Origin of the sequence: Prauserella rugosa (genome assembly GCF_000719975.1) — a bacterium.
Taxonomy (GTDB): Bacteria; Actinomycetota; Actinomycetes; order Mycobacteriales; family Pseudonocardiaceae; genus Prauserella; species Prauserella rugosa.
Genome location: NZ_JOIJ01000008.1, coordinates 1 through 57,671, shown reverse-complemented (window position 1 = coordinate 57,671; position 57,671 = coordinate 1). Strand labels below are relative to the sequence as shown.

Below are 57,671 nucleotides of genomic sequence, written 5' to 3'. Positions count from 1 at the left end.
GGCACCTCAGTCAGCTGCGTGACCAGGCCAGTCGGGTCCACTGCACGGCCAGCACGACCATGCTGATCACCATGAGGATCATGCCGATCCCCGGGCCGTCGCCGGGGTGGCCGCTGACCGACGACGACTGCTGCGACCAGATGGCCAGCATGCCGTCGACCGACGAGATCCAGCAGCCGACCGTGCACACCCAACTCAGCCACCAACGCCTGGTGACCAGCGCCGCGGCCGAGGCCAGCACGCCGAACAGGGTGGAGGTCGAGGCGAACAGCAGCGGAATGGCGCCGCCGTCGCCGGCGAACATCCGCCACCCGGGGTGACCGCCTGCCCACGGCAGCAGCAGGGCGATCAGCGCGACGAACACGACCACGGCGATCGTGAAGCCGGACCGTCCCGGTTCGATCGTCTTGGCCGCCCTGCTCACCGTGGCGTCGACGTCCGCGCCGAGCTGTTCGACGGCGCGTTCTTCCTCGTTCACAGTCCACATCCCGTCGACGTCGCGGCCACCGGTTCCGCCGGCTTGCCGAAGCTCGGCAGTCCGAGGCTCACGCCGTCGGTCTTGGGCCGCTGTCCGGCCTCGGCGTTGTCGCCCGCCCTCGTGCGGCGATGGCTCAGCAGGTCGCCGTCGGCGACCAGGTGGTGCGGCGCCGCGTAGGTCACGGTCGTCTCGACGATGTCGCCGGGGCGCACGGCCGTGTCGACGGCGGCACCGGTCGGGGTGAAGTGCACGAGTCGCCCGTCGCGGGCGCGGCCGCTCATGCGCTGCGTCTCGGCGTCCTTGCGTCCCTCTCCGGTGGCGACGAGCAGTTCGACGCGCTTGCCGACCTGCTTGCGGTTCTCCTCCCAGGAGATCTCGTCCTGCAGCGCGACGAGCCGGTCGTACCGCTCCTGGACGACCTCCTTCGGCAGCTGGCCCTCCAGTTCGGCCGCGGGCGTGCCGGGGCGCTTCGAGTACTGGAACGTGAACGCGCTGGAGAACCGGGCCTGCCGCACGACCTCGAGGGTCTGCTCGAAGTCCTCCTCGGTCTCGCCGGGGAAGCCGACGATGATGTCGGTGGTGATGGCCGCGTCCGGCATGGCGGCACGCACCTTGTCCAAGATGGACAGGAAACGCTCGGAACGGTACGACCGGCGCATCGCCTTGAGGATGCGGTCCGAACCGGACTGCAGCGGCATGTGCAGCTGGTGGCACACGTTGGGCGTCTCGGCCATCGCGTCGATGACGTCGTCGGTGAAGGCGGCCGGGTGGGGCGAGGTGAACCGCACCCGTTCGAGGCCCTCGACCGAACCGCACGAGCGCAGCAGCTTGCCGAACGCGTGCCGGTCGCCGAACTCGACGCCGTAGGAGTTGACGTTCTGCCCGAGCAGCGTCACCTCGAGCACGCCCTCGGCCACCAGCGCCTCGACCTCGGCCAGGACCTCACCGGGCCTGCGGTCGCGCTCCTTGCCACGCAGCGAGGGCACGATGCAGAACGTGCACGTGTTGTTACAGCCGACCGAGATCGACACCCAGCCCGAGTAGGCCGAGTCCCTGCGCGCGGGCAGGGTCGAGGGGAACGTCTCGAGCGCCTCGAGGATCTCGACCTCGGCCTCGGCGTTGTGCCGGGCGCGCTCGAGCAGCGTCGGCAGCGACCCGATGTTGTGCGTACCGAACACGACGTCGACCCAGGGCGCGCGCTTGACGATGTCCCCGCGGTCCTTCTGCGCCAGGCACCCACCGACGGCGATCTGCATGTCGGGCTTGTCGTTCTTGCGCGCCCGCAGATGCCCCAGATTGCCGTACAGCTTGTTGTCGGCGTTCTCGCGGACCGCGCAGGTGTTGAGCACGACCACGTCCGCGGACTCGCCTTCGGCGGCCGCGACGTAGCCCGCCTCCTCCAATTGGCCCGCGAGCCGCTCGGAGTCGTGGACGTTCATCTGGCAGCCGAAAGTGCGAATGGTGTACGAACGGGTCACGTCTTCAAGGGTAAACAGGCACCTCACTGGGCCGATGGCGCCCCGGGTAGCTAGGCTCTCCCGCCAGCGGGTCGGTCACGCGCCGTAAGCGAGCGCCGGGCCGCGACATTGCGATTTGACGTAAATGGCGCACCGGGATTGACCCGATGGTGTTCAATCCCGGGGTTGCCGGACATGCTCGTCGAACCGGCAGCTCACCGTTATGGAGGCAACATTGAGTACCGAGGCGGACGCGTCGCCCCCGACGTCCTCCCCGTCCCAGGAGCCCATGATCAGGGCCAGGTCGGTGGACAAGTACTTCGGCGACCTGCACGTGCTCAAGGACATCAACATGGATGTCCCGCAGGGCCAGGTCGTGGTGGTGCTGGGACCGTCCGGGTCCGGTAAGTCGACCCTGTGCCGTGCGATCAACCGCCTCGAACCGATCAACTCCGGCGAGATCGCCATCGACGGCAAGCCGCTGCCCGCCGAGGGCAAGGCCCTCGCCGCGTTGCGGGCCGACGTGGGCATGGTCTTCCAGCAGTTCAACCTCTTCGCCCACAAGACGATCCTCGAGAACGTCACGCTGGGTCCGATCAAGGTCCGCAAGGTCTCCCAGAGCGAGGCCCGCGAGACGGCGACGGCACTGCTCGAACGCGTCGGCATCGCCAACCAGGCCGACAAGTACCCGGCCCAGCTCTCCGGTGGCCAGCAGCAGCGCGCGGCGATCGCGCGGGCGCTGGCGATGAAGCCGAAGGTCATGCTCTTCGACGAGCCGACCTCGGCACTGGACCCCGAGATGGTCCAGGAGGTGCTCGACACGATGACCGAGCTCGCCGACGAGGGCATGACGATGCTCGTCGTCACGCACGAGATGGGATTCGCCCGCCGGGCGGCGCACCGCGTCGTGTTCATGGCGGACGGGGAGATCGTCGAGGACTCGACGCCGAACGAGTTCTTCAGCGCGCCGAAGTCCGAGCGCGCGAAGGACTTCCTCGGCAAGATCCTGACTCACTGACCACACTCATCATCCGTGGCGGCGCGCGCCGCCCGAGCGTTCGACAGGAGAGGTGCACATGAAGATCCGCAAGCTTGCGGCGGGCCTGCTGGTGGCGGGCATCGCGCTCACCGCGTGCGGCAAGGAAGGGTCTCCGGGCGGCGAATCGGACGCCGAACAGGCCAACCTGAGCTACGAGGTCGCCCAGAACGTCGACGTCAAGGGTTCGCCGACGTTCCAGAAGATGAAGCAGGCGGGCGGCCCGACCATCGGCGTCAAGGACGACCAGCCGAACCTCGGCTACAAGAGCGGCACCACCAACGAGTACAGCGGCTTCGACGTCGAGATCGCCCGCCTCGTCGCCGCCAAGCTCGGCTTCGAGAAGAGCGACATCAACTACAAGGCCGTTCCGTCGGCGGGCCGCGAGCAGGCCATCATCAACGGCGACGTCGACTACTACGTCGGCACCTACACGATCAACGACGAGCGCAAGCAGCAGATCAGCTTCGCCGGTCCGTACTTCGTCGCCGGTCAGAGCCTGCTCGTCGCCGCGGACAACAACGACATCAAGGGCAAGGACGACCTCAAGGGCAAGAAGGTCTGCTCGGTCAGCGGTTCGACCCCCATCCAGAACGTGCGCGAGCAGGGCCTGACCGAGAACTCGAACATCGTCGAGCTGCAGCAGTACTCGCAGTGCGTGTCCCAGATCAAGCAGGGCCAGGTCGACGCGATGACCACCGACGACGCGATCCTGCTCGGCTACGCCGCCGAGGACCCGGACAACCTCAAGGTCGTCGGTGAGACCTTCTCCGAGGAGCCGTACGGCATCGGTCTGCCGAAGGACGACAAGGCGCTGCGGGACAAGGTCAACGACATCCTGCAGGAGGCCATGGACGACGGCACCTGGCAGAAGATCTACGACGCCACGCTCGGCAAGTCGGGGCAGGACTCCGAGATGCCGAAGCTCGAGCGCTACTGACGCATCACTCCGGCCCTCGGCGGTGATCCCCGTGTGATCGCCTCCGAGGGCCGCGCGCGTCTTCCCTGAAACACCACCTCCCCCGAGGAAAACATGGACGTCCTGCTCGACAACCTCGACCTGTACGGGCCGGGTTTTCTCAACACCATCAAACTGTTCGCCCTCGCGGCGATCGGTTCGCTGGTGTTGGGCACGATCCTGGCGATGCTGCGGGTCAGCCCCGTCCCGGTGCTACGTGCGGCCGGTGCCGCCTACGTGACGCTGTTCCGGAACACGCCGCTGACGCTGCTGTTCTTCTTTTTCGTCTTCGCGTACCCGTTCCTCGACATCATCGACCTGTCGTACTTCCTGGCCGCGGTTGTCGCCTTGACGCTCTACACGGCGGCGTTCGTGTGCGAGGTCGTCCGATCGGGCATCAACACCGTTCCGGTCGGACAGGCCGAGGCGGCACGCGCCATCGGACTCACCTTCGGGCAGAACCTGGGCAGCATCATCCTGCCGCAGGCGATCCGGTCGGTGATGCCGCCGATGATGAGCACGATGATCGCGTTGCTGAAGAACACCACCATCGCCGCAGGCTTCTCCGTGGTCGAGGCGGGCGCGATCTACGGCTACCTGTCCGAGCGCGGGTACAGCGTCATGACCGGCCTGCTGTGGGTGGCGCTCGGCTTCGTCATCCTCGTCACGCCGCTGACCCTGCTGCAACGCGGTCTCGAGAAGCGCTGGAGTGTGGCCCGATGAACTCCGTCCTGTTCGACCTGCCGGGCCCCAAGGCCCGCATGCGGCACCGCCTGTTCGCGGTGCTCGGCGTGCTCGCGATCGCCGGGCTGCTCGGCTACATCGTCTACAAATTCGCCGATGCCGGTCAGTTCGACGCCACCATGTGGACGTGGATCCAGTACGAGACGGTGCAGATCGGCCTGCTCGACGCGCTGGTGAACACACTGCGCGCCTTCGCCGTCGCCTCGGTGCTGGCGCTGCTGTTCGGCGCGGTGTTCGCCGCCGCCAGGCTGTCGGATCACGCGATCATCCGCGTTCCCGCGACGGTGATCGTCGAGTTCTTCCGCGCCGTGCCGCTCGTGGTGATGATCTTCTTCTTCCACTACGGCATCTCGCTGGGTGCTCCGTTCTACTCGGTCGTGCTCGGGCTGACGCTCTACAACGGGTCGGTCCTGGCCGAGGTGTTCCGTGCGGGTATCCACGCGTTGCCGAAGGGCCAGAGCGAGGCGGCCTACGCGATCGGCATGCGCAAGACGCAGACCATGCGCCTGGTGCTGCTGCCGCAGGCCCTGCGCGCGATGCTGCCTGCGATCGTCAGCCAGCTCGTCGTGTTGCTCAAGGACACGGCACTCGGCTTCCTGGTCACCTACGAGGAACTGCTGCGCTACGCCCGGTACCTCGGTGGCCTGCTGGAGTTCGAGCAGCCGCTGGTGCCGGTCACGATCGTCGTCGGCGCTCTGTACATCGTGATGTGCCTGGCGCTGACCGGTGTGGCGAAGTGGCTGGAGTCCCGCAACCGGCGCAGCAAGAAGGCGGTGCCGATGGAGGACACGCCCGAGCAGGCCGACCTCGAGGCGGTGCGCCCGGTCTGAGCGGGCGAACGCTGCTGCACAGTGGATGACAGGAAACGGGCCCGGATCTCACGACGGTGAGGTCCGGGCCCGTTGTCGTGAACGTGGTTGGTGGGAAGGTCAGGCCGGCTGGCAGGTCGGGCACCAGTAGAGATTCCTGCCCACCAGTTCGCTCTGTGCCACGGGCGTACCGCACACCAGACACGGCATCCCGGCGCGCCGGTAGACGTAGACCTCTCCCCCGTGCCGATCCTGCCTCGGAGCGCGGCCGGTCACCTCGGGCAGATGTTCGTCGGCCACGGTGTCGATGCGGCCGCTGCGGACCCCGCGGCGCATGAGGACCACGAGGTCGTCCCACATGTCCTTCCACAGCGCCTCGTCGAGGTCGCGGCCCGCGAGGGTCGGGGCCAGCCCGTGGCGGAACAGGATCTCGGCGCGGTAGACGTTGCCCACGCCCGAGAGCACCTTCTGGTCCATCAACAGCGCCGCGATCGACGTCCGCGACCGGGAGATGCGCTGCCAGGCCGGTTCCGGCCGGGCGTCGCTGCGCAGTGGATCGGGGCCGAGCCGTGCGGCGATCGCCTCGGCCTCCGGCTCGGTGAGCAGTTCGCACCGGGTGGGACCGCGCAGGTCGGTCCAGTGGGTGCGGCCCACCAGGCGCATCCGCACCTGGCCGACCGGCGGGGTCTCGGGCAGGGGCGATTCGCTGAACGCCCCGTAGAGTCCGAGGTGGACGTGTACGACGCCCGCGGGGCCGTAGTCGTGGAACAGGTGCTTGCCGTGTGCATCGGCGCGCACGAAGGTGGCGCCGTCGAGTCGCTCCGCCTCCGCGGCGAAGCGCCCCTGTGGGCTGGTCACCCGCACCGGCTCACCGGCGAAGCGCCGCTGGTGCAGCCGGGCGAGCCGGTGCAGGGTGTGCCCCTCGGGCATCAGCTCTGCGGCAGGGCGGGCGCGTTGCCGGTCTGCTCGTAGTCGGTGAGCTGCTCGACGCGCCGCACGTGCCGGGGGTCGTCGTCGACGTCGGTGGCGAGGAACGCCTCGACGATCCGCGTGGCCTCCTCGGTGGTGTGCATGCGCGCACCCACGCCGATCACCTGGGCGTGGTTGTGCTGACGCGTCAACTCGGCCGTCTCGACGCTCCAGGCGAGACCGGCACGGCAGCCCGGCACCTTGTTCGCCGCGATCTGCTCGCCGTTGCCCGAACCGCCGATGACGATGCCCAGGCTGCCCTCGTCGGCGACGGTCCTGCGCGCCGTCTCGATGCAGAACGGCGGGTAGTCGTCCGCGGCGTCGTAGACGTGCGGGCCGACGTCGGTGACATCGTGGCCCTGCTTCTCGAGGTGGGCGACGAGGTGATTCTTCAGCTCGAAGCCGGCATGGTCGGATCCCAGATAGACATGCACACGCCGAAGTGTGCCATCCCCGCTGGCCACGACGGCGGCCCACCCGGCAAGGTGTGGGCCCATGACGGCCACGAGCGAATCGACCTTGCGACTTCTGGCACAACACGGACACGACGTACGCCTCGACTGGGGCGAGTCCGGGCTCGCGGTCCTCGCGCAGGAGTGTGCGGTGCTGGTGCTCGTCGACGTGCTGTCCTTCTCGACGCGTGTCGACCTGGCGATCGCCACGGGCAGGGCGGTGCGCCCCGAACCGTGGACCGCGGAGCCGTCCCGCGCCGACGAGAGCGGAGACGCCGAGCGGCTGCGGTCGCCGAACGGGGCGGCCCTGTCGCTCCAGGCGGCGACGTCGGGCGCTCGCGTGCTGACGGCGTGCCTGCGCAATGCCGAGGCGGTGGCCCGTGCGGCGGCCGACCTCGCGGCCGGGTCGCCGATCGGGGTGCTGGCCGCGGGTGAACGGTGGGGCGTGGACCTCACCGCGGAACCGGGCGTGGACGGTCCGCTGCGACCGTGCGTCGAGGACCACCTGGGAGCAGGCGCGGTGGTCGCCGGGCTGCAGACCTACGGGGCGGTGTCCCCGGAGGCCGTGATCGCCGCGCAGGCCTTCGCGGTCGCCGACGTACCCGCCGCGGTGACCGGCTCGGCGTCCGGCCGCGAACTCGCCGCCCACGGCGACGAGGACCTCGTCGCGCAGGCCGTCGAGGTGGGCGTGTCCGGCCAGGCACCGCTGTGGGACCCCGAGACCGGGGTGTTCACCGGTGCCTGACTGGTGCGAGCAGGCCCCGGGCGTGTACACGCGCCGCTACGAGGAACTCGACCTCACCGTCGGGCTCGTCGTCGGCGGCGAACGGTGCCTGGTCGTCGACACCCGTGGCTCTCGCGTCCAGGGACGCGAGCTGGCCGGCGCCGTGCGGGAGGTGACGCCCCTGCCCGTGACCATCGCGCTGACCCATGCCCACTTCGACCACGCCTTCGGGGTGTCGGCCTTCCCGCACGCGCCCGTCTGGGCCCACACGCGGTGCCGAACGGCGTTGGCGGCCCGCGGTGACCGCGACCGTCGGGAATGGACGGAGCGGTACCGCCGCGACGGCAGGTCCGATCTGGCCGACGAGCTCGCCGCGACGCCCGTCGTGCTGCCGACGCGAACCTTCGACGACGTCGCACGGTTGGATCTCGGCGGCCGCGGCGTCGAGCTCGTGCACCCCGGCCGCGGCCACACCGACCACGACGTGCTCGTCGTCGCCGGCGACGTGGTGTTCGCGGGAGATCTCGTCGAGCACGACGCGGGCGGCTCGTTCACCGCCGAGTCGTTCGGTCCGGACACCGATCTCGACGCGTGGCCCGCCGCTCTCGACGTCGTCGCCGGCCACCGGCCGCGGGTCGTCGTCGCCGGGCACGGCGAGCCCGTGGACTCGGCGTTCCTCACGCGGGCCGGCGCGCAGCTGCGCACGCTGGCACGACTGCGCAGTGACGTCCGTGCCGGCGCCCTCGGTCTCGACGACGCGCTCGCCGCCTCTCCCCTTCGGGCCGAGGTCACCCGCGCCGCACTGGCCTGAGTGGACTCGCTCACCGGCGGAGGGGCGCGCCGACCCGGTGCAGGTGCCCGAGCGCCTCCGCCCACGAGCGGATCAGCCCGGTCTCGTGATACGGCACGCCGATCTGCGCGCAGTACGCGCGGACGATCGGCTGGGCCCTGCGCAGATGCGGCATCGGCAGATGTGGGAAGAGGTGGTGCTCGATCTGGTAGTTCAGCCCGCCCATGAGGTTGTCGACCACGACCCCACCGCGGACGTTGCGGGTCGTCAACACCTGCTTACGCAGGAAGTCGAGCTTCTCGCCCTCCTTCACCGTCGGCATGCCCTTGTGTCCCGGTGCGAACACCGATCCCATGTAGACACCCCAGAGTGCCTGGTGCACAACAAGAAACGCCACGGCCTTGCCCGGGGAGAGCACCAGCAGCAACGCACCGAGATACGCGGCCGCGTGCACCGTGAGCAGCGTCGCTTCGGCGGCGCGGTGGGCGAGTCTGCCCTTGATCACCGCTCGCACGCTCGAGACGTGCAGGTTGAACCCCTCCAGCGTCAGCAGCGGGAAGAACAGCAGTGCCTGCCTGCGCCCGATGGCGCGGGGCAGGCCGGTGCTCGCCTCCGCCTGCTCACTCGACCACACGAGGATGTCCGGAACGACGTCCGGGTCACGTTCCTCGTGATTGGGATTGGCGTGGTGACGGGTGTGCTTGTCCATCCACCAGCCGTAGCTCAGTCCGATCCCGAGGTTGCCCGCGACGAGCCCGGCAACGGTGCTCGCGCGGCGGGTACGAAAGACCTGCCGGTGCGCCAGATCGTGCGCCACGAGCGCCACCTGGGCGAACACGATCGCGAAGAAGGCGGCGACCAACAGCTGCCACCAGGTGTCGCCGAGGGCCACGAACGCCGCGATTCCACCGCCGTAGAGCGCGGCGACGATCCCGATACGGGCCGCGTAGTAGCCGGGCCGCCGGGCGAACAGGCCCGCGGCGTCGATGCGTCGGGTGAGGACGGCGAAATCGCTGCCGCGCCGCGTGTCCGAGGGCGTGTCACGGGGCATGTCCGGAGGTGTGCCCGAGGGTTCTGCCGTGCTGGAGGTCATGTCCTCGAGCGTTCTCGCCGCGGCCGTCGGCCGACATCCCGCACGCCCCCGGCATTGCGGTGGTGCCCGCCCCACCCGATGTTCGCAGTCACACCGATCGGCTTCCGACCTCTACCCTCGGCCCATGCGGTACTCGCACAGGCTCCGCGATCGCACCTACACCTTCGACGGGCTGGTCGACCTGCTGGCCAAGGCCACGCCGGACCGTTCTGGCGACCAGCTGGCCGGTTGCGCCGCCGAGTCCGACGCCGAGCGCGTCGCCGCGCAGTGGGCCCTGGCGGACGTGGCGCTCACCGACTTCCTGACCGAACCGGTCGTGCCACCCGAGACCGACGACGTCACGCGGCTGATCTGGGACACACATGACGCCGAGGCCTTCGCACCGGTGCGCCGCCACACGGTCGGCCAGTTCCGGGAATGGCTGCTCGACACGGCGACCAGGGAGGATGCGGCCGCCCGGCTGTCCGCGGTCGCCGCGGGCCTGACTCCGGAGATGGTCGCCGCCGTGTCGAAACTGATGCGCAACCAGGACCTCGTCTCGGTCGCCTCGGCCACGTCGGTGACGACCGCGTTCCGCACGACGCTCGGCCTGCCGGGGCGGCTGTCGACCCGGTTGCAGCCGAACCACCCGGCAGACGATCCGGTCGGGGTCGCCGGGGCCGTGCTGGACGGCCTGTTGCTCGGGGCCGGCGATGCGGTGATCGGCGTGAACCCGGCCTCGGACAACCCGCGCACGGTGGCCGACCTCCTGCGCCTGCTCGACGACATCCGCACGCGCTACGACATTCCGGTGCAGTCCAGCGTGCTCACCCACATCACGACGACGATCGACCTGATCGCGCGTGGTGCGCCGGTGGACCTTCCGTTCCAGTCCATCGCCGGCACGCAGCGCGCGAACGACGGTTTCGGGGTGAGCCTCGCGATGCTCGCCGAGGCCAACGATGCGGCACGGGCACTCGGCCGCGGCACCGCCGGGGACAACGTCATGTACTTCGAAACCGGCCAGGGTGCGCCGCTGTCGTCCGAAGGGCACCTGGGCACGGGAGGACGGCCGGTCGATCAGCAAACGCTCGAGGCCCGCGCCTACGGTGTGGCGCGAGCGTTCGACCCGCTGATCGTCAACACGGTCGTCGGGTTCATCGGACCGGAGTACCTCTACGACGGCAAGCAGATCATCCGTGCCGGGCTCGAGGACCATTTCTGCGGCAAGCTGCTCGGCGTCCCGATGGGCGTGGACGTCTGCTACACCACGCACGCCGAGGCCGACCAGGACGACATGGACACGCTCCTGCTACTACTCGCCGGCGCGGGCTGCACGTTCGTGATCACCGTGCCGGGCGCCGACGACGTGATGCTCGGCTACCAGTCGGCGTCCTTCCACGACGTGCTGACGACCCGGCGGATCACCGGGACCCGGCCGGCACCGGAGTTCGAACGGTGGCTCGCGCGTGAGGGCATGCTGGACGGCAACGGGAGGGTCCGCGCACTCGACCCGGCCGCATCGCCTCTGCGCACCTTGACGGCGGAGGCGGGCTCATGAGCACGTCCTGGGACCCGCTCCGGGACCGCACACCGGCACGCATCGGGCTGAGCCGTGCGGGTGACGCCGCCGCGACCCGGCACGTCCTGGAATCGGCCGAGGCACTCGCACTGGCGCGTGATGCCGTACACGGCCGCCTCGACGTCGACCGGCTACGCACCGAGCTGCGCGGGCTGGGGCTCGGCGAACCCGTCCACGTGCCGTCGGCGGCGCCGGACCGGCCGGCCTTTCTCCGCCGGCCCGATCTCGGCAGGCGCCCCGCCGGGGACGTCGACCTGCCCGCCGCGAATCTCGCGCTCGTCGTCGCCGACGGACTGTCGGCCGAGGCCGCGGCCCGCCACGCGACGGGCGTACTGACGGCGCTGCTGCCCGAACTGCGCGACGGTCTCACCGCAGGGTGGACGATCGGACCGCCTGTGATCGCGACGCAGGCACGCGTCGCCCTCGGCGATCACGTCGGGGCCGCACAGGGGGCGATGCTCGGCCTCGTGCTGATCGGCGAACGGCCGGGCCTGTCCGCCCACGACAGTCTGGGTGCCTACCTGACGTGGGCGCCTGCGCCCGGCACCGCCGACTCGGCGCGCAACTGTGTGTCCAACATCCGGCCACCGCACGGCCTCGACCACGCCGCGGCGGCCCACACACTCGCCCGGCTCATCGCGGGAGCGCAGCGCATCGAGGCCACGGGCGTCCGGCTCAAGGACACCAGCGGCCTGCTCGAATCGTGACCGCGTCGGTTCCGGACTCAGGCGAGCACGGCGCGCAGCGCGGCAGCGAACTCCTCCGGGACACCGCGCCGTCCGAACTCGCCGCCGAGAAAACCGCCGTGGTCTCCGGGAAACACCGTCGGTTCGAGCCCGAGCAGGTCCGCCACCGCGGCGGACGTCCGGCCGGTGAACATCCCGGCCGACTCCTCGCCGACGCCGATCACGATTCGCGTGGGCGCGGTTCTGAGGGCGTCGGCGTCGGGCTGGAAACTGCTCACCGCCCACGATCGTGCTGACAGCAACGGGTCGTCCCGTGACCCGTCGTCCTCTGTGGGCAGACCGAACGTCGCCGGGTCCGGGGCCGGACCGGCGAAGTAGGCGTCGGTGAACTCGCCCTGCCACGTGGTCATGGCGATGAACGCCGCCATGCCGGCGCCCCAGCCGCCGCGTTCGTAGGCCTCCCGCACCCCGGCGCGGGCACGCTCGGCAGCGACGGCGTCGGGCAACAGCGTCATCAGCGGAGGTTCGTGGGCCACCAGCGTGCGGACATCGCGGGGATACGCGGCCACGAGCGCCAACGCCGAGACCGCACCGCCGCTGCTGGCGAACATGTCGACCTGGCCCAGCTCGAGCGCAGCGATGAGCGTGTGCACGTCGACGGCCTGAATGCGGGGGTCGTTGTCGACCCTGCCGTCCTTGCGCACGCTGCGCCCGAGCCCCCGCGGGTCGTAGGTGATCACGGTGCGCTCAGCCATGAGACCGGCCAGAGTGGTGAACCCGCTCGCATCCATCGGCTGGCCGATCATCATCAGCGGCGGCCTGGCGACGGGAGGCCACGTGCCGTGGATGTCGTAGGCCAGGTCCACCTCGGGCGTGTCGAGCACTCGTGCCGTCATCGCCGCCACCTTCCGCCTGAACCGGTGCCGTGGAGCCTAGGTTGAACCCCCGACGCCCGCGACGCGACGCGAGTCGGCCCTGGACGTCCTGCACCCGTCCCCGACCACGCGGACTCAGTCGAAGTTGAGCTCTCCGGTGCGGGTGCGCTTGAGCTCGAAGAAGTCGGGGTAGCTCGCCATCGCGACCGCGCCGTCGAAGATCTTCACCGCGTCCTCGCCACGCGGGATCGACGACAGCACCGGACCGAAGAAGGCGACGCCGTTGACGTGCAGCGTCGGCGTGCCCACGTCCATCCCGACCGGGTCCATGCCCTCGTGGTGACTCGTGCGCAGCGCCTCGTCGTAGTCGGTGGACGTCGCCGCGTCGAGCAGCTCGGCGGGCGCCGACACCTCCGCCAGGGCCTCCTTCAGCACCAGATCGATGTCCTTGTTGCCCTGGTTGTGGTACCGGGTGCCGAACGCGGTGTAGTAGTCCCGCAGCACCTGCTCACCCTGCTGCTGAGCCAGCGCCACCGCCACCCGCACCGGCCCCCACGCCTTGGTCATCAACTCGGCGTACTCCTCGGGCAGATCGCGCCCGGAGTTCAGCACCGCGAGACTCATGACCCGGAAGTTCAGATCGATGTCCCGCTGCTTCTCCACCTCGAGGATCCAGCGCGAGGTGATCCACGCGAACGGGCAGACCGGGTCGAAGTAGAAGTCGACACGGGTGCGGGACTCGGTCATGACACACGGCTCCTTGCTCGAGCGATTCGCTGATACATCCCGGCCAACACCACACCTGCGACGGTTGTTCCCCGTCGCGCACGCCGCGCGGCGCATGATTGGATCGGGAAACAGTCCGATGTCCACCCACGACCGAAGACCGAGGTGTCCGTGCCAGCCCCCAACCTGACCCGTGACGACGCCCACCGGCGCGCCGCGCTGCTCGACGTCCAGTCCTACGACATCGTCCTCGACCTGACCGACGGCCACGGCCGTCCCGGCGAGAAGACGTTCGACTCGCAGACGACGATCACCTTCTCGTCCGCGCAGCCCGGCGCGGAGTCCTGGGTGGACATCGTCGCCGAGGACGTGCGGTCCGCGACGCTCAACGGCACGCCGCTGACGGTCGAGGGCTACGTGGAGGACGACGGACTCTCGCTGCCGGACCTGCGCGAGACCAACGAGCTCGTCGTCCAGGCCGACTGCCGCTACATGAACACCGGCGAGGGCCTGCACCGCTTCGTCGACCCGGTGGACGACGCGGTGTACCTGTACACCCAGTTCGAGACGGCCGACGCCAAGCGCATGTTCGCCTGCTTCGACCAGCCGGACCTGAAGGCGACGTACCGGCTCACGGTGATCGCGCCGAAGGACTGGACGGTGGTGTCGAACGCGCTGCCCGAGTCGCAGACCGACACGCCGGAGGGCGCGGTACGTACCGTGTTCGCCGAGTCCGAGCGCATCTCGACCTACCTGGTCGCCCTCGTGGCCGGCCCGTACGCCGAATGGCGCGACGAGTACCGCGACGAACACCGCACCATCCCGCTCGGCATCTACTGCCGCCGGTCGCTGGCCGAGTACATGGACGCCGACCGCCTCTTCACCGAGACGAAGCAGGGTTTCGGCTTCTACCACCGCAACTTCGGCGTGCCGTATCCGTTCTCGAAGTACGACCAGCTGTTCGTGCCGGAGTTCAACGCGGGCGCGATGGAGAACGCCGGTGCCGTGACGTTCCGCGAGGACTACGTGTTCCGCAGCCGCGTCACGCGCTACTCCTACGAGCGCCGCGCCGAGACGCTGCTGCACGAAATGGCGCACATGTGGTTCGGCGACCTGGTGACCATGCGCTGGTGGGACGACCTGTGGCTGAACGAGTCGTTCGCGACGTTCGCCAGCGTGCTCGCCCAGGCCGAGGCCACCGAGTACACCGGCGCGTGGACGAGCTTCGCCAACATCGAGAAGTCGTGGGCCTACCGCCAGGACCAGCTGCCCTCGACCCACCCGATCGCCGCCGACATGGTCGACCTGCAGGCCGTGGAGGTGAACTTCGACGGCATCACCTACGCCAAGGGTGCGAGCGTGCTCAAGCAGCTCGTCGCCTACGTCGGCCAGGACAACTTCCTGTCGGGCCTGAAGGTCTACTTCGACCGGCACGCGTGGGGCAACGCGACGTTGGCCGACCTGCTGGCCGCGCTCGAGGAGGCCTCCGGCCGCGACCTGTCGTGGTGGAGTGCCCAGTGGCTGGAGACCACGGGCCTGAACTCGCTGCGGCCCTCGTTCGAGACCGCCGCCGACGGGACGTTCACCTCGTTCGCGATCCTGCAGGGCGGTGCCAAACCCGGCGACGGCGAGTTGCGCACCCACCGCACGGCGGTCGGCATCTACGACGACGTCGACGGCAAGCTGGTGCGCACCACGCGCGTCGAACTCGACGTCGACGGCGAGCGCACGGAGGTGCCCGAGCTGGTCGGCGCCCACCGCGGCAAGCTGGTGCTGGTCAACGACGACGACCTCACCTACTGCACGATGCGTCTCGACCCCGACTCGCTCGTGACCCTCATCGACCGCATCGGTGACATCACCGATCCGCTCCCCCGCACGCTGTGCTGGTCGGCGGCATGGGAGATGACCCGGGAGGCCGAGCTGAAGGCCCGCGACTTCGTCACGCTCGTGTTGCGGGGCATCGGCGCCGAGACCGAGGTCGGTGTCGTGCAGCGGCTGTTGATGCAGGCACAGACGGCGCTGAACTCCTACGCCGAGCCCACGTGGGCCCGTGAACAGGGCTGGCCCGCGTTCACCGAGCGCGTCCTCCAACTGGCACGCGAGGCCGAGGCGGGCTCGGACCACCAGCTGGCGTTCGCCAACGCGCTGACCGGAGCGATGCTCGACGACGCGACGCTGGACGTGCTGGCGGGCTGGTTCGACGGGTCGGCGCCGCTGGAGGGCCTCGTGGTCGACACCGACCTGCGGTGGCGGCTGCTGCACGCACTCGTCGCCCACGGCAGGGCAGGCGAGCCCGAGATCGCGGCGGAGCAGGAACGCGACGACACGGCCACGGGCCGCCGCCACGCCGAACGTGCCCGGGCGCTGCGGCCCACGACCGAGGCCAAGGCCGAGGCGTGGCAGCGCGCGGTCTACGACGACGAGCTGCCCAACGCCGTCAACGAGGCCATCATCACCGGCTTCGCACACCCGGCCCAGAAGCACCTGCTCGGGGGCTACATCGACACCTACTTCGCCATGCTCGACGAGGTGTGGTCCCGCCGTTCCAGCGAACGCGCACAGCCGACCGTCGTCGGCCTGTTCCCGTCGTGGTCGGTGACCGACGAGTGCGTGGCCGCGGCGGACGCCTGGCTCGAGGGCGAGCACTCGCCCGCCCTGCACAGGCTGGTCTCCGAAGGCAGGGCCGGTGTCGTGCGGGCCTTGGCCGCCCGCCAGTTCGACGAGAGCTGAGCCCGGCAGCACACATACGAGCGCCCTGGCACCGACGAGCTCGTCGGTGCCAGGGCGCTCGTATCCGAACCGCGCTGGACGGTCAGTGTGTGGGAGCGGTGCCTGCCTGATCGGCCAACATGCGCAGACCACCGACCAGACCGCCGGTGAGGTCGCCTTCCTTGAACGAGGCGGCCATGCTCATCACGGCGAGTTTCGCGGCACGGTCGGGAACCCGCTGCGTCGCGTTCGCGCCGGTCACGATCTCCACGACCCGTTCCCCCGGCGACACGGCGATCAGCACGGTGTCGTCGCCGTGCTCACCGAGCTTGTCGTGCAGACCTTCGGCACCGGCGCGGCTGTCCTCACCGAGCGGGCCGAGGTAGATGCTGAACTCGATGCCGGTCTCCCGGCTCGACAGGGCCAGCGCCTCGTCGATCCGGCTCAGCTGCTGCGTCGTGAATGGGCCTTTCGGAGCAGCGGGTACGTACTCCTGGGCCCGCGAGATGCGGCCGCTTTCCGTAACCGCCGCGCCCCAGGGCAGGTCGGCCGGGTCGACGGTCTCGGCGTGATCGTCGTGGACCAGTTCACCAGTTGCCACGGGCACCTCCTCGGTCCGTCGAAGGCCGGCCGGACGCACCGGCGCTGACCGGGTTGGCACTCCACCACATCGCCGGGTGTTCCCACTCCTGCCCCGGGCGATACCGTGGCCGGCCTGCGAAGGAAGAACGCAGGGTCACCACGGTGAAAACGCCGCAGATGGCGAGCGGGATCCCCGCGAAGACCAGGATCGTCTCGAGGATGCTCACGGCCGCAGGGTATCCGACCTACCCCGTACCGGTGTCACCTGCCGCCTATTCCATCACCGCTCGTCGCATTTCAACCGCCGTCCGCCGCTTGACGGACCGCGGATGGCACGCCCGGCCGAAGGCGTGTTCGCAGACGGTTGCAGCTCGACGTACACCCGGACTCACCCGTCGCGTCGTCCTTGTAACCCTCCCACCGGGCTCGTACGTTTTTCACACGTACGGGTTCTTGTGCCCCGAGCTTTCATTCCCGCTGACTTTCCGCCGGTTACAGGAGGACCACATGCTTCACGTGCTGAGCCCCGCCGAGACGAGCAACAACGCCACCACGTTCGACATCGCCCGCCCCGCCGAGCTCGGAACACGTGTCACGCGCGGTACTCGCGTCACCTGCGGCACCCGGGTGACCATGGGTACGCGCGTCACCCGCGGTACACGGGTCACCCGCGGCACGCGTGTCACGATGGGCACCCGTGTCACCCGCGGAACGCGAGTCACGTCCGGCACCCGCGTCACCATGGGGACTCGCGTCACCCGTGGCACCCGGGTCACGGCAGGTACCCGCGTGACCATGGGTACGCGAGTCACGCGCGGCACCCGGGTCACCCGCGGCACGCGCGTGACCATGGGTACGCGCGTCACCCGCGGTACCCGCGTCACCGCCTGACGCCCACCGGGTCGACGCCACCGAGCGACAACGGCACCGAGCGACAACCGGCCCGCATCCGCGTGGACGCTCACAGCGTCCACGCGGATGCGGGCCGGTGTGCGTGGAACGGCCGGGTTCCCCGTGAGATCTCGGCCGACCTTCCCGTGGGCGGATCGCCGTCAGGCGGCGGGCGCTCCCAGGTACCGGTTCCACAGTGGGTCGGTCTCCTTCGCGTGCGCCAGCAACCGCCAGTGCGGTCCGTGCGGGGCACGCGGAACGATCCGCAGCGACCACCCGATCTCCGACAGGAGCTTGTCGGCCTTGCGGTGGTTGCACTTCGCGCAGCAGGCGACGCAGTTCTCCCAGGAATGCTCGCCGCCCCGACTGCGGGGAAGCACGTGGTCGATCGTCTCGGCACGCCCTCCGCAGTAGGCGCACCGGAACCGGTCACGGTGCATCAACCCGGCTCGCGTCAACGGAACCTGCGCGCGATAAGGTACGCGGACGTACGTGCTCAGCCTGATCACCGACGGCACGTCGACCGTCATGGTCGCGGCGTGCAGGGTGAGCCCGGACGGGTCCTCGTGCACGACCTCCGCCTTGCCGCAGACGAGCAGCACGATCGCGCGGCGCAGGGGCAGCGCGGTGAGGGGCTCGAACGTCGCGTTGAGCAACAGCACGCGTCGTTTGCCCCATCCAGGGCCCGACGAACCGGAGCCGGCCTCGCGGGAACGCCACGGGCCGTGTGACCGCGTGACCCGACCGCTGCGTGGCGGTCCGGTCGGCTGCGGCCCGTTGAGGGCCGTTCCACCGCGGTTCGCGCCGGATCCCGGCGCACACAGCATCACCTCCGACGCCGACCCGGCCGGCTGCCGGGTACGAGCGCCGTGAGGGCTCGGTTGTCGGTCTGGCACGCGACCACCTCCACCGGTGCTGCCCTAGTCGACCACACATCGGCCCGGAAACGCACGTGTGTTAGCGCACGTGTCGATTGCCAGTACCGTGGCTGTGGAACACGACGTGGTCAACATGCCTTACCGGCGCCGCGACCGGGCCGGCTAAGTGGGCGGCGTCACACTCTCGGGTCGCGATCACGAAAGGAGTCGTTCGCCAAGTGAACCAGCTGCTCAGCGAGCCACCGTCCTGTATTCAGGAGGAAGGCACCTGGTGCCAGCAGATCTGGCAGCTCACGGGGAACGAATGGCTCGCCGGTTCGGCGAACTGGCTGATCGCCAAGCCACTCACCATCCTGTTGATCGCCGTCGTGGCGTTCTTCGTCCGCCTCGCCATCCGGAAGCTGATCGACCGGACGACCCGCGCCCCCGAGGACGGGGACACGAAGAAGACCCCGGCACTGCTCAAACCGCTGCGGGAGAAGGCACCCGAGCTCGTCGGGCCCGCGGTGATCGAACGCCGCAGGCAGCGGGCCAAGACGATCGGATCGGTGCTGAAGTCGATCACCACCGTGGTCGTCTACTCGATCGCGGTCGTGCTGATCCTCGGCGAGCTCGGCATCAACCTGGCGCCGATCATCGCCTCGGCCGGCATCGTCGGTGTCGCGGTCGGTTTCGGTGCGCAGAACCTCGTCCGCGACTTCCTGTCCGGCATCTTCATGATGTTGGAGGACCAGTACGGCGTGGGCGACGTCGTCGACGTCGGCGAGGCGACCGGCACGGTCGAGGCCGTCGGACTGCGCATCACCACGCTGCGCGACCTCAACGGCACCGTCTGGTACGTCCGCAACGGCGAGGTGCTGCGCGTCGGCAACTTCAGTCAGGGTTTCGCGGTCGGTGTCGTCGACATCCCGGTGTCCTACGACGCGGACCTCACACGCGCCACCGCACTGCTGAGCGAAGTGGTCGCCGACTCCGCCGAACGCGAGGACCTGGCCGCCGACATCCTCGAACCGCCGTCGGTCCTCGGCGTCGAGAGCGTGACCCCGGAAGCGGTGCACCTGCGCCTGACCGTGAAGGTCCGCCCGGGCAGGCAGTGGGCGGTGCAACGGGCGCTGCGGGCCGACGCCATGGCCGCGTTCGAACGCGCCGGATTCCAGCCACCGCTCAAGCGTCTGTTCCCCGGCAACAACGCATAGTCGAAACCGCGCCCGCCGACCTCGCGGGACGACGCGGGCGGGCACAATGGACCAGGGCCGCGGCGGTGCACACGCCATGGTCCGAGTCGGAAAGGTGACCGGAGATGTCTCAGGTGTCGGAGACGGGCGGCGAGCCCGTCGACCCGCACACGTTCTACAGCGCGGTCGGCGGCGAGGAGACCTTCCGCAAGCTGGTCGCCCGCTTCTACGCGGAGGTCGCCGAGGACGAGGTCCTGCGGCCGTTGTACCCGGAGGAGGATCTGGGCCCTGCCGAGGACCGGCTGCGGCTGTTCCTCATGCAGTACTGGGGCGGCCCGCACACCTACTCCGATCAACGCGGCCATCCCCGCCTGCGGATGCGGCACGCTCCCTACAAGATCGGCCCGATCGAGCGGGACGCGTGGCTGCGGGCGATGCAGATCGCGGTGGACGAGAGCGGCATCGCCGAGCCGTACCGCACCCAGCTGTGGGACTACCTCGAGATGGCGGCCCAGTCGATGATGAACAGCTGGGTCTGAGCCTGCTCGAACACGGGCAAGGACGTACGACAAGGGCGCTGTGGTCACGTGACCACAGCGCCCTTGTCCGTGTTCAGCGCTGTCGAGCGCCCCTCGAAGACCCGATCAGTAGGTCGGCTGGGTCTGCGGGTTGAACTCGTCGAACCTCACCGACTTGGCCGGTGCCGTACGCGGGTCCTTGACCTCGAGCACGTCGAGGCCCTTCTGGATGTCGGACGAGTAGATGTGGCCGTTGTAGTAGTACGCGGACCACGCACCTCCCGTGATGTTCTCCTCCTCCGACAGCGGACCGCGTTCGAAGAAGCCGATCTCCTCCGGGTTGGCGGCGTCGGTGAAGTCCCACACCGACACTCCGCCCTGGTACCAGGCCTGCACCATGATGTCGCGGCCCTTGACCGGGATCAGCGATCCGTTGTGCGCCACGCAGTTCTCGGTATCGGCCTGGTTGCGCGGGATCTTGTAGTAGCTGCGGAACTCGAGCGAGCCGTCCTCGCCGAGGTCGTAGATACCGTTGGCACCACGCTCGGGACCGAACTTGTCGTTGCACGTGGCCAGGCCGCCACCACCGAGCTCGTCGGTGAACACGACCTTGGTGCCGTCGTTGTTGAACGTGGCCGAGTGCCAGAACGCGAAGTTCTCGTTGTCCTGCACCCGCTCGGTCACCTTCGGATCGGCGGGGTCGGAGAGGTCGAACAGCACGCCGTCACCCATGCAGGCGCCGGCCATGATGTTCTTCTCCGGGAACGCCGTCAGGTCGTGGCAGCCGGTCGTCTCGGAACGCTCGGTGCCGTCCGGGTTCTCCCCACCGGGGTTGCCGCCGTCGGGGAACACGACGGGCGTGGCGATGACCTTCGCGTCCTCCGGCGAGTCGACCGGCACGTCGACGATCGAGATCTTGTCGTGCGGCGGCTGGCAGTGCGGCAGGTCCGGGGCAGGGCCGTACGACGAGACGTACACCTTCACCGAGTCACCGTCGGGCAGCATCGTGTGGGTGTGCGACCCGCAGTCGGTGCGCACGGCCGCCACGTACTCCGGCGCCGTGACGTCGCTGATGTCGAAGACCTGGATGCCCTCCCACGCGTTCGGGTCGGAACCCTCCGCGGGCTCGCTGGTGCACGAGTCGTTCGTCCGCGGGTAGTCCGTCGACATGAACAGCAGGTCGCCGTGCACCGACACGTCGTTCTGCCCGCCCGGGCAGGACACCTGACTGACGATGCGCGGCTTCTTCGGCTTGCTGATGTCGTAGATCGTGAAGCCGTTGTAGTTGCCGACGATGGCGTTGTCCCCGGTGAACGCGATGTCGGTGCCGTACGCGTCCTCGTTGTCGAACGGCGGCTGCTTCGGCACGTTGGCCAGCTGCCGCATGTTGTCGCTGTGGACGACCTCGTCGACGCCCGGAATCTCGTCCTGCGCGGCTGCGGAGGGGGTCACCACACCCGCAACCACCACGGCAGCCCCCGCCGCGAGCGCGCCCCAGCGGCGCCATCGCGTCCTTCGCATCCTGGCTCCTTCCCCGTTTTCCGGCGAAGCGACCATTCTTCCTCCCACGAAAGTGGGGAAACTAGCTACGAACGGATGGTTTCCGCGAAAATCGATGCTGCGCACAGTGGCACGTGGTACAAGTCGCCGGTTCGTCCGGTTGACGGCCGTGGCCCGGCACGGTTCGCTACCTCCATGCTCAGGCGTTCATCCACCGCAGTAGCCGTCCTCGCAGCCGTGTGCTGCCTCTCGCTGGCCGCGTGCACCGGCGAGGACGGGGACAACGGCGGTGGCAACGGGGCCGGGTCGAACGGTCCCGACGTGATCGTCCCCGGCTCGCCGGGTGAGCAGGCCTCGACGGTGCCGGCCGACGAAGCCGCGAAGAACGCCGGGGAGCCGGATCGCTCCGACAAGCCGAACGACGCCGACGTCGAGTACGTCCAGATGATGATTCCGCACCACCGCCAGGCCATCGTCATGACCGACCTGGTCGAGGGGCGCGCGAAGAACGACGCCGTGAAACGCATCGCGGGGCGTATCGACGCCGCACAGGACGCCGAGATCACGATGATGACGACGTGGTTGAAGGACTTCGGCCAGGAGGTGCCCGCCGACGACGAGGGCGGGCGCGGCGACCATGACGAACACGGTGATCACGATGCGCACGGCGATCACGGTGGACATGGTGACCACGGTGGACATGGTGAACACGGCGGGCACGATCACGCAGACATGCCGGGCATGGCCACGCCCGAGCAACTCCGCGAACTCCGCGCCGCGAAGGGCACCGAGTTCGACCGCATGTTCCTGACCCTCATGATCACGCACCACGAGGGCGCACTGACGATGGCCGAGAAGGAACTCGCGAACGGGGTCGAGGCGCGGGCCATCACGATGGCCCAGGACGTGATGACGAGCCAGACCAACGAGATCGCCCACATGAAGCGGATCCGCAACAACCTCTGACCGTGCCCGGAACGCGCGCGAGAGTGCTCAGTCGGTCGCGGTCCCGCCGACGATCTGACGCAACGTCGCGTCGACGAACTCCTCGACACGTCCCTTGTCGACCCCGACGCCGGTGAGCACGCCGGCCCCGTTCTCGTTCTCGAGCAGGGCCAACAGCATGTGTTCGGTACCGATGTAGTTGTGACCGAGGCGCAGCGCCTCCCGGTAGGTCAGTTCGAGCGCCTTCTTGGCCTCCACCGAGAACGGGGCCAGACCGGCCGCCTCCGATTCATCGGCACCGGATTCAGCGCCGCCGGATTCAGCGCCGGTTTCGCCGGGTGATGCGGGCAGCGCCGCCGTCGCCGACTCCCGCACGGCCTGCTCGGTGACGCCTTGGTCCGCCAGCGCCTTGACCGCGAGCCCCTCCGGCTCGCTCAGCAGACCGAGGACGAGGTGGGCCGGCGTCACGGTGGCGTGGGCGTGTTCGCGGGCGAGGTCTCCGGCCGCGACGACGGCGTTGCGGGCGCGCGGGGTGAACCGGGAGAAGCCCTCCTCGGGATTCATCGGCTCGTCGGCCTTGGTGACGAAGCGCTTCTGCACGGCCTGCTTACTGACCCCCATGCTGGCGCCGATGTCGGTCCACGACGCCCCGGACCGGCGCGCCTGGTCGACGAAGTGGCCGATGAGGTGATCGGCGATCTCGCCGAGGTGCTGCCCGGCGAGGACCGCGTCGGAGAGTTGTTCGAGGACGTCGCTGTGGGCCGCCTTGATGGCGTTGATCAGGTCGCCGAGCTTCACGGGAAAGGTGGTGGAACGGATGTCAGCCATGCGTCAACCATAGGTTGACCCACCTTTCGGCGTCAACCTGGGGTTGACGATTTGTCAGACTCCTCCGACATCGCCGAGATCGAACTCGTCCCCGACGCCGGTGGCGTCGCCGCCGTCGGGATCGTCGCCGGAGGCGCGGGACTGGTGATAGGCCTGGGCGCCCGACCATCCGGCGAGCCCACCCATGGCCACGAAGGGTGCGGCGCGTCCGACGGCTCCCGCGGCACGCTGGAAGTGGGACGCGGGTTCGTACTGCTGAACCTCCGCGTCGGCAGGCGGTTCGACCGGCCCGCGGTCCACCCGCCAGGGCGTCTCCTCCGCGCGCACCTCGGCCAGGAACTCGGCCGTGGGATCGGCCGGTTCGGGCTCGGAATCCCTCGCGGGGCGCGTGTCGTCACTCATGAGCTCACGATCGCACCCCGCCGCCGCTCCGGCCACCGATTCGCACGGTTTCGTGCGGGCAGCCGCGCCCGCGGCGCAGCTCCCGGCAGCGCGGCGGAACAGCAACACGGCAACAGCAGCGTGTCTAGAACAGCAGGGGCAACAGGGCGTGCCGACGGCGCACCACGGCGCCGTACCGCGCATCCAGGCGCATCCACGCATCGGTGGCCGTCACGCGTACCACGTCACCCTCCACCGACGAGTCGACGAACCCCATGCCGGACATCGCGAACAGGCATCGCATGGGCACCTCGATCTCGGTGTCGCTGCCGGAGACGGTCAGCACCGTCTGGTCCATCAACGACGCCGGCGGTGTCCCCTGCGGGCCGACGTTCTCCCTCGCGACGGTGACTCCGCGGTCGGCGAGCTCGGCCACGACGGCGGCGGGCAGCGTGTCCACGGCCCGCCATCCGGCCGCCGTCGGCAGTTCGGAACGCCACATCAGGTCCCTGGCCGGGCCGGGGTCCATACGTTCGGCGGGGGTCACGGTCAGGGCGGCCAGCAGTTCGGAACCGGAGACCGTCACGTCACCCGGCTCCACCTCGCCTTCCACCGCCCTGGTGACCAGCACCTCGAACGGAGTGCCGGCCCACGCCTCGACGACGCCGGCCCTGCGCATCCGCAACCGCACGAAAGCCTGTGCGTCGAGCCGCACGGCCCGCGCGATGAACGCAGCGAGGGATTCCCGATCCGCCGGATCGGGGATGCGCAGTTCAGCCACCGGCCGCCTCCGGGATGTGCGCGAGGAGGAACGCGCGCTCCTCGTCACCGAGCCTGCGCGGGCGGGCCGCGCCGAGGTCGTACGGCGCGAGCATCGTCCACGCCGTCACCGCGACCGAGTCCTCTTCGGACGGTCCGTCGTGGACTCGGTACGCGAGGGTGAAGGACGCGGACCTCAACTGCGTCATCGTGATCCCCACGCGCAGTTCACGTCCGTCCACGACGATCGGGCGCCGGTAGTCCACGCCGAGGCGCACCACCACCGTGCCCTTGGCGAACTCACCGAGCCCCTTGGCGGTGGCGTCGTCGAACAGCAGCGGAACCCGCGCCTCCTCGAGCAGCGTCACCATGCGCGCGTGGTTGATGTGCCCGAACGCGTCCATGTCCGACCACCGCGGCCGGACCCGTGTCACGTACTCGGCGTCGTAGGTCCCGCGCTCCCCGATGCTGCCCACTCCTTCGGTCGAGGCGTTCCCGCTCATCGGACGGTGCTCCGGATCTGGCGCGCGGCCACTGACAACGTGGCCAGGTCGATCCGGCCCGACCGCGAGATCTCGTCGAGGGTGACCCGCGCCCTGGCCAGCCGGGAGGCATTGGCCTGCTCCCACTTGGCGATCTTGTCCTCGACCGCGTCGCCGGGATCGCTGTGGCGCAGGGCATCCAGCGTGATGGCGCGGAGCGAACCGTAGAGGTCGTCCCGCAACGCCAACCGGGCCAGCGCGTGCCACCGGTTGTCCCGCTCGAGCTCGTTGACCGACGAGAGCATGTGGTCGAAGCCGAGATGGTCGGACAGCGCGAAGTACAGGTCCGCGACATCGACGGGCGAACCGTCTCCGTCCCGGTCGGCCAGTTCGGCGACCTCGGTGATGTCCAGCAGTGCGTAGCTGAGCAGCAGTTCACTCACCCGCACGGCGAGATCGTGCGGCACCCCCGCCTCGGTGAGACGGCCCGCCTCGCTCCGCACGCGCTCGGCCTCCTGACCGCGCACGAGCTTGCCGAGCTCGCCGGCCAGCGCCCGCACCGGCTGTCCGAACCGGCTGATCTCGGCGCCCACCGCCAACGGCTGCGGCCGGTTGGTCAGGAACCAGCGGGACGCCCGGTCGAGAACCCGGCGTGTCTCCAGCATCATCTCGTCGGCGACGTCGGTCGGCACGACGTTGTCCAGCGCCGCGATGGACTGCCACAGCTCGGCCAGTCCGTAGACGTTGGTGACCACGGCGAACGCCCGCACCGCGTCGGTGGCCGTGGCGTTCAGTTCCTCGGCGAGACGGAACGCGTAGGTGATCCCCGCACCGTCGACCACCTCGTTGATCAGCCACGTCGTGGTGATCTGCCGCAGCAGCGGGTGCGTGTCGATCGCGGAGCCGTACTGCTGCCGCAACGGCGTCGGGAAGTACTCGGCGGCCCTGCGACTGAACACCTCGGCGTCCGGCAGCTCGCTGGCCAGGATCTCGTCCTTGAGGTCGAGCTTGACGTGCGCCAGCAGGGTCGCCAGTTCGGGCGAGGTCAGCCCCAGGCCCGCCTTCTCCATCTCACCGAACTCGGCATCGCCCGGCAGCGCCTCGAGCTCGCGGTCGAGCGCACCCTTCGCCTCGAGCGCGGACACGAGCCTGCGGTGCACCGACACCATCGCCTCGGTATGGTGACGCGCCACACCGAGCACGCCGTTCTGCGTGTAGTTGTCGCGCAACACGAGCTCGCCGACCTCGTCGGTCATCAGCTCGAGCAGCTCGTTGCGCCCGGCCGTGTCGAGCTGTCCCGTCTCGACGAGCTTGTCGAGACCGATCTTGATGTTGACCTCGTGGTCGGAGCAGTCGACACCGGCCGAGTTGTCGAGCGCGTCGGTGTTGACCTTGCCGCCGTGCCGCGCGAACTCGATCCGCCCGCGCTGGGTGAGGCCGAGGTTGCCGCCCTCGCCCACCACCTTGGCGCGCAGTTGGCTGCCGTTGACGCGGACGGCGTCGTTGGCCTTGTCGCCTGCGTCGGCGTGCCGTTCGTCGGAGGCCTTCACGTACGTACCGATGCCGCCGTTCCACAACAGGTCGACCGGCGCCTGGAGGATGGCGTGGACGAGTTCGGCGGGCGACATGCTCTCCACGCCGGCGGGCAGACCGAGTGCCTGCGCCACCTGCGGGGTGATCGGGATCGTCTTGGCGCTGCGCGGGTAGATCCCGCCGCCCTCGCTGATCAGGGACCGGTCGTAGTCGTCCCACGACGACCGCGGCAGCTCGAACAGCCGCTTGCGCTCGGTGAACGACGTGGCCGCGTCCGGGTTCGGGTCGAGGAAGACGTGCAGGTGGTTGAAGGCGGCGACGAGCCGGATGTGTTCGGACAGCAACATTCCGTTGCCGAACACGTCACCGGCCATGTCCCCGATGCCGACCACCGTGAAGTCCTGGCTCTGCGTGTCCACACCGAGCTCGCGGAAGTGGCGTTTGACGCTCTCCCACGCACCCTTCGCGGTGATGCCCATGGCCTTGTGGTCGTAGCCGACCGAACCGCCAGAGGCGAAGGCGTCGCCGAGCCAGAAGCCGTAGCTGCGCGCCACGTCGTTGGCGATGTCGGAGAAGGTCGCGGTGCCCTTGTCGGCGGCGACCACCAGGTAGTTGTCGTCGCCGTCGTAGCGCACCACGTCCCGCGCGGGCACCGTCACGCCGTCGACGAGGTTGTCGGTGAGGTCGAGCAGGCCGGAGATGAACATGCGATAGCACGCGATGCCCTCGGCCTGGTGCGCCTCGCGGTCCATCGCGGGGTCGCCGGTCGGTGCGGGCGGACGCTTGACGACGAACCCGCCCTTCGCGCCCACCGGCACGATCACCGCGTTCTTCACCGCCTGCGCCTTGACCAGGCCGAGCACCTCGGTGCGGAAGTCCTCCCTGCGGTCCGACCAGCGCAGACCACCACGGGCGACGGCACCGAACCGCAGGTGCACACCTTCGACCCGCGGCGAGCAGACGAAGATCTCGTACGCGGGCCGCGGTTCGGGCAGGTCCGGGATCTGCTGCGGATCGAGCTTGAACGCCAGGTAGGGACGCGGCGCTCCGTCGGCGTCGGTGACGCGGTAGTTGGTGCGCAGGGTCGCGACGATGGCGGCCAGCAACCTGCGCAGGATGCGGTCCTGGTCCAGGCTCGTGACGTCGTCGATGAGGGTGTTGATCTCGGCGATCCACTCTGCCGAGCGTCCCTCCCGGTCGGAGTCGTCGGCACCGAACCGCGTCTCGAACAGCCGCACCAGCGCCGTGGCGATGTCGGTGTGCGCGAGCACGGTCGTCTCGATGTACTCCTGCGAGTAGGGAGAACCCGCCTGCCGCAGGTAGCGCGCGTACGCCCGCAGAATGGACACCTGACGCCAGTCGAGACCGGCCCGCAGGACCAGCGCGTTGAACCCGTCGACCTCGGTGAGACCGCGCCACTCCGCCGCGAACGCGTCCTGGAACCGCACCTGCAGGTCGTCCTCGGCATCGACCGCGGCCAGCACGTCCGGGTCGATGCGCAGCCCGAAGTCATAGATCCACAACCGGGCGCCGTCCTCGCCGGTCAGTTCGTACGGCCGCTCGTCGACCACCTCGACGCCCATGCGCTGCAGCAACGGGAGCATCGTCGACAACGTGACACCGTCACCCTGGGTGTAGAGCTTGAACCGGCGCTCCCCCGGCGCTGCATCCTCGGGCAGATAGAACGACATACGCACGTCGTCGCGGCCGTCGAGCGATTCGAGCATGCGCAGGTCGCGCAGCGCCGAGACGGCGTCGAAGTCCTCCTTGTACGCCTCGGGGAAGACCGTGGCGTATCGCTGCGCCTGTTCGGTGGCCGACTCCTCGCCCGCGAACGTGACGGCCTTGCCGTCGTCGGCGCGTTCCCGCCGCTCGGCCAGGATCGCCTCGACCATCAGGTCGTCCCAGCTGCGCATCGCCTCGGAGAGACGTTCCTGGATGCGCAGGGTGTCTGGTTCGACGGTGGCGCCCGGCTCGGTGTGCACCGTGAAGTGCACCTGCGCGAGCTGCGTCTCCCCCAGCCTGGTGGCGTACTCGAGGTGCGTGCCGTCGAGCTCGTCGAGCAGCACCTGCTGCATCGCGAGGCGGGAGCGCGTCGTGTACCGGTCGCGCGGCAGGAACACCAGGCACGAGTAGAAACGCCCGTACGAGTCACGCCGCAGGAACAGCCGCAGCCTGCGCCGGTCGGCGAGGGTGATCGCACCGGTGGCGGTGGCGTACAGCGAGTCCGGGTCGGCGGAGAAGAGGTCGGCCCGCGGCCAGTTCTGCAGCACCTCGAGCATGCGCTGGCCCGAGTACGACTGCATCGGGAAGCCCGCGCGGTGGATGACCTCACGCACGCGCCGTTCGACGACGGGGATGTCGAGCACGTCCTCGTGCAGGGCGGTCGTGGTGAACATGCCGAGGAACCGGTGTTCGCCGGTGACGTTGCCGTCGGCGTCGAACGTCTTCACCCCGACGTAGTACGGGTAGATCGGACGGTGCACTGTGGACGGTGCGCCCGCCTGGGTGAGCACGAGCAGTTCGGGTTTCAGCGCCTGCGCCGCCGAGTCGGGCCCGGCGGTGAGGTTGCGGGCGGCGAGGCTGTCCTGGCGCAGGACGCCGAGCCCGGAGGCGAGGACCGCACGCAGGGCGGGCCGGCCGTCGTCCTCGATGACCTCGTAGTGGCGGTAGCCGAGGAAGGTGAGGTGACCGTCGGCGAGCCAGCGCAGCAGCTGCGCGCCGTCCCGCACCTCCCGCTGGTCCAGCGGGGGCGGGTCGGCCTCGAGTTCGTCGGCGAGCGCACGGGCCGCGGCCTCCATGCGGTCGGTGTCCTCGACAACCTCACGCACGTCCTCGAGCACCGCGAGCAGCCGCTGCTGCAACTCGCGCGCGCGGTCGGCGTCGGTGATCAGGTCGATCTCGAAGTACATCCACGATTCGATCGTCGCGCTCGCCGGCGGCAAGGCGACGTCGGCGCCGGGGTGCACCTCCTGCAGCGTGCCGGACACGTCGCGGGTGACCATGACGATCGGGTGGACAACGCGCTGCACCTGCACGCCGCCGCGGGACAGCTCGGCGACCACGGAGTCGACGAGGTACGGCATGTCGTCGGTGACGACCTGGATGACGGTGGACTCGCTCGACCACCCGTCCTCGGCGGTGGTCGGGTTGAACAGGCGCAGGGCGGGGCGTCCCGGTACCCGGTTGCGCGCGAGTTCGAGGTGGGAACGCACCGCGCCGACGAGGTCGCCGGGGTCCTCACCGACGATCTCCTCGGCGGGGATCAGCCGGTAGTACACACCGATGAGGTCGGCGATGTCGGGTGCCTGTGCCGCGGCCGTGTCGACGAGGTCGTCGCGGAGTTGTTCAGGGCTGCGCCGGTTCGGCGTATGGCCTGTCTCGTTCCGCCCGTTGGCGGGGACGTGAACACCGGTCGAGCTCATGTCGGACAACGCAACTCTCCACTCTGGCGATGGCACCGCATCGTGCCTTCTGACGTCGCCACTGTATCGGTGCGCCGCGGGCGTGGTGTGCGGATGGCCCGGCCGCTACCGATCGTTGTGCGAGCCGCCGAAACCGCGACCGTTGGCGCTGCCGTTCCGACGGCTTCCGTTCATCCCGCCGACGCCCGAGTGCGGGCTCCGCTCGTCGCCCGATGCGGTGCCGGCCAGTGCCGAGGCGCCGGAGGCGGCGTGGTGTTCGGCGAGCGCACGGGCGAGCAGTTCGGCGAGTCCGGCGTCCTCGGGCGGTTCCTCGGCGGGGAGCTCGTAGGCCGGTTCGGACGCGAAGTCGTACGTGGGCAGCTCGCGCGAGGGCAGGTCCCTGCCGTGCACGGTGACGGGTTCGTCGCTGCCCGGCTGATAGCGGGCCGGCTCGGTGCCGGGTGCCGGCTGTCCGAACGTGTCGGTGCCGCCCGGGGCGTCGGGGCTCGCTCCCCCGGTTCCGCCTGGCGTGACGGCATCGGACGTCTCCGGCTGCGCGGCCGTGTCGCTTCCCGCGGCGGTTCCGTCGTGGGTGCGCGCGTGGGTTCCCTCGCCGATTCCGTCCGAGGGTGCGGTGTCGTCGGTGAACGCGGTGTCGTCGGCGAACGGGGCGAGGGGCAGGAGCGGCGGCGGCAGTTTCAACCGCGGCAACCACGTGTCGTTCTGCGAACCGCCCTGGGTGTCGGGCTCAGTGTCGGGCTGGGTGCCGTCCTGAGCGCCGATCTGGTTGCCGTCGCTCGCGTCGCCGGACGCAGTCTCCTGGCTTGCGTCGGTGTCTGTACGGGCGTCGGTGTCTGTGTGGCCGGGAGCTCCGCCGTCGAGGGCGCTGTCGATCGAGGAGGTGCCGCGGTCGTCGCGGCCGGCGGTCGGGCCGTCGTCCGTGATCGCGGGAAGGATCGCGGTCGACTCCGGCGTGGGCTCTGGGGTGGGCTCTGGCGTCGACTCTGGGGTGGGCTCTGGAGTCGGTTCCGGGGTCGACGCCGTCGCGGCCGCGAGGATCGGCTCGACGCTGGCACCCGCCGTGCCGGAGTCGAGTACCTCCGCCCTGGTCGAGTCGGTGAATGACGGTTCGTTCGAGTCCGCGTCACGGCCGGAGCCGTGCGTCTCGTCCGATGTCGAGTGCGCGCCCTCCGTTTCGGCGGTGGCACGCCTGCGGCCCCCGCCCGACGGCGAGATGCCGAGACGGTCGAGGACCGATCGTGCGGTGACGGAACCATGTTCGCTGTCGTGCCGGCGACGACGGCGCGGCTCCGACGAGGCCTGTCGGTCCCGCTCCGGTTCCGTGCCGTTCGCGGCCGCTGCGGACGTCGGCGCCTCATGGGTGGACTCGGCGGCCTGGGTGGACTCGGCTGCCGGCGTCTCCATGCCCGGGACCTGCGGTGCCGGGGTCTGCGGTGCCGGGGTCAGCGGTGCCGTGTTCGGTCCGGCCGTGCTCGCCTCGACGGTGTTCGATGCGCCCGTGTTCGATACCGCCGTGTTCGACGCGCCCGTGTTCGACGCCGCCGTGTTCGCTGCCGCAGGGTCCGCGGTGGGCTCCGGCGCGGCTGCCGCCTCCGGCACCTCGGTGTTCGGCGTCGAGTCCGGCTCCGGCGCGGCGTGGTGGCCGTTGACCGGGGTTTTCGTGGCCGGGGTGCTTGTAGCGGCGGTCTTCGTGACGTCGAAGCCGTTCGTGTGCTCGACGCCGTCGGCCGAGCGCTCCGTGTCCGCGTGGGCGTTCGAGGCCGTGCTGTCGAACGCAGGGATTGCGGGCATGACGGCGGTCGCTTCCGCGGCCGACTCGGGAGGCGCACTGCCCCGCGACGACTCCCCGTGGCCGTTGACCGCCGGTTGGTCACCGGAGCGACCGCCGGCGGCAGGCTGGCCAGCGGACACGGCGTGGCCGTTGGCTGCCGTCGCGGTCGACGGCGCCTCGGCGGCGGGCTGCGCGGAGGGGGCATCGGACGCGGCGGTCGACTGCGCCGGCATGTCCTGCCGAGCAGCCGACGTCGACGCGGGCCGTGCCGACGTGACGATCTCGGCGAGGTCCACGGGCGCCTGTTCGCCGGAGCCGAACTCGCCGTGCAGCACCGCACGCGCCTGACTGCGCGCCCGTGCGTAGCGCTGCTCGGCGGCACGCGCGTTGTGCAGGCAGGTCACGGCCTCGGACGGGTTGCCGATGTGCTCTTCGACGTTGGCCAGTTCCAGCCACATGCGCGCCGACAGCGCGTCGAGGTCGTGCCGCCCGACGCTGTAGAGCGCGTCGCGCAGCATCGTCGCCGCCGACTCGGCGGAACCGTTGCGCAGCAACACCCGGGTGGCCAGCGCGGTCCGCAACCACGCGGCCGGTGCGACCGAGGCGGCGCGCTCGGGTTGGTCCAGCAACGGCTGGGCGGCCTCGAGCGCGAGCTCGCCGTCGCCCCGGTCGAGCAGCGAGCAGACGAGTTCGAGCACCAACCGGATGCGGGCCAACCCGCCGTCCGTCGCGGGGTCGGTCATCTTGTCGAGAAGCCCGATGCCGGTGCGGGCGGCGTCGGCCGCGCCCATGACGTCACCGTGCCTGCGCCGATGCCCGGACACGGCGAGCCGGATCAGAGCCCGCGTCACCAGCCGCTCGTCGTCATCGAGGGAACTGTCGGCCGCGACCAGGCGATCACCTTCGAGCAGCACCCGGTCGAGTTCGGCCTTGCGCCCGAGCGTTCCGAGGCAGCCCACGAGGTGACACAACGCCGTCGCACGCTGAGCGGTGGACAACCCGCCCACGGTGAGCACGGGCCGCAGGATCGCCAGCCCGGTCAGCGGAGCGCCGACGCTGCGTGCGCAGACCGCGAGGTCGGTACGCACCCGAGCCGCGACGACCGGCAGACCGGCGTCCTCGGCAGCACGCAGCGCCGTGACGGCCCTGCCCACGGTGGAGGCCCGATGACCCAGTCGCACTCGCGCGTGGACGACCGTGGCCTCGGCCCGCACCCACAGGCTGTTGGCCCCCGCGGACTCGGCGAGCGAGGCCGCGCGCTCGGCCAGGACCACGGACAGTTCGGGGGCCCGCAGTTCCATGGCGTCCGCCCGGTCGAGCAGGCGCTCGACGGCCCGCAGGTCCCCCGCACTGCTCGCGCCGCGGAACCCACCATGAGGCACCGCCGTATCGCGGCCGATGACCGCGTTCGTGCTGGCCGACTCAGTGGCAACCACGGGAACTCCGCTCTGTGAAGGCTTCACATTCCTGCAGACGGGCGTGCCAGCGAGCCGGCGACCGGAGCGTCACCGTCCGTCGCCGGACACGTGCCCCCGGCCACCCGCTCGCGAGTCACCGACCATATCCAATGCGTCACTCGCGGCTGGCCCGGGTGATCAGTCCCTGGTGAGCTTCCGGTGCGTCACCCGGTGCGGCCGCGCCGCGTCCGGGCCCAAGCGCTCGACCTTGTTCTTCTCGTAGCCCTCGAAGTTGCCTTCGAACCAGAACCACTTGGCCGGGTTCTCCTCGTCGCCCTCCCAGGCGAGGATGTGGGTCGCCACGCGGTCCAGGAACCAGCGGTCGTGGGAGATGACCACCGCGCACCCGGGGAACTGCTCGAGCGCGTTCTCGAGCGAACCGAGCGTCTCGACGTCGAGGTCGTTGGTCGGTTCGTCGAGCAGCAGCAGGTTGCCGCCCTGCTTGAGCGTCAACGCGAGGTTGAGCCGGTTGCGCTCACCGCCGGACAGGACACCGGCCGGCTTCTGCTGGTCGGGCCCCTTGAAGCCGAAGGCGCTCACGTAGGCACGCGAGGGCATCTCGACCTGGCCGACGTTGATGTAGTCGAGCCCGTCGGACACGACCTGCCACACCGTCTTGTCCGGGTCGATACCGGCCCGCGTCTGATCCACATAGGACAGCTTCACGGTGTCGCCGATCTTCACGTTGCCCTCGTCGGGGTTCTCCAGCCCGACGATCGTCTTGAACAACGTGGTCTTACCGACACCGTTGGGGCCGATCACGCCGACGATGCCGTTGCGCGGCAGCGTGAACGACAGGTCGTCGATGAGCAGACGGCCGTCGAAGCCCTTCTTCAGGTGCTCGACCTCGACCACCGTGTTGCCCAGCCGCGGACCGGGCGGGATCTGGATCTCCTCGAAGTCGAGCTTCTTGTTCTTCTCGGCTTCCTCGGCCATCTGCTCGTAGCGCTCGAGACGGGACCGCGATTTCGTCTGGCGGGCCTTGGCGTTGGAGCGCACCCACTCGAGCTCGGACTTGAGGCGCTTGGCGAGCTTGGCGTCCTTCTTGCCCTGGACCTCGAGGCGCTCCCGCTTCTTCTCGAGGTAGGTCGAGTAGTTGCCCTCGTAGCCCTCGACCCGGCCCCGGTCGAGCTCCATGATCCACTCGGCGACGTTGTCCAGGAAGTACCTGTCGTGCGTCACGGCGAGCACGGCGCCCGGGTAGCTGGCCAGGAACTGCTCGAGCCACAGGACACTCTCGGCGTCCAGGTGGTTGGTGGGCTCGTCGAGCAGCAGCAGGTCGGGCTTCGACAGCAGCAGCTTGCACAGGGCGACGCGGCGGCGCTCGCCACCGGACAGGTGCGTCACGGGCTCGTCGCCCGGCGGGCAGCGCAGGGCGTCCATCGCCTGTTCGAGCTGCGAGTCGAGCTCCCAGGCGTCGGCGTGGTCGAGCTCCTCCTGCAGCTTGCCCATCTCGGCCATCAGCTCGTCGGTGTAGTCGGTCGCCAGCTGCTCGGCGATCTCGTTGAACCGGTCGAGCTTGACCTTGATCTCGCCGAGGCCCTCCTCCACGTTGCCGCGGACGGTCTTCTCCTCGTTGAGCGGCGGCTCCTGCTGGAGAATGCCCACGCTCGCGCCCGGCTGGATGAACGCCTCGCCGTTGCTGGGCTGGTCGAGTCCCGCCATGATCTTCAGGACGGTCGACTTGCCCGCACCGTTCGGGCCCACGACGCCGATCTTCGCGCCGGGGAAGAACGCGGTGCTGACATCGTCGAGAATCACCTTGTCCCCGACGGTCTTGCGCACCTTCTTCATGGTGTAGATGAACTCGGCCATACAGCGATCGTAGAGCCGTGCCACGAGTCGACTGACGGTGGCCACCGTCCGCACGCGTGACCCGCCGTGCAAGAAGACCCCTCATCACGCCACCGCCGCGGGTTCCGACGGCAGCCCGCGCGCAGCCGGACCGCCCTGACCAGGCGAGGAGCTCGTGGCCGACGTCGAGTCGAACACGGTCTTCACATCGCGCGCCCCGCGTTCGACGGTCGTGGTGCACCAGGCCAGGTTCGGGCCGACCGCCTGCGCCTCGAGCTCGGTGACGCTGCGGGAGCGGCCGTCGGTGACGAACTCGTTCGTGTGGAGTCTGCCCGTCACCACGACGGGATCGCCCTTCGACAGCGACGTCGCGACGTTGTCGGCGAGCCGCCGCCAGCACGACACACGTACGGCCAGCGAGCGGCCGTTGCGCCATTCGCCGGCGTCCTTGTCGTAGCGCCGTTCGTTGCTGCGCAGCCAGAAGCCGACGACCCTGCCGCTGTGGGTGTCCCGGTCGGCGAGCTCGCTCGAGACGTTGCCGACCACGGTCACCACGGTTTCGCCGATCGCCATGTCGTTTCCCTTTCTCGCTCGGGTTCGGTGCTCGATGGCTTCCACCGTGCACCGCGAGAAGGGTCGTGAGCGGCCGCGTCCGAAATCTGTGGACGCCGAAGGGCGGTGTGGATGATCCGGCCGTCCGCGGGCTTCGCACGAACGTTCTGTCGGACCCCTGTGCTACTCGGTCCGTTTCCCTTCCGAGAGCTGTTTCAGCATCGCGTTGTAGGCCGCCAGCTCCTGGTCGTTGGTGGCGTCCTCACGCCGGTCCCGGCGCCGTGCCTCGCGGTCGTCCGCCCGTGCCCACTGGATCAGCAGCGCGATCATCACGATGACCACCGGGATCTCGCCGGTCGCCCACGCGATGCCACCTCCGGTGCGCTGGTCGATGAGGAGGTTGTCCACCCAGGGCAGGTCGAGTCCCCGATAGAACGGCTCTCCGATCACGGTCTGCATGTTCATCAACGTCACGCCGAAGAACGCGTGGAACGGCATCGAGGCGAACACCATGCCGAGTTTCGCCAGGTGCGGCAGCTTCCGCGGCGAGGGATCGATGCCGATCACCGGCCAGTAGAAGACGTACCCGGCCAACAGGAAGTGGGCGTTCATCGCCAGATGGGCCCAGTGGTAGTTGAGCGCCGCGTCGAACAACCCCGAGTAGTAGAGGCCGTAGAACGATCCGACGAACAGCGCCGTGGCGACCACCGGGTTGGTCAGCACGCGCGTCACCGGTGAGTGGACGAACGCGAGCAGCCACTCGCGCGGGCCGGGAGGTGCGTTCCTGCCCGCGGTCGGCAACGCCCGCAGCGCCAGGGTGACCGGCCCGCCGAGGACGAGCAGGACCGGCACACCCATCGACAGGAACATGTGGCCGACCATGTGGACGCTGAACATCGACGGCGAGTACCGCCCGAATCCGGACGACGTCGCCAGCAGCAGCATGGCGCAGCCCAGCACCCAGGCCCAGGTGCGGCCGACGGGCCAGGCGTCACCACGGCGGCGAAGCCTGCGCACGCCCACCAGGTACAGGACGGCGAGCACGATCGCCGCCGTGCCGTAGACGAGGTCGAACCGCCATGCGGTGAGCAACCGCCAGAACGTCGGCTCGCCGGTGAGGTCGTAGCCGAGGAGCAGCTCGGTGCGGGACGGCTGGGCGGCGATCTCGGCCGGTGGCGGCGTCCTGGCCAACGCCGCGGCGAGGCCGATCGTGACCAGCATGATCAGCATCTCGACGCCGGCGAGCCTGATGAGTTGCCCACCGCCTGCACCGTCGCGCAGGTCCGCGATGCTGCGACGGCGCTGCTGGTGTCCGAAAACCCCGAGCACGGCCAGCGCCACGATCTTCGCGAGGACGAGCAGTCCGTAGTCCGTGGTCAGCAGGTCCCCCGGGGCGACCCGGACCAGTGCGTTGACCACGCCCGAGACCGCCATGACGATCCAGGCGACGAGCGCGACCTTCGAGAACCGCGTCGCCGCGAGCGTGAGGTGCGCGCCGCGCCTGCGCCCGTGTGCGAGCAGCGCGATGAGCCCTCCGACCCACAGTGCGGCGCCGATGAGGTGGTACAGCAGGCTGTTGGTGGCCACGTCGTGGGAGCCACCGCTGGCGGAATGGCCGGTCACGGCGACGGGGACGAGACCGGCGACCGCCACGAAGAACAGGGTCGCGGTCCACCCCCACGACAGCACGAGCCTGCATCCGAGCGCGAGCAGCAACGCGACGAAGGCCGTGATCAGCCAGGCTTTCGGCTGTTCGATGGCGCCGACGAAATTGAGGAACCTGTCGGGGTCCAGCAGTTCGGTGACCGGCCTGCCCGCGCCGTCCGCGGCCACGAAGAACACCGAGGTCAACGCGAACACGAACCAGGCCCAGGCCGCGTACCCGGCGGTGCGGACGGCGGCATAACCGTCGACGGCAAGCGTGCCCGAGGACTGCGGCGGCACGAGGAATGCGGCGAGCAGCAGCGATCCGATGCACACGGCGGAGGCGATGTCGGAGGCGACCCGCACGACGGTGATGCCGTACGTCGTGACGGGGCCGGGGTCGGACACGCCTGCGACGGCGCTGATGCCGCCGGTCAGTGCGATCAGGCCGACCGCGACGACGACACCGAGCAGTGCGCCGACGGCCAGCAGGGGTGCGATGCCCGCCCGGCGCGCGACGCGCACGTCAGGCTCGGAGTCGGCTGCGGTGGACACGTCTACGAGGGTAGGGGTGCCGCCTCTGCCGATCCTCGCCGGTCAGGCGGGACGCGGGCCACGCCACAGCTGCGGGCGTGCGCCCGCCTACCAGTTTCCGACGGCCGCCACAAGCGGTTTCCGAGAAATGTGGACAACCGGCGCAGTTTCGCGGCGCCCTGAGCACATTCCCTTAACCCGAACGAGTTGCCTATGGCGAGTTGTCCACAGAATCAGATTTTCCCGGTGACATCCCTTGCCGAATCCGCCAGCCTGGAAATCACACCGAACACGACGAAACGACCACTTCTGGGGAGAGAAACCGATGACCCGTCGACACATCGCCGTCCGCACCGCACTGCCCGCCGTCCTGCTCGGCGTCGCGACCACGATCGGTATCGCGACTCCGGCGTCCGCGGAGCCGAATCCGGCCAACAGCCCGGAGTTCAGCTGCAACGTCGGTGAGTTCTGCGCATGGGAGGGACAGTTCTACAACGGACCGATGGAACGCTTCGACCTACGGGATACGCATACGGAGAAGTGCGTTCCGCTGTCGAACGGGATGGAGGCGAACTCGTTCGCCACCAGAATGGAACGGCACGTCACCGTCTATCAGGACCGAGAATGCGCCACCGAGGCGGATTTCAGTACCTATCCCGGTCCGGGAACGTTCGTTCCGCAGGCTCCGTACGTCGTGCGGGCGATTCAGATCTGGGAATGACGCCGGCCCACCGAGCCCGGTGGCACCGCGTACGACACGGCTGGGGAACCCGTGCCGACGCGGATGTTCACCAGGAAGCGGTCACGAGACCCCGACCGTGACCGCGCCGTGGGGGCACCGCCTGCGGAGCGCGGCCCCACGCACCGCAGGACTCCCGCGCCGCGGTGCCCCCACGGCACCTCCACCGGCCCCGGCGTCACGTGCGGCAGCATCGCGCAGCGAAAGTGTCGGATCGGCGAGCCGGATCAGAAGTCCCGAACGGGCGACATGCCGGAGGGAGGTTGCACTCTCGGACATGACAGCCACCCTAGGGACCACCGCATCCGGGCTCAGCCGTGCACGCTCCGCAGCAAGGTAGTCGTGTCACGTCGCTCCCGGCACCCTGGCCTGCTCCAGGACCAGATCCCGGACGTCCGCGGCGGCGATGCGGTCGCGGCGCGTACCCGGGTCGCTGCACAGCAACACCGGGCCGTCGGCGGGGTCGTCGGGCAGCCTGCCGTGCGTGCCCTGCACCCAGCGCCCGTCCGTCGGCACCACGTTCATCGTGTACCGCAGCCCGAGCTTCTTCTTCACCAGCCCGAGCGCCGCCCGCGCCTTCGCCCTCGGATCGGCTGGGTCGAGGAAAAGCTCGGCCGGGTCGTAGCCCGGCTTGCGGTGGATGTCGACGCCGCGCGCGAAGTCCGGCGCACACGTGTCGTCGAGCCAGTAGTAGTACGTGAACCACGCGCCCTGCTCGGCGACCAGCACCAACTCGCCAGCACGCTCGTGGTCGATGCCGTAGTCGGCCTGCGCCTCACGGTCCAGCACCAGGTCCACGCCGGGCAGGTCCCGGCACAGCTTCGCCACCGCCCCCACGTCGGCAGGGTCGGCGACGTAGACGTGCGCGACCTGGTGATCGGCCACCGCGAACGCCCGCGACGTCCACGGGTCCAGGTACTCCATCCCCTCCTGGGTGTAGACCTCCAACAGCCCGGACGTCCGCAACATCCGGTTGACGTCGACCGGCCGCGACGCGGGCGTGATGCCGTACTCGCTCACCACGACGACCGTGGCGCCGCGCGCCTGGGCGTCGTCCAGCAACGGCGCGACGGTGCGGTCGACGTCGCGCACGGCGGCAAGGGCCTGTGGACTGTCGGGACCGTGGCGTTGCAGGTCGTAGTCGAGGTGCGGGACGTACGCCAGCGTCAGGTCCGCATCCGGCAGCAGCCGCCGGGAGGCCGCGACCACCCACTCGCTGGAACGCAACGACGCCGTCGGACCCCAGTAGTTGAACAGCGGGAACGCGCCCAGCTCCGCGGTGAGCTCGTCGTGCAGCGCCGGCGGACGCGCGTAGCAGTCCGGGGACTTGCGTCCGTCGGCGTGATAGACCGGGCGCGGTGTGATGGTCCAGTCGGTGCTGGCACCCATGGCGTACCACCAGCACACGTTGGCCGCGCGATAGCCGGGATCGGCGCGCCGGGCGGTCTCCCACACCTTCTCCCCCTGCACCAGTCGGTTGTGCTGCCGCCACAGGTAAACCTCGCCGAGGTCCCGGAAGTACCAGCCGTTCCCGACGATGCCGTGCTCGCGCGGCGGACGTCCGGTGAGCATCGTCGATTGCACCGAGCACGTGACGGCCGGCAGCACGGTGTCGAGCTGCGCCTGCCAGCCGTCCGAGGCGAGCGCGCGCAGACGTGGCGCGTGCGCCAGCAGCCGGGGTGTCAGTCCGACGATGTTGAGCAGCAGGACCCTGTTCGCAGTCATGTGGTCTCCAATCCGGCTCGCCGCATCCGGTCGGCGACCCAGCGCAGTTCCGCGGCGAGGCCGGAGATCAGCTCGGCATCGCTGCCCGGTCGCTGCGCCTCCGGCAACACCGACCAGGTGTAGGTCTCCATCTCGACGTGATCGGTCATCGCGGCCGGCCCACCGAGCAGGGCGTCCAGGGTCTCGCCGAGTTCGTCCTGTGTGGACTCCAGTGGCGATTCGGGACGTCGATGGATCGGCACGTGGAAGTGCACGCGCCACGGCCCGGTTCCCCGCAACGCGCGGCGGCCATTGACGGCCTCGGGAAGATCGTCGCGCTCGGCGATGCGCGACGGGCCGCGCTCGCGAACCTGGTGCAGGAACCGGTCCTCGGCGTAGGACGACAACGCCTCCCGCGTGGCGGCGTCGTTCGGTGTCGCGGCGTGCAGCGCCGCCGAGGCCTGGGTCTTCACGATCGGCAGTCCGGCGTCGGCGAGCCGACGCACCGCCGAGGCCGGGTCCTCGAACGCCACCGCCAGGTGGCAGGCGTCCAGGCACAGTCCGATGTGGCCGGTGTCGATGCCGGAGAGCTGTTCGATCGCGTCATCGACGGTCTCCACCACGCAGCCGGGCTCGGGTTCCAGGCCGACCCGGATCGGCCTGCCGGTCTCGGCGGTCTGCTTGGCGAGCCCTTCCGCCAGCCGGTCCAGCAGCTCGCGTGCCCGCAGGCGACGGTCGGAGTACCACGGCGCCCGCCATGCCAGCGGCACCGTCGAGATGCTGCCGCGCGCTGCGTCGTCCGGCAGCAGCCGCGCCAGCACGCGTGCGCACGTCAGGGTGTAGTCCAGTCGCCGCGTCTCCACCCAATCCGGGCTGTACACCGCCTTCTTCACCACCGGGTCGTGGAACCCCTGGTATGGGAAGGCGTTCAGGGTGACGACCTCGAGACCGTGGTCGTCCAGCGCGGTCCGGAGCCGGTCGAGATCGGGATGGTCGGCAAGGTGCGCGGCCAGCGGCGCCGGCAACCACAGCCCGACGCCGAGCCGGTCGACGTCGAGCTCCGCGCGGATGCCTCCACCGAACACCCGGAGCTGGCGCATCAGCCCGTCGATGTCCTCGGCGGGGTGGACGTTGGTGCAGTACGCGAGATGGACGCTGCTGCCGTCGGGGTGAGCGAAGCGCATGCCGCCCCCTCACGCCGGACGCTGGCCGCGCAGCACGGAGTTGCCCTCGAATGTCGCAGTCTGGTCGCTGTCGATCGGGTCGAGGAGCAGCCGCCGGCTCTGGCCGTAGAACGCGACGGGATTGCGCCACAGCACGCGGTCGACGTCGTCCTCATCGAAGCCGGCGTCCCGCATCGCCTGCCCGGTCTTGGCGGTCTTCAGCGGGTCACTGCGACCCCAGTCGGCGGCGGAGTTGACGATCATTCGGTCCAGGCCGTGGTCGGCGAGGATCCGGACCATGCGATGTTCGTCCATTTTGGTGTCCGGGTAGATGGAGAACCCGAGCCAGCAGCCGGAATCGGCCACCAGGTCGACGGTGACTTCGTTCAGGTGATCGACCAGTACCCGTTCCGGTGGCAGCCCGGACGCCGCGACCAGTTCCAGGGTGCGCCGGGTGCCTTCCACCTTGTCGCGGTGCGGGGTGTGCACCAGCACCGGCAGGTCGTGCTCCCCGGCGAGGTCGAGCTGGCGGACGAAGGCCTTCTCCTCGTCGTCGGTCATCGAGTCGAACCCGACTTCGCCCACGGCGACCACGCCGTCCTTGGCGAGGTAGCGCGGCAGCGCGTCCAGCACCTCGGCGCACCGGGGGTCATTGGCCTCCTTCGGATTGAGCGCGATCGTGCAGTGGTGGCGGATGCCGAACTGGGCGGCACGGAACCGTTCCCAGCCGAGCAGCGAGTCGAAGTAGTCGTAGAACGACGCGGCACTGCTGCGTGGTTGGCCGAGCCAGAACGCCGGTTCGGTGACCGCGCGGACCCCGGCCGCGTACATGGCTTCGTAGTCGTCGGTGGTGCGGGAGGTCATGTGGATGTGGGGATCGAAGATGCGCATCAGTCCTCCTAGTCACGGGCGCACGCGTTGCTGGTCAGGGACAGGTGCCCCATCGGGATCCGGTCGCCGGGAGGTCAGCTGGTCGAGCAGCCACGTCGCATCGGCCGGGACGTCGCGGCCCGCCGCACGGCGCTCGGCCGCAAAGGCCTCGACCATCCGGGCCAACTCGGCGTCACGGCGTTCCCCAATCCCCGAGCGTTCGGCGATCCCGGACACCGCCGCCAGCGGAACACCGGTGAACAGGCACTTCAGCACGCCGTGCCGCCAGGTATGGGCGTCCAGGTGCCGCGCCGCGTAGGGGCCGAGCGCCGCCGCGATGTGCCGGGTGTCGTTGCCACGCAGTGCGTCCCCCACCAGATCGAGCGCTGCGTCGCCCACGTCGAGGTGGTCCAGGGCTCGTAGCACGGCGCGTTTCTCGTCGGCGTCGCCGTGCCGGTACAGCGCGCCGATCTCCGCGACGAGGGCATCCCGATCCCAGCCCTGGGCTGCGGCGCACACCAGCGCGACCCTGGCCTGGTCCTCGATCCGCGGCGTGACCATGCCGTCGGGGTCGTCCGGATCGGCCGGTCCCCTGCCGACAGTGCGGGCCACAGCGGGGAAGAGCACCGCGATCCGCGCCGGGTTGGCCGTAACCTCGCCGGTCAGCTCGCCGAGCCTGGCTCTGCCTTCGGTGTCGAGCAGGTCGTCCAGTCGTGTCACGGCGTCACCTCCGCCGCGAGTGCCGCTGCCCTGGCGGTGCGCAACGCGTCGAGCGACCGCGCGGCGACGGCCGGTGCGGCATGGGAATGCCGCGGCAGCTCCACGCTCACCAGCCCCTGATAGCCGACGTCGAGCAGCGCGCGGAGCGTGGCGGGCAGGTCGACGTCGCCGTCGCCGAACTCGAGGTGCTCGTGTACCCCGGGGCGCATGTCGTCGATCTGCACGTTGCCCAGAAGCGACCCGACGTCGCGGATGCGCTCCTGCGGCGGTGCGGGTTCGTTGCAGACGCAGTGTCCGACGTCGACGGTCACCGTGAGGCGTTCGGGGTCACCGAGCCTGCGACGTAGCTGCGCCACCCCCGCCAGCGTGTCGACGAACATGCCCGGCTCCGGTTCGAACGCGCACCGCACGTCGTGGCGCTCGGCCTCGGCCAGCACCTGCTCGACGCCACGGGTGAGCCGCTCCCAGGCCTGGTGGGGACCGACGCCCTCGGGCACCGTTCCCGACCAGAACGACACCGCCTCCGCGCCGAGGTCGGCCGCGACCCGGATCGCGCGATGCAGGTAGTCGACGCGACGCTCGCGGCCGGTGTCCGACACCAGCGTCGGTTCGTGTTTGCGCCACGGATCCAGGACGTAGCGGGCACCGGTCTCGACGACGACGCCGAGACCGTACGCGGAGAGACGGCGGCGCACGTCGTCGGTGCGGGCGGCGAGGTCGGGGGCGAACGGGTCGAGATGCGGATGGTCGAGGGTCAGCGCGACACCGTCGTAGCCGAGATCGGCGAGCACGCCGAGGGCCTCGTCCAGGCGGTGTCCGGCGAATCCGTTGGTGCCGTAGCCGAAGCGCAGGGTCATGTCGGCGACACCACCTTCGAGGCCAGCCGCGCGATCGGACCCGCGGCCAGGAGTCCCCCGGCGAGCCCGATCGCGCCGGTCCCGGCCACGAGAGCGGCATGCAACCCGATGACGCCTCGCACACCGGCGCCGGTCGCGGTGCGGACCGTGGCGGCGTCCGGGGTGCGCGCGGCACCGGCCTGCGCGCGGCCGACCGTGCCCGCGTACGTGGCGGCGAACGCGGCGGCCGCGACGGCGCGGCGCTTGTCGTCGGTGGGGAGCGTGTCGTCGGTGGGGAGCGTGTCGTCGGCGCGCCGGCCGCGACGCCGAGGCAACGCGGCCACCGCAGCCGCCACGGCCGCCGACGTCGTCGTGGCGAGTGCCGCCAGGCCGGTACGCCGCGATCCACCGTGCACCTCACCTCTGCTCAGGGTGGTCACACCGAGCGTGTGCCCGGCGACCGCGGAGGCCGGCAGTGCCGCCCTCCGCGGTCGACCCCCGGCTCCGAGCAGCACGTCCAACCCCCGCGCGGCCGCCATGACGGCGGGGCCGGCCGGGGTGTCCTTCGCGACGAGGTCGTAGGTCCACGCCGCGGCGGCGACCGGCACCGCGATCCGCACGGCGGTGCGACCGCCCACGGCGGCGGCGATGCCAAGGCCCGCGCCGGTCAACCCGGCGGCCAGCGCGAGTGCCTCGCCGGGCCGCACCCTGCCGGACGGGATCGGGCGCTCGGGGCGTTCCACGGCGTCCAGCTCCCGGTCGGCGTAGTCGTTGAGCGCCATGCCCGCCAGGTAGAAGCACGCCGAGGCGGCCGGCATGGCCCAGCCCCGCGTGCCGTACGGCCAGCCCGCCGCCGCGCCGCCGGCAAGGCTGTCGCCGGGGATGGTCAGCACGGCCGGCAGCCGTACCAACTCGACCACGTCCCGCGCCCTCATCGGTCACCTCCGAGCCGCCCACACCACTCGGTGAGGGCGCGCCACTGGCCGGCCAGGTCGTGCCCGGAGTCGCCTGCGGGATCCTTGAAGAAGAAGCCGAGCGCGCCGAGCGGGCCGGACTCCCCGGCCTGATGGGCCCGTGCGACCAACCGGGCGAGGTCGAGCACCAGCGGCGCGGCGAGCGCGGAATCGCAGCCCTGCCAGGTGAACTGCATCGACATCTTGGTTCCGAGGAAACCCTCGAACGACACCATGTCCCATGCCGTCTTCCAGTCGCCGAGATCTTCGACGTAGTCGATGTGCAGCGGGCCGTCCACCGGCTCGCCCAGCAGCTCGGTGAGTCCCTTGCCCTTGGTCTCCGTCTTGCTCGTCACCGTCACCGGATCGGCAAGTGCCCGGCCGTCTCCCCCGCCAAGCAGGTTGTACGACGCCCAGGAGCGCACCCGCAGGGCGCGGGTCGCGAACATCGGCGCGAGCGCCGACTTGACCAGCGTCTCCCCGGTCTTGCCGTCCGAACCCGCCCACGGCAGCCCCACCCGCTCGGCCAGTTGAGCCAGTGCGGGCAGCCGCGGGCCGGGACTCGGCGTGAACGCCACGACCGGGCACCCGGCCCGGAACGCCGCGTAGGCGTAGAGGGAGCTGGCGGGCAACGGCGATTCGCCCGCCGCCAACGCCCGCTCCAGTGCGTCCAGATCGGACAGTTCCGGGGTCATGGCGACCGGAGGCTCGGTGGTGGCGACGTCCACGACGATCACCCGGTCCAACGCGTGCGCAGCGCGGAACCCGGCCAGGTCGCGGCTGATCTGCTCGACCGCCTCCCGCTGGGTGCCCTCGGAGGGCTCGTGCGGATCGGTACTCGCGACGCCGTGCCGGATGCGGGCGTCCACCCGGGTGAGCCCGTCGTGCACCGCGCGCGCGAGCTCGATGCCGAACACCCCGCCGTCAGCCAGCGCCTCGGCGCGTTTCGGCAGCGAGTCGCCGGCGACGTCGTGGCCGCCGATGAGCAGATCGGCCACTCCGGGCGGCCGGGCGACCGCCACCTCGGGCAGGTCGGTGACGCACCCGGTGCGCCGCGTCAGCCCCGCGGTCAACGCGAGCGCGCCGACGGTCGCGGTGGTGGCCACCGACCCCCGCGCGCCGATGAACCACAATCCGGTTTTCGGTGCCATCCTCCGGCCTCCCTGGGTGGTTGGGTTACCGCCGGACGTGACTCGTTGTGGCCGCCGCAGCGACCACAACGACTCACGTCCCGGTGGCAGCGATGCGTTTACTGCACCGGTTCGAGCACGACCCGGTCACTGCCGGACAGCGACGGCAGGCCGTCCTCACCCGGGTCGCTGTAGCTGGCGTCGAACACGCCGTACAAGTTGTCGTGCTCGGGGTCGTGACCGTCCGGCACCGTGGTCCGGATCGAGCCGGAGCACCCGTACGACGTGGTCTGCGGGTGACCGTGATCGTCGTGGCCGAGGATGTAGGTCACCTCGACCTGCGAGCAGTCCACCGGCTGGTCGTCGGTCACCGAGACCTCGTACTGGACGACGTCACCGAAGGAGAACTCCTGCCCCTCGACGGGCGTGACGAACTCCACCTCCGGCGCCTCATTGCCGACGACGATCGGCACCTCGGCGACGCCGGTCTTGCCCCGGTGCTTGCCGCCTACGTCGGTCACCTGCAACGAGGCGTTGTAGGCCCCGTTCTCGGTGTAGGTGTGCGTCGGGTTCGGCTCCCGCGAGTCGACCTTGCCGTCGGCGTTGAAGTCCCAGGCGTAGCGCAGCTGGTCACCGTCGGCGTCCTTGGTGCCCTCGCTGGAGAACGACACCGTCAGCGGTGCCTCCCCGTTGTCGACGTCGGCCGTGGCCTTCGCCTCCGGGCTGTGGTTGCCGTTCGGTCCGATGTAGTCGATCCGCGACAGCGAGGCCTCCGGCAGTTCGCCGAAGTAGCCCTTGCCGTACTCCAGCATGTAGAGCGCACCGTTCGGGCCGAACTCCATGGCCATCGGAGCGGACAGCGGGGTGGACGAGACCACGTCCTCGATACCGGTCAGCGCGCCGGACTCGTCGAGGTGGAGCCCCTTGATGTAGTCCCGGGTCCACTCGTAGAACAGCGGCAACCCGTCGTAGTGCTTCGGCCAGGCGACCGGCGCGCGGCCCACGAGGTTCTTGGGGTCGAAGTCGTAGACGGGGCCGGCCATCGGGCCGATACCCCCGGTGCCGAGCTCGGGGAACTGCTCCGACTCCTCGTAGTCGTACCAGAGCTGTGGCTGCTCCACCGGCGGTAGCTCCGTGAGCCCGGTGTTGCGTGGCGACTCGTTCACCGGCGCCGCACAGTCGAAGGTCTCGCCGGACTCACCGGTGGCGAAGTCGTAGTCCACATAGGGCAGTTCAGCGGTGGCGCAGTACGGCCAGCCCCAGTTGCCCGGTTCGGTCGCGGCGAACCACTTGCCGGTCCCCTGCGGGCCGCGGTCCGGGTCGGCGACGGCCGCGTCCGGCGAGTAGTCGGCGACGTAGAGCGCATCCGTGTGGGGGTCGACGGCGATGCGGAACGGGTTCCGCAGTCCCATCAGGTAAATCTCCGGGCGCGTCTTCGCCGTGCCTTGCTCGAAGAGGTTGCCCTCCGGGATGGTGTACGAGCCGTCGTCGCCAACCTTGATCCGCAATACCTTGCCGCGCAGGTCGTTGGTGTTGGCCGAGGCGCGCTGCGCGTCGAAGGCCGGGTTGCGGTCCTCCCGCTCGTCGATGGGCGTGTAGCCGTCCGAGGAGAACGGGTTGCTGTCGTCGCCGGTGGCGAGGTAGAGATTGCCGTCGCTGTCGAACTCGATGTCCCCACCGACATGGCAGCAGATTCCCCGATCGACCGGAACCTCGATGATCTGCTGCTCGCTCGACAGGTCCAGGGTGTTGCCGTCGAGCTGGAACCGCGACAGCCGGATCTCGCCCTCGAACGGGGCGAAGTCCTCCGGCGTCCCGACCTCGGGAGCGTCGCCCTCGTTGACGTCCGGTGTGGATGGATCGTCCTCCGGGGTGTCCAACGGCGGCGAGTAGTACAGGTAGACCCAGCGGTTCGTCGTGCCGTTGAAGCCGGGGTCGATGGCGATGCTCTGCAGACCCTCCTCGTCGTGTTCGTAGACGTCGAGGTCCGCGGCGACGATGTTGCGACCGGTGTCCGGGACGTGCATCCGCACCTCGCCCGGCCGCGTGGTGTGCAGCACCCTGCCGTCCGGCAGCACGGCGAGATCCATCGGCTCGCCCGGGGTGTCGTCGAGGACGACCTTCTGGAACTCCGAGTCCGGCGGCGGAGCTTCTTCCTCCGCCGTGGACAGTCCTGGCGCTGTCAGTAGCGCGGTAGTCACGGCGGTCACGAGCGCCGCGACGGATATTTTGCGCATCACGAACTCTCCTCGGATAGGTGGAGACCACACGCGCGGCTGACGTGACCGCACGCCACTGGATGGGGCCGGCGCCGGGTGACGACCGGCCGATCGGCGGAAAGGGGGCTCAGAAACGCAGCGTGCGCAGGTAGGAGTAGCCGACCTCGACGGTCTGGCGGACCGTCACGTCCGGGGTGTCGTTCTCGACGATGTATTCCCGCACGCGGTGCGCACGGAAGATGCGGGCGAAGTCGATGTGGCCGGTGCCCAGGTCGGCCATGTCGCCGTCGTGGGCGTGCCGGTCCTTGACGTGGTACTGCAGCACGCGCTGCGGCGCGGACCGGATCACGTCGATCGTGAAGCCCTCGGGGTCGCTCGCGCCGTCACCGCTCTCGATGCCGCCGCGGACCGCCCAGTAGATGTCGAGCTCGAGATGCACGAGCTCCGGGTCCAGTTCGGACGTCAGCACCTGCCACGGCGTCACCCCGCCGCCGAGATCGGTGGTGAACTCGTGCGCATGGTTGTGGTAGCCGTAGCGCAGGCCGGCCGACCGGGCCACCTCGGCCTCGTGGTTCATCTGCTCAGCCCACCGCTGCCAGTCGGCCTTGTCGGACGAGTCCAGGTAGGGCACGACCATGAACGACTGGCCGAGCGTGCGTGCGTTGTCGATCTTGGTGTGCAGGGCTTGCTCGCTGTCGCTGATGTCGTCGTGGCCGGACGTCGCCGAGATGCCGATCTCGTCGTAGAACTCCCGCAGTTCCTGCGCCGTGCGGCCGAAGTAGCCGAGCGCCTGCTCCACCTTCGGGTAGCCGGTGTCGGCCAGCATCCGCAACGTGGCGTCGAAGCCCGGCTCACCCTGCAGGTCCGAGCGCGCCGTGAACAACTGGACGCTGATCAACCCCGGCGGCACCCGCCGAAGTCCGCTACCCGGGACGGTGGCCTGTGCCGCGGGTGCCGCGAACCCGGCGGCGAGAAGCCCGGCACCGACCGCACCGCCCAATGCGGACCGCAACGCACCTCGTCTGCTGATGCCTCGCTCACTGAGCGAGCGGCGAACCGCCCGCTCACCATCGAATCCGTAACACATGAACCCTCCTATTCCGTACTTCTTCGTTGGAGACGTCAGGATCGGGTGTGTTGCACGCGCGGCGAGGCGCACGCGGGTATCGGGTTCAGGAACTGAATGCGGCGTCGAACGCAGCCTCCGGCGGGTCGAACAATTGCTCGCGCACGTACCGCAGCGACTCGGGAGCACCCCGCAGCCGGTCCATGCCCGCGTCCTCCCACTCGATCGAGATCGGACCGTCGTAGCCGATGGAGTTCAGCACGCGGAAACACGCCTCCCACGGCACGTCCCCACGTCCGGTGGACACGAAGTCCCAGCCGCGCCTCGGGTCACCCCACGGCAGGTGGGAACCGAGCCTGCCGTTGCGGCCGTTTCCGGTGTTACGTTTGGTGTCCTTGCAGTCGACGTGGAAGATCCGGTCGGCGAAGTCGACGAGGAACCCGGCGGGATCGATGTCCTGCCACACCATGTGGCTCGGGTCCCAGTTCAGACCGAACGACTCCCGGCGCCCGATCGCGTCGAGCGTGGCCACGGTGGACCAGTAGTCGTAGGCGATCTCCGACGGGTGCACCTCGAGCGCGAACCGCACGCCCTCGTCCTCGAAGACGTCCATGATGGGGTTCCAGCGGTCGGCGAAGTCCTGGTATCCGGCCTCGATCAGGTCGGCGGGCACCGGCGGGAACATCGCCACGTACTTCCAGTTCGCCGAACCCGTGAAGCCGACGACGGTGTTCACGCCGAGCCGGGCCGCGACCCGCGCGGTGTGTTTCATCTCCTCGGCCGCGCGTTGCCGAATGCCCTCCGGCTCGCCGTCACCCCATACCCGCTCGGACAGGATCGCCTGGTGGCGCGCGTCGATCGGATCGTCGCACACCGCCTGCCCCTTGAGATGGTTGGAGATCGCCCACACGCCGAGCCCGTGCCTGTCCAGTATGTCCAATCTGGACCGGAGATACGACTCGTCCTCCACCGCGCGCCAGACGTCGAGATGATCGCCCCAGCAGGCGATCTCCAGCCCGTCGTAGCCCCACTCCGACGCGAGCTTCGCGACCTCCTCGAACGGCAGGTCCGCCCACTGCCCGGTGAACAGGGTGACCGGTCGTGCCATCACGCCACCTCCCATGTCGTTCCTGCTGTGTCTGCGTTCGTTCCCGCGACGTCGACCCACGCGCTGCCGGCCTCCGCACTGGCCTGTACCGCGGCGACCACCCGCTGCACCCGCAGCCCGTCGGCGAACGACGGCTCGGGGTCGGTGCCCTCCGCGATGGAGGTGAGCAGATCGGCGGCCTGGTGCGAGAAGCCGTGTTCGTAGCCGAGCACGTGCCCGGGTGGCCACCACGCGCCGAGATACGGGTGCGTCGGCTCGGTGACGAGGATCCGGGTGAAGCCCTGGGTCTCGTCCGGCGCCGAGGCGTCGTAGAACCACAGGGTGTTCATGTCCTCGAAGTCGAACGCGAGGCTGCCCTCGGTCCCGTTCAGTTCGATGCGGATGGCGTTCTTGCGGCCGGTGGCGTAGCGAGTGGCCTCGAAGGTGGCCATCGCGCCGCCGCTGAACCGGCCGAGGAACACCGCCGCGTCGTCCACGGTCACCTGGCCGGTGCCGTCACCGCCGGGCAGCGGACGTTCGGGGACGAAGGTGTCCAGCGCGGCATTGACCCCGGTGATGTGTTCATCGGTGAGGAACTGGGTCAGGTCGATCACGTGGGCACCGATGTCCCCGAGCGCACCGGAGCCCGCCCTGGTGGCATCGAGCCGCCACGAATAGGGAGCAGCCGGGTCGGTGAGCCAGTCCTGCAGGTACTGCGCCCGGACGTGGCGCAGCGTGCCGATCCGGCCGTCGCGCACGAGCCGTCGTGCGAGCGCGAGTGCGGGAACTCGCCGATAGGTAAATCCCACCATCGCGCGGACACCGTCGGCGCGGGCCTGTTCGGCGGCCTTGACCATCTCCTCGGCCTCGTCGACCGAGTTGGCGAGCGGCTTCTCGCAGAGCACGTGCTTGCCCTCGGCGAGCGCGGCGATCGCGATCTCGGCGTGCATGTCACCCGGGGTGCAGATGTCCACGAGGCCGACATCGTCCCTGGCGATGAGTGCGCGCCAGTCGGTTTCCACGCTCTGCCAGTCGAACCGGCGGGCCATCTCCTCGGCCTTGGCGCGGTCGCGCCCGCCGAGCGCAACCAGCCGTGGTTCCAACTTCGGGTCGAAGAAACTCTTGGCGTTGCGCCATCCCTGGGAATGTGCCATCCCCATGAAGGCATAGCCGATCATGCCGATCCCGATCGGCGCTCTGTCCACGTGCGTCATCAGCCCTCCCAGGGGTGGTTCGTCGGCGCGGTGTGTCAGGACTCGAATCCGAGTGAGAGGTACTGCTCGACGTTCTCCTGCGTGACGACGGGCGCATCCAGCACGATCCGGCGCGGCACCTCGCGCTGCACCAGGTCGGACATGCCCTTGTCCTGGGCGAGCAGCCGCGCGAGGCGGATACCGTCGGCGGCCTGCGTCGGCGGGTAGAGCACGGTGGCTTCCATCTCGCCCGCCTGGATCCAGCGCATCGCGTTCTTCGAGCCGGCACCACCGAGGAAGGCGAACTCGTCGCGGTCCGCGCTCTCGAACGCGGCCTTGACGCCCACGCCCTGGTCGTCGTCGTGGTTCCAGATGATGTCGATCTCCGCCACCGCCTGCAGCAGGTTCGATGCCGCCTTCTCGCCGGACTCCACGGTGAAGTCCGCGGCCACCCGGTGGTCGACGTTCTGACCGCACTGCTGCAACGCCTCCTTGAAGCCGTCGGAGCGGTCCTGGGTCAGCGGCAAGGAGTCCGTGCCCGCGATCTCGGCCACCACCGCGTCGCCGCCGAGGTTGTTCTCTTCGACCAGGCTGCAGGCGTAGTTGCCCGCCGAGACGCCCATGCCGTAGTTGTCACCGAGGATCGTGGTGCGGGCGGCGAACTCGCTGGAGAACTCACGGTCGACGTTGACGACCGGGATGCCCGCCTCCATCGCCTGGGTGGCGACCTGGGTCAGCGCCGCGCCGTCCGTCGGCAGCAGCACGATCGCGTCCACACCGTCGTTGATGAACGTCTCGATGTGGCTGATCTGCATGTTCGGGTCGTTGGTGCCTTCCGCGACCCGCAACGTGACGTCCTCGTACTTCTTGCCCTCGGCAACGGCGGTCGAGTTGATCGCCGCCAGCCAGCCGTGGTCCGCCTCCGGACCGGAGAAGCCGATGACGACTTCCTTGCCGGGGTCGTCGTTCTCGCTGACCGCCCTCGGGCCGGTGTTGGCCTCCTGCGAGGCCGGATCGTTGCCGGTACAGGCGGTGGCGAGCATGGCGAGGGCTGCCATGGCGCCGGTGGCACGAAGGAGTCTGCTGCTGCGGTGCCGCATGGTTCTCTCCTCGGAGGTGAGTGTTCCGATGGGTTTCGCGTGGGGAGTCGCGCGGTTCACGGCGGGGAGCCGTTGCGGGCCGCGACTCGTTGTTGCAGCAGCACCGCGACGACGATGATCGCGCCTTTCGCCACGGCCTGGGTGGACGTGTCGAGGTTGTTGAGCGTGAAGACATTGGTGAGCGTGGTGAAGATCAGCACGCCGAAGACGGTGCCGACGATCGTGCCGCGACCGCCCGAGAGCAGCGTGCCGCCGATGACCACGGCCGCGATGGCGTCGAGCTCCATGAGCGTGCCGTGCGTCGACGTGCCCGCCGTGGTGCGCGCCAGCAGCATCACCGCCGCGAGTCCACATGCGACACCGACGAGGACGTACAGCAGCGTGGTGTGCCGCTTGACGTTGATGCCCGCCAGCCTCGCGGCCTCCGGGTTGCCGCCGACGGCGAGCGTCCGGCGGCCGAACGTGGTGCGGTTGAGCAGAATCCAGCCCGCGACGGCGACCACCGCGAAGATGACCACGAGCACCGGGATACCGAGCACCCGGCCGCCGATCACGTCGGTGAATTCGCTGACCGTGACGACCTGCGTACGCTTCTGCGCGATGATCTCCGCGAGGCCACGTGCCCCGGCCATCATCGCCAGCGTCACGATGAACGCCGCCATCCGGCCGTAGGCGATGAGTATCCCGTTCACGAGGCCACAGCCCGCGCCGACCAGCAACGCCGTGGTAACCATGACGATCCAGTGGGTGTCCATCGCGAGCGTCTGCGTGGCGATGGTCGACGCCCACACCGACGACAGCGCCACGATCGCACCGACCGACAGGTCGATACCGCCGCCGGTGATCACGAACGTCATGCCGACGCTCACGACGCCGATCACCGACGCCAGCCGCAGGATCGTCATCACGTTGTCGAAGCTGACGAAGCGGTCTCCCGCGGTGATCACACCGACGAGGCACAGCAGCAGCAGCGCGATCACCAGGCCGAGGTTGCGACCGGAAGGACCGGAGAAGATCGCGGTGACGCGGCTCAACGGCCCTTCGGTGTCGCCGCCGGGCGCGCCGGCGCCGGTTCGCTCGTCGGATGCGGTCGTCATGCCGCGTCTCCTTCCATCACCATGTCGAGCACGCGGTGCTCGTCGATCTCATCGGCGGGACCGTCGTGGAGGAGGACGCCGTCGGAGATCACCAGGACCCGGTCGGACAGTCCGATCACCTCCTCGATCTCGCTGGAGACAACAACAACCGCGATACCGCGGGCCGCCAGATCCCGGATCAGCGCGTAGATCTCGGTCCGCGCGCCGACGTCGACGCCGCGCGTCGGTTCGTCCAGCGCCAGCACCCGGCACTCGCGCAACAGCCAGCGGGCCAGCACGACCTTCTGCTGGTTGCCGCCGGAGAGCGTGCCCACGTGCCGCGCCACGTCGGCGGGCCGCACGTCGAGTGCGCGAACCTGGTCGTCGGCCGCGCGCCGCTCGTCCCGGCGATTGACGAAGCCGCCGCGGGCGAATCGGCCCAGGCTGGCGAGCGAGATGTTGCGCGCCACCGACTCGTGCAGCACGAGTGCCTGACTCTTGCGTTCCTCGGGGCACAGACCGACACCCGCGGCCACCGCGGCACCCACCCGCCCCGGGCGCAACCTGCGCCCCGCGACCGACACCGTCCCGGCCTGGGCCTTGCGCGCGCCGTAGATCGTCTCGAGGATCTCCGAGCGGCCGGAGCCAACCAGTCCCGCGAGGCCGACGACCTCCCCGGCGGCCACGGTGAACGACACGTCGCGGAACTCCCCCGGCCTGCTCAGCCCCGACACCTCGAGCACGGTGTCGCCCAGCTGCCGCTCCGGCCGCTCCGGGAAGGCGTACTCGATCGACCTCCCGGTCATCAGCCGGATGATCTCCGCCGTCGGCGTCTCGGCCGCGGCGAGTCCGGTGGCGGCGGTGCGCCCGTCCTTGAGGACGGTGACCCGGTCGCCGATCTCGCGAATCTCTTCCAGACGGTGGGAGATGTAGACGATCGCCACGCCCTGCGCCGCCAGCTCGCGGATCACGCTGAACAGCCGCGCGACCTCTTCCTGGTCCAGCACGGCGGACGGCTCATCCATCACGATCAGCTCGGCCTCGTGCGACAGTGCGCGGGCCATGCTCACGATCTGCTTTCCCGCGGCCGGCAGGCGCCCCACCTCGACGTCGGGACCCACCTCGGGATGGCCGAGACGACGCAGCAGCTCGGCGGCCGACCGGTTCGCGTCGGTGCGCGCGACGACTCCCCATCGCGCGCGCTCGTGCCCGAGGTAGATGTTCTCCGCCACGGTCAGTCCGTCGACCAGGTCGAGTTCCTGGTAGATCGTGGCGATCCCGTGGTCGATCGCGTCCTGCGGGCCAGCGATGCGGATGTCCTCGCCGTGCCAGCGGATCGTGCCACCGTCCGGCTGGTGCGCCCCGGCGAGCACCTTGATCAACGTGGACTTGCCTGCGCCGTTCTGCCCCAGCAGGCAATGGACGTCGCCCGCCCGCACCTCGAGGTCGATGCCGTCCAGCGCCTTCACGCCGGGGAAGTGCTTGACGATGCCGCTCATGCGCAGCAGGGGCTCCCGCCCCGCATCGTCTGTGATCTCGCTCTCCTTTGAGCTCATGACGGCGGACTATAGGCTCACTTTTGCCTGTTCGTCATCAGAAGTCCGCTGATTTACATCCAAATGGCCGCGTCTGAGACGTGCGAAGTCCGGGGTGTTCTAGTGTCGAACCAGCGAATTCTGCTGATGAGGGGAAGGAAGGCAGCCACATGACTCGGCATGAGCTGGCACCGACAGGCACGGCAACGCTGTTCCAGTTCCTGCGCGACGGGCGGCCACGCACCCGCGCCGAGCTGGCCGCCGAGACCGGCCTGGCACGCTCCACCGTGGCCGAGCGCATCGACACCCTGCTCAGCTCAGGTCTGCTGAAGTTCAGCGACAAGGCCAACTCCACCGGCGGCCGTCCTCCGACGACGGTCGCCTTCAACCCGGCGGCCAGGGTGGTGCTCGCCGCCGACATCGGCGCGACACACGCCAAGCTCGCAGTCACCGACCTCGCGGGCGACGTGCTGGTGGAGGAGGACAAGGTACTCAACATCGCCGACGGCCCCGAGGTCGTGCTGCGGGAAGTGTGCGACCGCGGCCGCGCGCTGCTCACGCAGGCCGAACGGGACGAAACCGATTTGCTCGGCGTGGGCATCGGACTGCCCGGACCCGTCGAGCACCTGTCGGGCAAGCCGACGAATCCGCCGATAATGCCCGGCTGGGACGGGTTCGACGTCCCCGCGTTCGTGCGCGGTGAACTCGGCGCGGCGACGCTCGTGGACAACGACGTCAACATCATGGCGCTCGGTGAGTACCGCGCCCACTGGACCAAATACGAGCACATGATCCTGGTGAAGGTCGCCACCGGCATCGGCAGTGGCCTGATCAGCTACGGCCGGCTGCACCGTGGGTCGCAGGGCGCGGCAGGCGACATGGGGCACGTCCGGGTACCGCACGACACGGACATTCTCTGCCACTGCGGCAATGTCGGGTGCCTGGAGGCCGTCGCCAGCGGAGCGGCGATAGCGGCGAAGCTGACCGAGGCGGGTGTCCCCGCGACGAACAGCGCCGACGTCGTCACTCTCGCCCGCAACGGCTCGGTGACCGCGTTGCAGCACATCCGGCAAGCGGGCCGCGACATCGGGGAGGTCCTCGCGACGGCGGTCAGCCTGTTCAACCCGTCCGTGCTCGCGGTCGGGGGCGCGCTCTCACTGGCGGGTGAACACCTGATCGCCGGAGTGCGGGAAGCCGTCTATCAACGTTCCCTGCCGCTGGCGACGCAGAACCTGCGCATCGTGCCGCTGCGATCCGGCGACGAGGCCGGCGTGTCCGGTGCGGCATTCATGGTGATCGACCATGCCCTCGCAGCCGGTCAGGTGGAGTCCCTCCTCACGCAGTGAGCACCGCGCCACCCGGGTGGCCGCCTGGTTTGACGCCGGTTCGCACCACGACTCACACCACAAAGGAAGGCCGAGCGGAATCTCGGCCTCGGCATTGGCGGAGAACCCTGCAGGTCGGCGAGCGCGCCCAGGTACGCGACCGCTCTCGCCATATCGACCTACCCACAGCCACGGCCTGGCAACGGTGGTTACGGCAACGCTCCAGCGCACAGCAACGCCGGCGGACAGGGCAGTCCGGGCGGAGCAGACGGCTACACCTCCGCGTCGGAGCGCTACAACCAGATCTATGCCGAGCAGATGGGTGAGTACGGCAACGTCCCCATCATCGGCACGCCCCTCGCCGCTGCGCAGGCGCAGATGCGCGCGCAGGGTATGAACGAGAAGCAGATCGAGAAGCTTTCGCAGGACGCGGAGTTCCTGGAGGGTCTGCAGGGTTCGGACCAGAACTACCCCGGCCAGGACCACCAGGCGATGTACAACTACGTCCACCAAGACCTCGACTCCGGCCAGACCACGCAGCTCTCGGACGCGTGGGCGGAGCTTGTCACGCTGTTCGGTGAGTTCGACGGCAAGTTCAACGAGGCCGTCCAACAGTCTCAGCACCACTGGGAGGGCGACTCGGCCGAGGCCGCCCGTGGCTATGTGCAGCAGCTCGGCCAGTGGTCCAGCACCAACTCGCAGCGGTCACAGCTGGCGTCCGAAGCCATCTACGCGCAGTCGAACGCGGCTGAGACGGCGAAGAACTCGATGCCCGAGCCGGTCGAGACCAACGGGTTGATGAAGGACTTCGGGTCGGCGGTCAAGGAGAACCCGCTCAACCCGATCGGCGCGTTCAACCAGGCCATGGAAACCCGGGAGAAGGCCGACGCGGCCCACCAAGAAGCCGCGCAGGTGATGAGCACCTACGACAAGAACCTCTACGAATCCGCCTCGAAACAGCCTGCCTTCGCCCCTCCCCCGGAGTTCGGCGGTGCCGGCGGCGGCGACGGATCCGGGTTCAAGGGCTCCGGGGTGATCGATATTCCGGGTGGTCCGTCGGATTCGACCAGTGCTGCGGGGTATTCGGGTGGGCCCAGTGGTGGCCCGTCGGTGCCCGGCAGTGGCGGTCCGGGCAACGTCAGCAGCCTGCCCGGCGGTGGCGGGGGCACTCCGCCGGGTGTGGCGCCGGCGCCGATGCCGGGTCGGGCGACCGGGCAGGGCCAGTTGCCGGGCACG

Annotated in this window: 50 protein-coding genes; 16 read left to right on the top strand and 34 right to left on the bottom strand. The window is 69.7% G+C overall.

Annotated features, from left to right (window positions below; all coding sequences use genetic code 11):
• Nucleotides 1-10: 10 nt before the first annotated feature.
• Both IF64_RS0113385 and miaB read right to left on the bottom strand, forming a co-directional pair.
• Nucleotides 11-487 carry an Rv2732c family membrane protein gene (locus tag IF64_RS0113385; protein ID WP_030532423.1) on the bottom strand — a complete coding sequence of 159 codons (477 nt, stop codon included), beginning with the start codon at nt 485-487 and terminating at the stop codon, nt 11-13.
• Nucleotides 475-1,956 carry a tRNA (N6-isopentenyl adenosine(37)-C2)-methylthiotransferase MiaB gene (gene miaB, locus IF64_RS0113380; protein WP_030532422.1) on the bottom strand — a complete coding sequence of 494 codons (1,482 nt, stop codon included), beginning with the start codon at nt 1,954-1,956 and terminating at the stop codon, nt 475-477. Before miaB ends, IF64_RS0113385 begins: the two co-directional genes overlap by 13 nt.
• Nucleotides 1,957-2,224: 268 nt before the next feature.
• Here miaB and IF64_RS0113375 point away from each other — a divergent pair, with 268 nt between their 5' ends.
• The 4 genes from IF64_RS0113375 to IF64_RS0113360 all read left to right on the top strand — a co-directional run bounded on the left by IF64_RS0113375 (nt 2,225) and on the right by IF64_RS0113360 (nt 5,503).
• Nucleotides 2,225-2,953: an amino acid ABC transporter ATP-binding protein gene (locus IF64_RS0113375; RefSeq protein WP_030532421.1), complete on the top strand. Its 729-nt coding sequence runs from the start codon at nt 2,225-2,227 to the stop codon at nt 2,951-2,953.
• 58 nt (nt 2,954-3,011) lie between these two features.
• A complete protein-coding gene (locus IF64_RS0113370; RefSeq protein WP_030532420.1) occupies nt 3,012-3,911 on the top strand; it encodes a glutamate ABC transporter substrate-binding protein in 900 nt (299 codons plus the stop codon).
• Between the two features lie 93 nt (nt 3,912-4,004).
• Nucleotides 4,005-4,652 carry an amino acid ABC transporter permease gene (locus tag IF64_RS0113365; protein WP_030532419.1) on the top strand — a complete coding sequence of 216 codons (648 nt, stop codon included), beginning with the start codon at nt 4,005-4,007 and terminating at the stop codon, nt 4,650-4,652.
• Nucleotides 4,649-5,503 (top strand): amino acid ABC transporter permease, encoded by an 855-nt coding sequence (locus IF64_RS0113360; protein WP_030532418.1) that lies wholly within the window; start codon nt 4,649-4,651, stop codon nt 5,501-5,503. Before IF64_RS0113365 ends, IF64_RS0113360 begins: the two co-directional genes overlap by 4 nt.
• A gap of 99 nt (nt 5,504-5,602) precedes the next feature.
• Here the strand turns inward: IF64_RS0113360 and IF64_RS0113355 are convergent, their stop codons facing one another.
• Together IF64_RS0113355 and IF64_RS0113350 are read right to left on the bottom strand one after the other, a co-directional pair.
• A complete protein-coding gene (locus IF64_RS0113355; protein WP_030532417.1) occupies nt 5,603-6,412 on the bottom strand; it encodes an Fpg/Nei family DNA glycosylase in 810 nt (269 codons plus the stop codon).
• Nucleotides 6,412-6,885: a ribose-5-phosphate isomerase gene (locus IF64_RS0113350; RefSeq protein ID WP_030532416.1), complete on the bottom strand. Its 474-nt coding sequence runs from the start codon at nt 6,883-6,885 to the stop codon at nt 6,412-6,414. The genes IF64_RS0113355 and IF64_RS0113350 overlap by 1 nt, the downstream gene beginning before the upstream one ends.
• Nucleotides 6,886-6,946: 61 nt before the next feature.
• Between IF64_RS0113350 and IF64_RS0113345 the strand changes: the two genes are divergently transcribed.
• Both IF64_RS0113345 and IF64_RS0113340 read left to right on the top strand, forming a co-directional pair.
• Nucleotides 6,947-7,648 carry a 2-phosphosulfolactate phosphatase gene (locus IF64_RS0113345; RefSeq protein ID WP_051757831.1) on the top strand — a complete coding sequence of 234 codons (702 nt, stop codon included), beginning with the start codon at nt 6,947-6,949 and terminating at the stop codon, nt 7,646-7,648.
• Nucleotides 7,641-8,438 (top strand): MBL fold metallo-hydrolase, encoded by a 798-nt coding sequence (locus IF64_RS0113340; protein WP_030532414.1) that lies wholly within the window; start codon nt 7,641-7,643, stop codon nt 8,436-8,438. Before IF64_RS0113345 ends, IF64_RS0113340 begins: the two co-directional genes overlap by 8 nt.
• Before the next feature lie 10 nt (nt 8,439-8,448).
• Here IF64_RS0113340 and IF64_RS0113335 read toward each other — a convergent pair whose 3' ends face one another.
• On the bottom strand, nt 8,449-9,468 hold the full coding sequence (locus IF64_RS0113335) for a fatty acid desaturase family protein (RefSeq protein WP_048807724.1): 1,020 nt from the start codon (nt 9,466-9,468) through the stop codon (nt 8,449-8,451).
• 166 nt (nt 9,469-9,634) lie between these two features.
• Between IF64_RS0113335 and IF64_RS0113330 the strand changes: the two genes are divergently transcribed.
• Both IF64_RS0113330 and eutC read left to right on the top strand, forming a co-directional pair.
• On the top strand, nt 9,635-11,050 hold the full coding sequence (locus tag IF64_RS0113330; RefSeq protein WP_030532412.1) for an ethanolamine ammonia-lyase subunit EutB: 1,416 nt from the start codon (nt 9,635-9,637) through the stop codon (nt 11,048-11,050).
• Nucleotides 11,047-11,778, top strand: coding sequence for an ethanolamine ammonia-lyase subunit EutC (gene eutC, locus IF64_RS0113325; RefSeq protein WP_030532411.1), 732 nt, complete (start codon nt 11,047-11,049; stop codon nt 11,776-11,778). The genes IF64_RS0113330 and eutC overlap by 4 nt, the downstream gene beginning before the upstream one ends.
• A 17-nt stretch (nt 11,779-11,795) precedes the next feature.
• On the opposite strand, the gene IF64_RS0113320 is transcribed toward eutC, so the two are convergent.
• Entirely contained in the window at nt 11,796-12,653 is an 858-nt protein-coding gene (locus IF64_RS0113320; protein ID WP_030532410.1) for an alpha/beta fold hydrolase, read from the bottom strand.
• Between the two features lie 114 nt (nt 12,654-12,767).
• The gene (locus IF64_RS0113315) at nt 12,768-13,379 is read right to left on the bottom strand and encodes a mycothiol-dependent nitroreductase Rv2466c family protein (protein ID WP_030532409.1); all 612 of its coding nucleotides are present in this window, start codon (nt 13,377-13,379) and stop codon (nt 12,768-12,770) included.
• Between the two features lie 150 nt (nt 13,380-13,529).
• Between IF64_RS0113315 and pepN the strand changes: the two genes are divergently transcribed.
• Nucleotides 13,530-16,091, top strand: a complete 2,562-nt coding sequence (gene pepN, locus IF64_RS0113310; RefSeq protein ID WP_030532408.1) for an aminopeptidase N — start codon at nt 13,530-13,532, stop codon at nt 16,089-16,091.
• An 82-nt stretch (nt 16,092-16,173) separates the two neighbouring features.
• On the opposite strand, the gene IF64_RS0113305 is transcribed toward pepN, so the two are convergent.
• Both IF64_RS0113305 and ctaJ read right to left on the bottom strand, forming a co-directional pair.
• Nucleotides 16,174-16,671 (bottom strand): DUF5130 family protein, encoded by a 498-nt coding sequence (locus IF64_RS0113305; protein WP_030532407.1) that lies wholly within the window; start codon nt 16,669-16,671, stop codon nt 16,174-16,176.
• Entirely contained in the window at nt 16,658-16,879 is a 222-nt protein-coding gene (gene ctaJ / locus IF64_RS26575; protein ID WP_084705840.1) for an aa3-type cytochrome oxidase subunit CtaJ, read from the bottom strand. The genes IF64_RS0113305 and ctaJ overlap by 14 nt, the downstream gene beginning before the upstream one ends.
• 280 nt (nt 16,880-17,159) lie before the next feature.
• On the opposite strand from ctaJ, the gene IF64_RS0113300 reads away from it, so the two are divergent.
• Nucleotides 17,160-17,543 (top strand): hypothetical protein, encoded by a 384-nt coding sequence (locus IF64_RS0113300; protein ID WP_036876563.1) that lies wholly within the window; start codon nt 17,160-17,162, stop codon nt 17,541-17,543.
• Nucleotides 17,544-17,704: 161 nt separating this feature from the next.
• On the opposite strand, the gene IF64_RS0113295 is transcribed toward IF64_RS0113300, so the two are convergent.
• A complete protein-coding gene (locus IF64_RS0113295; RefSeq protein ID WP_342779963.1) occupies nt 17,705-18,202 on the bottom strand; it encodes an HNH endonuclease in 498 nt (165 codons plus the stop codon).
• A gap of 437 nt (nt 18,203-18,639) precedes the next feature.
• Here IF64_RS0113295 and IF64_RS0113290 point away from each other — a divergent pair, with 437 nt between their 5' ends.
• Together IF64_RS0113290 and IF64_RS0113285 are read left to right on the top strand one after the other, a co-directional pair.
• Nucleotides 18,640-19,617, top strand: coding sequence for a mechanosensitive ion channel family protein (locus IF64_RS0113290; protein ID WP_030532404.1), 978 nt, complete (start codon nt 18,640-18,642; stop codon nt 19,615-19,617).
• Between the two features lie 104 nt (nt 19,618-19,721).
• Nucleotides 19,722-20,135: a globin gene (locus IF64_RS0113285; RefSeq protein WP_030532403.1), complete on the top strand. Its 414-nt coding sequence runs from the start codon at nt 19,722-19,724 to the stop codon at nt 20,133-20,135.
• A 105-nt stretch (nt 20,136-20,240) separates the two neighbouring features.
• On the opposite strand, the gene IF64_RS0113280 is transcribed toward IF64_RS0113285, so the two are convergent.
• Nucleotides 20,241-21,635, bottom strand: coding sequence for an LVIVD repeat-containing protein (locus IF64_RS0113280; RefSeq protein ID WP_030532402.1), 1,395 nt, complete (start codon nt 21,633-21,635; stop codon nt 20,241-20,243).
• 174 nt (nt 21,636-21,809) lie between these two features.
• Between IF64_RS0113280 and IF64_RS0113275 the strand changes: the two genes are divergently transcribed.
• Entirely contained in the window at nt 21,810-22,580 is a 771-nt protein-coding gene (locus IF64_RS0113275) for a DUF305 domain-containing protein (RefSeq protein WP_030532401.1), read from the top strand.
• 27 nt (nt 22,581-22,607) lie between these two features.
• Here IF64_RS0113275 and IF64_RS0113270 read toward each other — a convergent pair whose 3' ends face one another.
• From IF64_RS0113270 to IF64_RS0113230, 9 genes are all read right to left on the bottom strand, one after another.
• On the bottom strand, nt 22,608-23,387 hold the full coding sequence (locus IF64_RS0113270; protein ID WP_030532400.1) for a Clp protease N-terminal domain-containing protein: 780 nt from the start codon (nt 23,385-23,387) through the stop codon (nt 22,608-22,610).
• 54 nt (nt 23,388-23,441) lie between these two features.
• Nucleotides 23,442-23,789: a hypothetical protein gene (locus tag IF64_RS26080; protein WP_048807721.1), complete on the bottom strand. Its 348-nt coding sequence runs from the start codon at nt 23,787-23,789 to the stop codon at nt 23,442-23,444.
• Between the two features lie 124 nt (nt 23,790-23,913).
• Nucleotides 23,914-24,549 carry a DUF8010 domain-containing protein gene (locus tag IF64_RS0113260; RefSeq protein ID WP_030532398.1) on the bottom strand — a complete coding sequence of 212 codons (636 nt, stop codon included), beginning with the start codon at nt 24,547-24,549 and terminating at the stop codon, nt 23,914-23,916.
• On the bottom strand, nt 24,542-24,931 hold the full coding sequence (locus tag IF64_RS0113255; RefSeq protein ID WP_051757845.1) for an acyl-CoA thioesterase: 390 nt from the start codon (nt 24,929-24,931) through the stop codon (nt 24,542-24,544). The genes IF64_RS0113260 and IF64_RS0113255 overlap by 8 nt, the downstream gene beginning before the upstream one ends.
• Before the next feature lie 95 nt (nt 24,932-25,026).
• On the bottom strand, nt 25,027-29,967 hold the full coding sequence (locus IF64_RS0113250) for an NAD-glutamate dehydrogenase (protein ID WP_030532396.1): 4,941 nt from the start codon (nt 29,965-29,967) through the stop codon (nt 25,027-25,029).
• Between the two features lie 105 nt (nt 29,968-30,072).
• Nucleotides 30,073-33,174, bottom strand: coding sequence for a hypothetical protein (locus IF64_RS26075; protein ID WP_051757830.1), 3,102 nt, complete (start codon nt 33,172-33,174; stop codon nt 30,073-30,075).
• A 159-nt stretch (nt 33,175-33,333) separates the two neighbouring features.
• Nucleotides 33,334-35,010, bottom strand: coding sequence for an energy-dependent translational throttle protein EttA (ettA, locus tag IF64_RS0113240; protein ID WP_030532394.1), 1,677 nt, complete (start codon nt 35,008-35,010; stop codon nt 33,334-33,336).
• Between the two features lie 84 nt (nt 35,011-35,094).
• Nucleotides 35,095-35,562: a single-stranded DNA-binding protein gene (gene ssb, locus IF64_RS0113235; RefSeq protein WP_048807717.1), complete on the bottom strand. Its 468-nt coding sequence runs from the start codon at nt 35,560-35,562 to the stop codon at nt 35,095-35,097.
• A 162-nt stretch (nt 35,563-35,724) separates the two neighbouring features.
• The gene (locus tag IF64_RS0113230) at nt 35,725-37,686 is read right to left on the bottom strand and encodes a bifunctional copper resistance protein CopD/cytochrome c oxidase assembly protein (RefSeq protein ID WP_030532392.1); all 1,962 of its coding nucleotides are present in this window, start codon (nt 37,684-37,686) and stop codon (nt 35,725-35,727) included.
• 358 nt (nt 37,687-38,044) lie between these two features.
• Between IF64_RS0113230 and IF64_RS0113225 the strand changes: the two genes are divergently transcribed.
• Nucleotides 38,045-38,440 (top strand): peptidase inhibitor family I36 protein, encoded by a 396-nt coding sequence (locus IF64_RS0113225; protein WP_030532391.1) that lies wholly within the window; start codon nt 38,045-38,047, stop codon nt 38,438-38,440.
• A 363-nt stretch (nt 38,441-38,803) separates the two neighbouring features.
• Here IF64_RS0113225 and IF64_RS0113220 read toward each other — a convergent pair whose 3' ends face one another.
• The 14 genes from IF64_RS0113220 to IF64_RS0113155 all read right to left on the bottom strand — a co-directional run bounded on the left by IF64_RS0113220 (nt 38,804) and on the right by IF64_RS0113155 (nt 55,131).
• Nucleotides 38,804-40,183, bottom strand: a complete 1,380-nt coding sequence (locus tag IF64_RS0113220) for an alkaline phosphatase family protein (protein ID WP_030532390.1) — start codon at nt 40,181-40,183, stop codon at nt 38,804-38,806.
• Nucleotides 40,180-41,346 (bottom strand): metabolite traffic protein EboE, encoded by a 1,167-nt coding sequence (eboE, locus tag IF64_RS0113215; RefSeq protein WP_030532389.1) that lies wholly within the window; start codon nt 41,344-41,346, stop codon nt 40,180-40,182. The genes IF64_RS0113220 and eboE overlap by 4 nt, the downstream gene beginning before the upstream one ends.
• A 9-nt stretch (nt 41,347-41,355) precedes the next feature.
• The gene (locus tag IF64_RS0113210) at nt 41,356-42,216 is read right to left on the bottom strand and encodes a TatD family hydrolase (RefSeq protein WP_030532388.1); all 861 of its coding nucleotides are present in this window, start codon (nt 42,214-42,216) and stop codon (nt 41,356-41,358) included.
• Nucleotides 42,217-42,228: 12 nt separating this feature from the next.
• Nucleotides 42,229-42,915: an EboA domain-containing protein gene (locus tag IF64_RS27930; protein ID WP_051757829.1), complete on the bottom strand. Its 687-nt coding sequence runs from the start codon at nt 42,913-42,915 to the stop codon at nt 42,229-42,231.
• Nucleotides 42,912-43,772, bottom strand: a complete 861-nt coding sequence (locus tag IF64_RS27925) for a sugar phosphate isomerase/epimerase family protein (RefSeq protein WP_036876560.1) — start codon at nt 43,770-43,772, stop codon at nt 42,912-42,914. Before IF64_RS27925 ends, IF64_RS27930 begins: the two co-directional genes overlap by 4 nt.
• A complete protein-coding gene (locus tag IF64_RS0113195; protein ID WP_030532385.1) occupies nt 43,769-44,686 on the bottom strand; it encodes an SCO3242 family prenyltransferase in 918 nt (305 codons plus the stop codon). Before IF64_RS0113195 ends, IF64_RS27925 begins: the two co-directional genes overlap by 4 nt.
• Entirely contained in the window at nt 44,683-45,855 is a 1,173-nt protein-coding gene (locus IF64_RS0113190) for an inositol-3-phosphate synthase (protein ID WP_030532384.1), read from the bottom strand. The genes IF64_RS0113195 and IF64_RS0113190 overlap by 4 nt, the downstream gene beginning before the upstream one ends.
• 98 nt (nt 45,856-45,953) lie before the next feature.
• On the bottom strand, nt 45,954-48,071 hold the full coding sequence (locus IF64_RS0113185) for a PQQ-dependent sugar dehydrogenase (protein ID WP_030532383.1): 2,118 nt from the start codon (nt 48,069-48,071) through the stop codon (nt 45,954-45,956).
• Between the two features lie 109 nt (nt 48,072-48,180).
• Nucleotides 48,181-49,065, bottom strand: a complete 885-nt coding sequence (locus tag IF64_RS0113180) for a sugar phosphate isomerase/epimerase family protein (RefSeq protein WP_211252575.1) — start codon at nt 49,063-49,065, stop codon at nt 48,181-48,183.
• A gap of 160 nt (nt 49,066-49,225) precedes the next feature.
• Nucleotides 49,226-50,227 (bottom strand): sugar phosphate isomerase/epimerase family protein, encoded by a 1,002-nt coding sequence (locus IF64_RS0113175; RefSeq protein WP_030532381.1) that lies wholly within the window; start codon nt 50,225-50,227, stop codon nt 49,226-49,228.
• Complete coding sequence (locus IF64_RS0113170) at nt 50,227-51,420, bottom strand: Gfo/Idh/MocA family protein (protein ID WP_030532380.1); 1,194 nt, start codon at nt 51,418-51,420, stop codon at nt 50,227-50,229. Before IF64_RS0113170 ends, IF64_RS0113175 begins: the two co-directional genes overlap by 1 nt.
• Nucleotides 51,421-51,455: 35 nt before the next feature.
• On the bottom strand, nt 51,456-52,499 hold the full coding sequence (locus IF64_RS0113165; RefSeq protein ID WP_030532379.1) for a substrate-binding domain-containing protein: 1,044 nt from the start codon (nt 52,497-52,499) through the stop codon (nt 51,456-51,458).
• 56 nt (nt 52,500-52,555) lie between these two features.
• Nucleotides 52,556-53,596 carry an ABC transporter permease gene (locus tag IF64_RS0113160; protein ID WP_051757828.1) on the bottom strand — a complete coding sequence of 347 codons (1,041 nt, stop codon included), beginning with the start codon at nt 53,594-53,596 and terminating at the stop codon, nt 52,556-52,558.
• Nucleotides 53,593-55,131, bottom strand: coding sequence for a sugar ABC transporter ATP-binding protein (locus tag IF64_RS0113155; RefSeq protein WP_246134671.1), 1,539 nt, complete (start codon nt 55,129-55,131; stop codon nt 53,593-53,595). Before IF64_RS0113155 ends, IF64_RS0113160 begins: the two co-directional genes overlap by 4 nt.
• 149 nt (nt 55,132-55,280) lie before the next feature.
• Between IF64_RS0113155 and IF64_RS0113150 the strand changes: the two genes are divergently transcribed.
• Nucleotides 55,281-56,456, top strand: coding sequence for an ROK family transcriptional regulator (locus IF64_RS0113150; RefSeq protein WP_030532376.1), 1,176 nt, complete (start codon nt 55,281-55,283; stop codon nt 56,454-56,456).
• A 297-nt stretch (nt 56,457-56,753) separates the two neighbouring features.
• A partial coding sequence (locus IF64_RS0113145; RefSeq protein WP_157575513.1) for a PPE domain-containing protein occupies nt 56,754-57,671 on the top strand: 918 nt, incomplete at its 3' end.

Coding starts and splice junctions, on each gene's coding strand:
- IF64_RS0113250 (WP_030532396.1), bottom strand. CDS start 29,967: ATGAGCTCGACCGGTGTTCACGTCCCCGCCAACGGGCGGAACGAGACA.
- IF64_RS0113150 (WP_030532376.1), top strand. CDS start 55,281: ATGACTCGGCATGAGCTGGCACCGACAGGCACGGCAACGCTGTTCCAG.
- IF64_RS0113170 (WP_030532380.1), bottom strand. CDS start 51,420: ATGACGCACGTGGACAGAGCGCCGATCGGGATCGGCATGATCGGCTAT.
- IF64_RS0113330 (WP_030532412.1), top strand. CDS start 9,635: ATGCGGTACTCGCACAGGCTCCGCGATCGCACCTACACCTTCGACGGG.
- IF64_RS0113315 (WP_030532409.1), bottom strand. CDS start 13,379: ATGACCGAGTCCCGCACCCGTGTCGACTTCTACTTCGACCCGGTCTGC.
- IF64_RS0113385 (WP_030532423.1), bottom strand. CDS start 487: ATGTGGACTGTGAACGAGGAAGAACGCGCCGTCGAACAGCTCGGCGCG.
- ssb (WP_048807717.1), bottom strand. CDS start 35,562: ATGGCGATCGGCGAAACCGTGGTGACCGTGGTCGGCAACGTCTCGAGC.
- eutC (WP_030532411.1), top strand. CDS start 11,047: ATGAGCACGTCCTGGGACCCGCTCCGGGACCGCACACCGGCACGCATC.
- IF64_RS0113210 (WP_030532388.1), bottom strand. CDS start 42,216: ATGCGCATCTTCGATCCCCACATCCACATGACCTCCCGCACCACCGAC.
- IF64_RS0113335 (WP_048807724.1), bottom strand. CDS start 9,468: ATGCCCCGTGACACGCCCTCGGACACGCGGCGCGGCAGCGATTTCGCC.
- IF64_RS0113355 (WP_030532417.1), bottom strand. CDS start 6,412: ATGCCCGAGGGGCACACCCTGCACCGGCTCGCCCGGCTGCACCAGCGG.
- IF64_RS0113255 (WP_051757845.1), bottom strand. CDS start 24,931: ATGGACGCGTTCGGGCACATCAACCACGCGCGCATGGTGACGCTGCTC.
- IF64_RS0113225 (WP_030532391.1), top strand. CDS start 38,045: ATGACCCGTCGACACATCGCCGTCCGCACCGCACTGCCCGCCGTCCTG.
- IF64_RS0113360 (WP_030532418.1), top strand. CDS start 4,649: ATGAACTCCGTCCTGTTCGACCTGCCGGGCCCCAAGGCCCGCATGCGG.
- IF64_RS0113160 (WP_051757828.1), bottom strand. CDS start 53,596: ATGACGACCGCATCCGACGAGCGAACCGGCGCCGGCGCGCCCGGCGGC.
- IF64_RS0113165 (WP_030532379.1), bottom strand. CDS start 52,499: ATGCGGCACCGCAGCAGCAGACTCCTTCGTGCCACCGGCGCCATGGCA.
- IF64_RS0113375 (WP_030532421.1), top strand. CDS start 2,225: ATGATCAGGGCCAGGTCGGTGGACAAGTACTTCGGCGACCTGCACGTG.
- eboE (WP_030532389.1), bottom strand. CDS start 41,346: ATGCGCTTCGCTCACCCCGACGGCAGCAGCGTCCATCTCGCGTACTGC.
- IF64_RS0113285 (WP_030532403.1), top strand. CDS start 19,722: ATGTCTCAGGTGTCGGAGACGGGCGGCGAGCCCGTCGACCCGCACACG.
- IF64_RS0113370 (WP_030532420.1), top strand. CDS start 3,012: ATGAAGATCCGCAAGCTTGCGGCGGGCCTGCTGGTGGCGGGCATCGCG.
- IF64_RS0113365 (WP_030532419.1), top strand. CDS start 4,005: ATGGACGTCCTGCTCGACAACCTCGACCTGTACGGGCCGGGTTTTCTC.
- IF64_RS0113280 (WP_030532402.1), bottom strand. CDS start 21,635: ATGCGAAGGACGCGATGGCGCCGCTGGGGCGCGCTCGCGGCGGGGGCT.
- IF64_RS0113300 (WP_036876563.1), top strand. CDS start 17,160: ATGCTTCACGTGCTGAGCCCCGCCGAGACGAGCAACAACGCCACCACG.
- IF64_RS0113155 (WP_246134671.1), bottom strand. CDS start 55,131: ATGAGCTCAAAGGAGAGCGAGATCACAGACGATGCGGGGCGGGAGCCC.
- IF64_RS26080 (WP_048807721.1), bottom strand. CDS start 23,789: ATGAGTGACGACACGCGCCCCGCGAGGGATTCCGAGCCCGAACCGGCC.
- IF64_RS0113190 (WP_030532384.1), bottom strand. CDS start 45,855: ATGGCACCGAAAACCGGATTGTGGTTCATCGGCGCGCGGGGGTCGGTG.
- IF64_RS0113270 (WP_030532400.1), bottom strand. CDS start 23,387: ATGGCTGACATCCGTTCCACCACCTTTCCCGTGAAGCTCGGCGACCTG.
- IF64_RS0113175 (WP_030532381.1), bottom strand. CDS start 50,227: ATGGCACGACCGGTCACCCTGTTCACCGGGCAGTGGGCGGACCTGCCG.
- IF64_RS0113220 (WP_030532390.1), bottom strand. CDS start 40,183: ATGACTGCGAACAGGGTCCTGCTGCTCAACATCGTCGGACTGACACCC.
- IF64_RS0113320 (WP_030532410.1), bottom strand. CDS start 12,653: ATGACGGCACGAGTGCTCGACACGCCCGAGGTGGACCTGGCCTACGAC.
- ettA (WP_030532394.1), bottom strand. CDS start 35,010: ATGGCCGAGTTCATCTACACCATGAAGAAGGTGCGCAAGACCGTCGGG.
- IF64_RS0113195 (WP_030532385.1), bottom strand. CDS start 44,686: ATGAGGGCGCGGGACGTGGTCGAGTTGGTACGGCTGCCGGCCGTGCTG.
- IF64_RS0113345 (WP_051757831.1), top strand. CDS start 6,947: ATGACGGCCACGAGCGAATCGACCTTGCGACTTCTGGCACAACACGGA.
- IF64_RS0113185 (WP_030532383.1), bottom strand. CDS start 48,071: ATGCGCAAAATATCCGTCGCGGCGCTCGTGACCGCCGTGACTACCGCG.
- IF64_RS27925 (WP_036876560.1), bottom strand. CDS start 43,772: ATGACCCTGCGCTTCGGCTACGGCACCAACGGATTCGCCGGACACCGC.
- IF64_RS0113275 (WP_030532401.1), top strand. CDS start 21,810: ATGCTCAGGCGTTCATCCACCGCAGTAGCCGTCCTCGCAGCCGTGTGC.